The 56,651-nt window shown below is 60.1% G+C and carries 56 protein-coding genes (2 of these 56 cut by a window edge); 38 read left to right on the plus strand and 18 right to left on the minus strand.

Annotated elements, in window-relative coordinates; all coding sequences use genetic code 11:
* Positions 1 to 1,211: the 5' portion of a sarcosine oxidase subunit beta family protein gene (locus K3551_RS12740; protein ID WP_259913743.1), read on the minus strand. It extends 34 nt beyond the left edge of the window; 1,211 of the gene's 1,245 nt are visible here — the first part of the coding sequence; it begins with the start codon at positions 1,209 to 1,211; the stop codon falls past the left edge of the window.
* A 211-nt stretch (positions 1,212 to 1,422) separates the two neighbouring features.
* Here K3551_RS12740 and ccmI point away from each other — a divergent pair, with 211 nt between their 5' ends.
* Genes ccmI through K3551_RS12755 form a run of 3 tightly spaced genes read left to right on the plus strand, consistent with a single transcriptional unit; the run spans position 1,423 to position 3,328 of the window.
* Positions 1,423 to 2,625 carry a c-type cytochrome biogenesis protein CcmI gene (ccmI, locus tag K3551_RS12745; RefSeq protein ID WP_259913746.1) on the plus strand — a complete coding sequence of 401 codons (1,203 nt, stop codon included), beginning with the start codon at positions 1,423 to 1,425 and terminating at the stop codon, positions 2,623 to 2,625.
* Positions 2,622 to 3,098 (plus strand): Holliday junction resolvase RuvX, encoded by a 477-nt coding sequence (gene ruvX / locus K3551_RS12750; protein ID WP_259913749.1) that lies wholly within the window; start codon positions 2,622 to 2,624, stop codon positions 3,096 to 3,098. Before ccmI ends, ruvX begins: the two co-directional genes overlap by 4 nt.
* Positions 3,095 to 3,328, plus strand: coding sequence for a DUF1289 domain-containing protein (locus K3551_RS12755; RefSeq protein ID WP_259913751.1), 234 nt, complete (start codon positions 3,095 to 3,097; stop codon positions 3,326 to 3,328). Before ruvX ends, K3551_RS12755 begins: the two co-directional genes overlap by 4 nt.
* Positions 3,329 to 3,396: 68 nt before the next feature.
* Here K3551_RS12755 and K3551_RS12760 read toward each other — a convergent pair whose 3' ends face one another.
* The 7 genes from K3551_RS12760 to K3551_RS12790 all read right to left on the minus strand — a co-directional run bounded on the left by K3551_RS12760 (position 3,397) and on the right by K3551_RS12790 (position 13,598).
* Positions 3,397 to 4,215, minus strand: coding sequence for a sulfite exporter TauE/SafE family protein (locus K3551_RS12760; protein ID WP_259913753.1), 819 nt, complete (start codon positions 4,213 to 4,215; stop codon positions 3,397 to 3,399).
* Between the two features lie 76 nt (positions 4,216 to 4,291).
* Positions 4,292 to 5,299, minus strand: a complete 1,008-nt coding sequence (gene dusA / locus K3551_RS12765) for a tRNA dihydrouridine(20/20a) synthase DusA (RefSeq protein ID WP_259913756.1) — start codon at positions 5,297 to 5,299, stop codon at positions 4,292 to 4,294.
* A gap of 470 nt (positions 5,300 to 5,769) precedes the next feature.
* Positions 5,770 to 7,656, minus strand: a complete 1,887-nt coding sequence (locus K3551_RS12770) for a DUF2264 domain-containing protein (RefSeq protein WP_259913758.1) — start codon at positions 7,654 to 7,656, stop codon at positions 5,770 to 5,772.
* Positions 7,653 to 9,347, minus strand: coding sequence for an ABC transporter ATP-binding protein (locus tag K3551_RS12775; RefSeq protein ID WP_259913760.1), 1,695 nt, complete (start codon positions 9,345 to 9,347; stop codon positions 7,653 to 7,655). The genes K3551_RS12770 and K3551_RS12775 overlap by 4 nt, the downstream gene beginning before the upstream one ends.
* A gap of 9 nt (positions 9,348 to 9,356) precedes the next feature.
* Positions 9,357 to 10,508, minus strand: coding sequence for an ABC transporter permease (locus tag K3551_RS12780; RefSeq protein ID WP_259913763.1), 1,152 nt, complete (start codon positions 10,506 to 10,508; stop codon positions 9,357 to 9,359).
* A 23-nt stretch (positions 10,509 to 10,531) separates the two neighbouring features.
* Positions 10,532 to 11,530 carry an ABC transporter permease gene (locus K3551_RS12785; protein ID WP_259913765.1) on the minus strand — a complete coding sequence of 333 codons (999 nt, stop codon included), beginning with the start codon at positions 11,528 to 11,530 and terminating at the stop codon, positions 10,532 to 10,534.
* An 82-nt stretch (positions 11,531 to 11,612) separates the two neighbouring features.
* Positions 11,613 to 13,598 (minus strand): ABC transporter substrate-binding protein, encoded by a 1,986-nt coding sequence (locus K3551_RS12790; RefSeq protein ID WP_259913775.1) that lies wholly within the window; start codon positions 13,596 to 13,598, stop codon positions 11,613 to 11,615.
* Between the two features lie 307 nt (positions 13,599 to 13,905).
* On the opposite strand from K3551_RS12790, the gene K3551_RS12795 reads away from it, so the two are divergent.
* On the plus strand, positions 13,906 to 15,021 hold the full coding sequence (locus K3551_RS12795; protein WP_259913778.1) for a glycoside hydrolase family 88 protein: 1,116 nt from the start codon (positions 13,906 to 13,908) through the stop codon (positions 15,019 to 15,021).
* A gap of 273 nt (positions 15,022 to 15,294) precedes the next feature.
* Here K3551_RS12795 and K3551_RS12800 read toward each other — a convergent pair whose 3' ends face one another.
* Entirely contained in the window at positions 15,295 to 15,522 is a 228-nt protein-coding gene (locus K3551_RS12800) for a hypothetical protein (RefSeq protein WP_259913781.1), read from the minus strand.
* A gap of 279 nt (positions 15,523 to 15,801) precedes the next feature.
* On the opposite strand from K3551_RS12800, the gene phnC reads away from it, so the two are divergent.
* The 6 genes from phnC to K3551_RS12830 all read left to right on the plus strand — a co-directional run bounded on the left by phnC (position 15,802) and on the right by K3551_RS12830 (position 21,107).
* Positions 15,802 to 16,617, plus strand: a complete 816-nt coding sequence (phnC, locus tag K3551_RS12805) for a phosphonate ABC transporter ATP-binding protein (RefSeq protein ID WP_259913784.1) — start codon at positions 15,802 to 15,804, stop codon at positions 16,615 to 16,617.
* A gap of 65 nt (positions 16,618 to 16,682) precedes the next feature.
* Entirely contained in the window at positions 16,683 to 17,594 is a 912-nt protein-coding gene (phnD, locus tag K3551_RS12810) for a phosphonate ABC transporter substrate-binding protein (protein ID WP_259913786.1), read from the plus strand.
* Between the two features lie 66 nt (positions 17,595 to 17,660).
* Complete coding sequence (gene phnE / locus K3551_RS12815) at positions 17,661 to 18,536, plus strand: phosphonate ABC transporter, permease protein PhnE (protein ID WP_259913788.1); 876 nt, start codon at positions 17,661 to 17,663, stop codon at positions 18,534 to 18,536.
* Positions 18,533 to 19,846: a phosphonate ABC transporter, permease protein PhnE gene (phnE, locus tag K3551_RS12820; RefSeq protein WP_259913791.1), complete on the plus strand. Its 1,314-nt coding sequence runs from the start codon at positions 18,533 to 18,535 to the stop codon at positions 19,844 to 19,846. The genes phnE (K3551_RS12815) and phnE (K3551_RS12820) overlap by 4 nt, the downstream gene beginning before the upstream one ends.
* Complete coding sequence (locus K3551_RS12825) at positions 19,846 to 20,487, plus strand: SDR family NAD(P)-dependent oxidoreductase (RefSeq protein WP_259913793.1); 642 nt, start codon at positions 19,846 to 19,848, stop codon at positions 20,485 to 20,487. Before phnE (K3551_RS12820) ends, K3551_RS12825 begins: the two co-directional genes overlap by 1 nt.
* A gap of 2 nt (positions 20,488 to 20,489) precedes the next feature.
* Positions 20,490 to 21,107, plus strand: coding sequence for a DapH/DapD/GlmU-related protein (locus K3551_RS12830; protein WP_259913796.1), 618 nt, complete (start codon positions 20,490 to 20,492; stop codon positions 21,105 to 21,107).
* 122 nt (positions 21,108 to 21,229) lie between these two features.
* On the opposite strand, the gene phnF is transcribed toward K3551_RS12830, so the two are convergent.
* Positions 21,230 to 21,949, minus strand: a complete 720-nt coding sequence (phnF, locus tag K3551_RS12835) for a phosphonate metabolism transcriptional regulator PhnF (RefSeq protein ID WP_259913799.1) — start codon at positions 21,947 to 21,949, stop codon at positions 21,230 to 21,232.
* An 82-nt stretch (positions 21,950 to 22,031) separates the two neighbouring features.
* On the opposite strand from phnF, the gene phnG reads away from it, so the two are divergent.
* The 8 genes from phnG (at position 22,032) to K3551_RS12875 (ending at position 27,796) form a co-directional block, all read left to right on the plus strand.
* On the plus strand, positions 22,032 to 22,487 hold the full coding sequence (phnG, locus tag K3551_RS12840; protein WP_259919602.1) for a phosphonate C-P lyase system protein PhnG: 456 nt from the start codon (positions 22,032 to 22,034) through the stop codon (positions 22,485 to 22,487).
* Positions 22,487 to 23,050, plus strand: a complete 564-nt coding sequence (gene phnH, locus K3551_RS12845) for a phosphonate C-P lyase system protein PhnH (RefSeq protein WP_259913801.1) — start codon at positions 22,487 to 22,489, stop codon at positions 23,048 to 23,050. Before phnG ends, phnH begins: the two co-directional genes overlap by 1 nt.
* A complete protein-coding gene (locus K3551_RS12850; protein ID WP_259913802.1) occupies positions 23,050 to 24,138 on the plus strand; it encodes a carbon-phosphorus lyase complex subunit PhnI in 1,089 nt (362 codons plus the stop codon). Before phnH ends, K3551_RS12850 begins: the two co-directional genes overlap by 1 nt.
* Positions 24,135 to 24,734, plus strand: coding sequence for an HAD family phosphatase (locus K3551_RS12855; protein ID WP_259913805.1), 600 nt, complete (start codon positions 24,135 to 24,137; stop codon positions 24,732 to 24,734). The genes K3551_RS12850 and K3551_RS12855 overlap by 4 nt, the downstream gene beginning before the upstream one ends.
* A gap of 244 nt (positions 24,735 to 24,978) precedes the next feature.
* Positions 24,979 to 25,785 carry an alpha-D-ribose 1-methylphosphonate 5-phosphate C-P-lyase PhnJ gene (locus tag K3551_RS12860; protein WP_259919604.1) on the plus strand — a complete coding sequence of 269 codons (807 nt, stop codon included), beginning with the start codon at positions 24,979 to 24,981 and terminating at the stop codon, positions 25,783 to 25,785.
* On the plus strand, positions 25,782 to 26,552 hold the full coding sequence (gene phnK, locus K3551_RS12865; protein WP_259913808.1) for a phosphonate C-P lyase system protein PhnK: 771 nt from the start codon (positions 25,782 to 25,784) through the stop codon (positions 26,550 to 26,552). The genes K3551_RS12860 and phnK overlap by 4 nt, the downstream gene beginning before the upstream one ends.
* Before the next feature lie 3 nt (positions 26,553 to 26,555).
* On the plus strand, positions 26,556 to 27,239 hold the full coding sequence (gene phnL, locus K3551_RS12870) for a phosphonate C-P lyase system protein PhnL (protein WP_259913809.1): 684 nt from the start codon (positions 26,556 to 26,558) through the stop codon (positions 27,237 to 27,239).
* A 71-nt stretch (positions 27,240 to 27,310) separates the two neighbouring features.
* Positions 27,311 to 27,796 carry a phosphonate metabolism protein/1,5-bisphosphokinase (PRPP-forming) PhnN gene (locus K3551_RS12875; protein ID WP_259913810.1) on the plus strand — a complete coding sequence of 162 codons (486 nt, stop codon included), beginning with the start codon at positions 27,311 to 27,313 and terminating at the stop codon, positions 27,794 to 27,796.
* On the opposite strand, the gene K3551_RS12880 is transcribed toward K3551_RS12875, so the two are convergent.
* A complete protein-coding gene (locus tag K3551_RS12880; RefSeq protein ID WP_259913813.1) occupies positions 27,778 to 28,449 on the minus strand; it encodes a DUF1045 domain-containing protein in 672 nt (223 codons plus the stop codon). The genes K3551_RS12875 and K3551_RS12880 overlap by 19 nt on opposite strands.
* Between K3551_RS12880 and K3551_RS12885 the strand changes: the two genes are divergently transcribed.
* The 6 genes from K3551_RS12885 to K3551_RS12910 all read left to right on the plus strand — a co-directional run bounded on the left by K3551_RS12885 (position 28,448) and on the right by K3551_RS12910 (position 34,850).
* Positions 28,448 to 29,641, plus strand: a complete 1,194-nt coding sequence (locus tag K3551_RS12885) for an alpha-D-ribose 1-methylphosphonate 5-triphosphate diphosphatase (RefSeq protein WP_409197377.1) — start codon at positions 28,448 to 28,450, stop codon at positions 29,639 to 29,641. The two genes, K3551_RS12880 and K3551_RS12885, sit on opposite strands and share 2 nt — an antisense overlap.
* A gap of 103 nt (positions 29,642 to 29,744) precedes the next feature.
* Positions 29,745 to 30,614, plus strand: coding sequence for a PhnD/SsuA/transferrin family substrate-binding protein (locus tag K3551_RS12890; protein WP_259913818.1), 870 nt, complete (start codon positions 29,745 to 29,747; stop codon positions 30,612 to 30,614).
* On the plus strand, positions 30,607 to 31,425 hold the full coding sequence (locus K3551_RS12895) for a phosphonate ABC transporter ATP-binding protein (RefSeq protein ID WP_259913820.1): 819 nt from the start codon (positions 30,607 to 30,609) through the stop codon (positions 31,423 to 31,425). The genes K3551_RS12890 and K3551_RS12895 overlap by 8 nt, the downstream gene beginning before the upstream one ends.
* Positions 31,418 to 32,236, plus strand: a complete 819-nt coding sequence (gene phnE, locus K3551_RS12900; protein WP_259913824.1) for a phosphonate ABC transporter, permease protein PhnE — start codon at positions 31,418 to 31,420, stop codon at positions 32,234 to 32,236. The genes K3551_RS12895 and phnE (K3551_RS12900) overlap by 8 nt, the downstream gene beginning before the upstream one ends.
* A gap of 185 nt (positions 32,237 to 32,421) precedes the next feature.
* The gene (locus K3551_RS12905; RefSeq protein ID WP_259913827.1) at positions 32,422 to 33,627 is read left to right on the plus strand and encodes an alpha-D-ribose 1-methylphosphonate 5-triphosphate diphosphatase; all 1,206 of its coding nucleotides are present in this window, start codon (positions 32,422 to 32,424) and stop codon (positions 33,625 to 33,627) included.
* Positions 33,624 to 34,850, plus strand: a complete 1,227-nt coding sequence (locus K3551_RS12910; protein ID WP_259913839.1) for an MFS transporter — start codon at positions 33,624 to 33,626, stop codon at positions 34,848 to 34,850. Before K3551_RS12905 ends, K3551_RS12910 begins: the two co-directional genes overlap by 4 nt.
* Before the next feature lie 196 nt (positions 34,851 to 35,046).
* Here K3551_RS12910 and K3551_RS12915 read toward each other — a convergent pair whose 3' ends face one another.
* Positions 35,047 to 36,600, minus strand: coding sequence for a gamma-glutamyltransferase family protein (locus tag K3551_RS12915; RefSeq protein WP_259919607.1), 1,554 nt, complete (start codon positions 36,598 to 36,600; stop codon positions 35,047 to 35,049).
* A 316-nt stretch (positions 36,601 to 36,916) separates the two neighbouring features.
* Between K3551_RS12915 and hpxZ the strand changes: the two genes are divergently transcribed.
* The 6 genes from hpxZ (at position 36,917) to K3551_RS12940 (ending at position 41,103) form a co-directional block, all read left to right on the plus strand.
* Complete coding sequence (hpxZ, locus tag K3551_RS12920; protein ID WP_259913864.1) at positions 36,917 to 37,294, plus strand: oxalurate catabolism protein HpxZ; 378 nt, start codon at positions 36,917 to 36,919, stop codon at positions 37,292 to 37,294.
* A 60-nt stretch (positions 37,295 to 37,354) separates the two neighbouring features.
* Positions 37,355 to 38,524 carry an amidase gene (locus tag K3551_RS12925; RefSeq protein WP_259913867.1) on the plus strand — a complete coding sequence of 390 codons (1,170 nt, stop codon included), beginning with the start codon at positions 37,355 to 37,357 and terminating at the stop codon, positions 38,522 to 38,524.
* Positions 38,525 to 38,614: 90 nt separating this feature from the next.
* A complete protein-coding gene (locus tag K3551_RS20040) occupies positions 38,615 to 38,956 on the plus strand; it encodes a nitrile hydratase (RefSeq protein ID WP_409197378.1) in 342 nt (113 codons plus the stop codon).
* A complete protein-coding gene (locus K3551_RS20045; protein ID WP_409197379.1) occupies positions 38,953 to 39,255 on the plus strand; it encodes an SH3-like domain-containing protein in 303 nt (100 codons plus the stop codon). Before K3551_RS20040 ends, K3551_RS20045 begins: the two co-directional genes overlap by 4 nt.
* Entirely contained in the window at positions 39,245 to 39,865 is a 621-nt protein-coding gene (locus K3551_RS12935) for a nitrile hydratase subunit alpha (protein ID WP_259913871.1), read from the plus strand. Before K3551_RS20045 ends, K3551_RS12935 begins: the two co-directional genes overlap by 11 nt.
* Before the next feature lie 143 nt (positions 39,866 to 40,008).
* Positions 40,009 to 41,103, plus strand: coding sequence for an amidase (locus K3551_RS12940; RefSeq protein ID WP_259919612.1), 1,095 nt, complete (start codon positions 40,009 to 40,011; stop codon positions 41,101 to 41,103).
* On the opposite strand, the gene K3551_RS12945 is transcribed toward K3551_RS12940, so the two are convergent.
* Genes K3551_RS12945 through K3551_RS12970 form a run of 6 tightly spaced genes read right to left on the minus strand, consistent with a single transcriptional unit; the run spans position 41,093 to position 48,554 of the window.
* Positions 41,093 to 41,566, minus strand: a complete 474-nt coding sequence (locus K3551_RS12945) for a RidA family protein (protein WP_259913873.1) — start codon at positions 41,564 to 41,566, stop codon at positions 41,093 to 41,095. The two genes, K3551_RS12940 and K3551_RS12945, sit on opposite strands and share 11 nt — an antisense overlap.
* On the minus strand, positions 41,563 to 43,368 hold the full coding sequence (atzF, locus tag K3551_RS12950) for an allophanate hydrolase (RefSeq protein WP_259913875.1): 1,806 nt from the start codon (positions 43,366 to 43,368) through the stop codon (positions 41,563 to 41,565). The genes K3551_RS12945 and atzF overlap by 4 nt, the downstream gene beginning before the upstream one ends.
* On the minus strand, positions 43,340 to 45,031 hold the full coding sequence (locus tag K3551_RS12955) for an ABC transporter ATP-binding protein (RefSeq protein ID WP_259913878.1): 1,692 nt from the start codon (positions 45,029 to 45,031) through the stop codon (positions 43,340 to 43,342). The genes atzF and K3551_RS12955 overlap by 29 nt, the downstream gene beginning before the upstream one ends.
* Entirely contained in the window at positions 45,028 to 45,906 is an 879-nt protein-coding gene (locus tag K3551_RS12960; protein WP_259913891.1) for an ABC transporter permease, read from the minus strand. The genes K3551_RS12955 and K3551_RS12960 overlap by 4 nt, the downstream gene beginning before the upstream one ends.
* Positions 45,903 to 46,937, minus strand: a complete 1,035-nt coding sequence (locus K3551_RS12965; protein ID WP_259913893.1) for an ABC transporter permease — start codon at positions 46,935 to 46,937, stop codon at positions 45,903 to 45,905. Before K3551_RS12965 ends, K3551_RS12960 begins: the two co-directional genes overlap by 4 nt.
* A 3-nt stretch (positions 46,938 to 46,940) precedes the next feature.
* The gene (locus K3551_RS12970; protein ID WP_259913894.1) at positions 46,941 to 48,554 is read right to left on the minus strand and encodes an ABC transporter substrate-binding protein; all 1,614 of its coding nucleotides are present in this window, start codon (positions 48,552 to 48,554) and stop codon (positions 46,941 to 46,943) included.
* A gap of 64 nt (positions 48,555 to 48,618) precedes the next feature.
* Here K3551_RS12970 and K3551_RS12975 point away from each other — a divergent pair, with 64 nt between their 5' ends.
* From K3551_RS12975 to K3551_RS13010, 8 genes are all read left to right on the plus strand, one after another.
* A complete protein-coding gene (locus K3551_RS12975) occupies positions 48,619 to 49,593 on the plus strand; it encodes a LysR family transcriptional regulator (RefSeq protein WP_259913896.1) in 975 nt (324 codons plus the stop codon).
* Positions 49,594 to 49,767: 174 nt separating this feature from the next.
* Complete coding sequence (locus K3551_RS12980) at positions 49,768 to 50,883, plus strand: BMP family ABC transporter substrate-binding protein (protein ID WP_259913898.1); 1,116 nt, start codon at positions 49,768 to 49,770, stop codon at positions 50,881 to 50,883.
* 19 nt (positions 50,884 to 50,902) lie between these two features.
* Positions 50,903 to 52,012, plus strand: coding sequence for an ABC transporter permease (locus K3551_RS12985; RefSeq protein WP_259913900.1), 1,110 nt, complete (start codon positions 50,903 to 50,905; stop codon positions 52,010 to 52,012).
* Positions 52,012 to 52,935, plus strand: a complete 924-nt coding sequence (locus tag K3551_RS12990) for an ABC transporter permease (RefSeq protein ID WP_259913902.1) — start codon at positions 52,012 to 52,014, stop codon at positions 52,933 to 52,935. The genes K3551_RS12985 and K3551_RS12990 overlap by 1 nt, the downstream gene beginning before the upstream one ends.
* Positions 52,936 to 52,944: 9 nt before the next feature.
* On the plus strand, positions 52,945 to 53,958 hold the full coding sequence (locus tag K3551_RS12995; RefSeq protein ID WP_259913915.1) for a formamidase: 1,014 nt from the start codon (positions 52,945 to 52,947) through the stop codon (positions 53,956 to 53,958).
* Positions 53,955 to 54,647, plus strand: coding sequence for a cysteine hydrolase family protein (locus K3551_RS13000; RefSeq protein WP_259913926.1), 693 nt, complete (start codon positions 53,955 to 53,957; stop codon positions 54,645 to 54,647). Before K3551_RS12995 ends, K3551_RS13000 begins: the two co-directional genes overlap by 4 nt.
* Entirely contained in the window at positions 54,644 to 56,143 is a 1,500-nt protein-coding gene (locus K3551_RS13005) for an ABC transporter ATP-binding protein (RefSeq protein ID WP_259913928.1), read from the plus strand. The genes K3551_RS13000 and K3551_RS13005 overlap by 4 nt, the downstream gene beginning before the upstream one ends.
* A protein-coding gene (locus K3551_RS13010) for a cysteine hydrolase family protein (protein ID WP_259913931.1) crosses the window boundary here: on the plus strand, positions 56,143 to 56,651 show its 5' portion. It continues 160 nt past the right edge of the window; 509 of the gene's 669 nt are visible here — the first part of the coding sequence; the start codon lies at positions 56,143 to 56,145; its stop codon lies beyond the right edge, outside the window. Before K3551_RS13005 ends, K3551_RS13010 begins: the two co-directional genes overlap by 1 nt.

The following is a 56,651-nucleotide window of genomic DNA, read 5'->3' on the forward strand; positions in this document are numbered from 1 at the left end:
ATGAATCGGCCTTCGCGGAATCGCTCCATTCCGAATTCGGCGGTCAGGGGGGACTGTCCCTTGGCGATCAGCTCTGCCATCCCCCAGCCGGATCCCGGAATCGCCTTGAACCCCCCGGTGCCCCAGCCGCAGTTCACGAACATCCCGTCCACCGGTGTCTTGGACAGGATCGGAGACCGGTCGCCGGTCACATCCACGATGCCGCCCCATTGCCTCAGCATCTTCAACCGGGAGATCATCGGGAATGTCTCGACCAGGGCGCGCAGCGTTTCCTCGATATGGTGGAACGACCCGCGCTGCGTGTAGTTGTTGAACCCGTCGGTACCGCCGCCGATCACCATCTCGCCCTTGTCGGACTGGCTCATGTAGCCGTGAACGGTGTTGGCCATCACGACGACGTCCATGCAGGGCTTGATCGGTTCAGAGACGAGCGCCTGCAGCGCCACCGATTCCAGCGGCAGACGAAAGCCCGCCATCTCGGCCAGAACACCGGAATGCCCGGCAACCACGACGCCAAGTTTGTCGCAATCGATCGGTCCCTGTGACGTGTCCACGCCCGCCACGCGGCCCCCATCGCGGCGAATGCCGGTCACCTCGCATTTCTGGATGATATCCATACCCATGTCGGTACAGGCCCGCGCCAGACCCCAGGCCACCGCATCGTGGCGCGCCGTGCCCCCGCGCGCCTGCCACAGCCCGCCCAGCACCGGATAGCGCGGCCCCTCGATATTCATGATCGGGCACAGTTCCTTGACCCGCTGCGGCCCGATCCATTCGGTCGTGACACCCTGCAGGGAATTGGCGTGCGCCGTCCGTTTGTAGCCGCGCACCTCATGGTGGGTCTGCGCCAGCATGATCACACCGCGGGGACTGAACATGATGTTGTAGTTCAGGTCCTGGCTCAGCGTTTCATAGAGCGAACGGGATTTTTCGTAGATCGCAGCCGACGGATCCTGCAGGTAATTCGACCGGATGATCGTCGTGTTGCGACCGGTATTGCCGCCGCCCAGCCATCCTTTTTCCAGGATCGCGACATTGGTGATGCCGAAATTCTTGCCCAAATAGTACGCCGTGGCCAATCCGTGGCCGCCCGCCCCGACGATGATGACGTCATAGCGGGGCTTGGGCGGGCGCTTGGCCCAGGTGCGGCCCCAACCCTCGTGATGGCGCAATGCCTCTCGGGCAATGGCGAATGCGGAAAAGCGTCTCATCAGAACGGTCTCTCGGTCATCGGGGCGGGCGTGTTGGTCCCATCTAGCGGTTGGACGACAGGGCACGGGCAGGGTCAAGCGGCAGGAAACGCGCCATTTGCGACATGGGGCCGCGGCTGCGGCGTCACGACACCGTGGGGCGGATGCTTCGGGGGTTTTGGCCAAGGCGCGGGACAGGTAGGTCTGACGCAGAAAAACCTCGGAGGTTGGCATGATGTTCTGGATCGCAGCGGGAGTGCTGACGCTGGCCTGTTTGGCCGTGATCCTGGCCGCCTTGCGCAACCCGCCCGGCACGACCGTCGCCCCCGACGTGGAGGTGTATCGCGACCAGCTGCGCGAAGTGGACCGGGACCGGGCCCGTGGCACCCTGGCCGAAGCCGAAGCCGAAGCCGCCCGCGCAGAGGTCGCGCGCCGCCTGCTGGCCGCAGATAGCGCCGCGCAGACACGCCACACGGGATGGCAAGGAAACGTCTGGATCGGCGGCAGCCTGGTGGCGGTGCTGGTTCTGGCTGTGACCGCGGCCAGCTATCGCTACCTTGGCGCGCCGGGGTATCCGGACCTGCCGCTCGGGGTTCGCGTTGAGACCATCGAAGCCGCCCGCGCCGCCCGTCCAGGCCAGGCCGTTGCCGAAAGCGAAATTCCCGACCAGATCGACGACAGCCGCCCCGATATCACCGAGATGGCGCGACAACTGCGCGAAATCCTGCAGACCCGTCCCGATGACCTGCGCGGTTGGCGGTTGGCGGTGCAGACAGACAGCGGTCTGGGCGATCTGGAAGGCGCCTGGAGAGCGCAGGACAGGGTCGTGGCCATCCTGGGGGATCAGGCCAGCGGCGACGACTTTGCCCTCTTGGCGGAATTGATGATCCTGGCCGCCGGTGGGTTCGTCTCGCCCGAGGCGGAACAGGCCCTGACCGAAGCGTTGCGCCGCGACCCCGGCAACGGGTCGGCGCGGTATTACGCGGGCCTGATGTACGCGCAGGGCGGGCGCCCGGATCTGGCCTGGCCTATCTGGCGGCGTCTGGTGGGCGATAGCCAGCCGGATGCGCCCTGGCTGGACCCCATCTATGCCCAGATCGAGCAGGTCTCTGCCGCTGCGGGCGATCCGACCCCATTGGAGCAATTGCCCGCGCCGCGCGGCCCCTCGCAGGACGACATCAACGCCATGGCCGAATTGACCCTGGAGGAGCGGATGTCCCGGATCGAAGGCATGGTCGAGGGGCTGTCCAGCCGCCTGGCCGCCGACGGCGGGCCGCCGCGTGACTGGGCGCAGTTAATCACCGCCTATGGTGTGTTGGGACGCCTCGACGCCGCCAGTGCGATCTATGCCGAGGCGCAGCAGGTCTTTGCCGGCGATCAGGGCGCGCTCGACATCGTGGCCGGGGCAGCCGATCGCGCAGGGCTTGCCAAATGATCCACGATGATCTGAGCCAACTGGCCCCTGCCCTGCCCCCGTTCGGCGCGCTTGCCGGGCTGGACCTGGGCACAAAGACAATTGGCGTCGCCGTGTCGGACGGACTGCAAAGCGTGGCGACCCCGCTGCAGACCATCCGGCGCAGCAAGTTCACCGCCGATGCCGAAGCCTTGGAGGCGATCCTGACCGCACGCGACATCCGCGCGATCGTCCTTGGCCTGCCCCTGAACATGGACGGCAGCGAAGGTCCGCGCGTCCAATCCACCCGCGCCTTTGCCCGCAACCTGGCCCGCCGGATCGACACGCCGATCACCTATTGGGATGAACGTCTGTCCACCGTCGCCGCGGAACGGGCCCTGTTGGAGGCCGATACATCCCGCAAACGCCGGTCCGAAGTCATCGACCACGTTGCCGCGGGCTACATTCTGCAAGGCGCGCTGGACCGCCTGCGCCACCTGAGGGCCGAAACATGACCGACACGCCGATCTGGACCCGTTCCGAAATCGACAGCCCCTGCATCAATGTCTGCGTGGTCCATCCAGAGACACGGCTGTGCACCGGGTGCCTGCGGTCAATTGACGAAATCACGGATTGGTCGCGGATGACGCCAGAGGCCCGCGCCGTCGTAATGGCAGACCTGCCGGACCGCGCGGCGCAACACAAGGTCCGACGCGGCGGACGGGCCGCCCGGCTAAAGCGCTAGGTGACGCCCGTCAGGGATCGGATCCGTCGAAGCCCCTGACCGGACGTCTCGAAAGGTGCGACTCCGTCCTAGAACAGCACCTTGCGGAGCATGTTCAGCGCGACCAGGAACAAGAACCCCGCAAAGATCCGCTTGAGCGGGCCGGGATCCGTCGCATGGGCCAGTTTTGCGCCCAAAGGGGCCGTCAGGACAGTCATCGCGACCACGGCCAGAAACGCTGGGCCGTTCACCAAGCCGATCGTAAAAGGTGGCAGACCACCCTGCGCGGGCAAGATCAGGAACAACGCAACCGACGGCAGCGCGATCAGCAGCCCAAAACCCGCAGCGGTTGCCACGGCGCGGTGAATGACGACGCCGTGCAGCGTCATCAGGGGCACGCCAAAGCTGCCGCCGCCGATTCCCATCAGGACCGAAAGAAACCCGACCGCCGGCGAATAGAGGTAGGGCTTCGCCCCGCGCGGCATGTCGTCCGCCAACCGCCAATGCGGCTTTGAAAAGGCCATGTAGGCCGCCACGATCAGCGCCAGGATCGCAAAGATCGCCGTCAGCGTTTCTGATCGAAGCCGCGTTGCCACCAGCACACCGATCAGGGCGCCCACCGCAATGCCCGGCCCCCACGCCCTGAGAATGCTGAAATCCACCGCGCCCTTGGCGGCATGGGCGCGAACAGACCGCAAGGAGGTGACGACGATCGTCGCCAGCGACGTCGCCACGCAAACCTGCATGATGTGCGGCCCGTCATATCCAAGGGTTTGAAAGACATAATAGAACGCAGGCACCAATACGATGCCACCGCCAACCCCCAACAGGCCTGCCAAGACACCGGCAAAGGCCCCGATCAACAACAGAAAGGCCAGCAAGGGCAAAAGCGCGGCGAGGTCCGGCATGACGGTCTCCGATCAGGTTGCCGCGACATAGCCAGACTGGGGACGAAGGACCAGCCGTTAACGTCTTTGCCCTGTGTCAGGCGGCCAGGTCCTGCACCCTGCCCAAGGCCTCGTGCAGGACTTCGATCCCGGCCCCCGGGCGCGTCGCGCCTTCGGACAGGGTCCGGCGCCACTGCCGGGCACCAGGCAAGCCGTTGAACAAGCCCAACATGTGTCGCGTGACCTGTCCCAATTTTCCGCCCTGATCCAGGTGCGTCTCGATGTGGGACACCATGGCCAGGGCTGCGGCGGTTCGGTCGGGACAGGGATCATCGGTTCCGAAGATACGGCTATCGGCCCGCAACAGGATCTCTGCCGGGTCGTGATAGGCGGCCCGCCCCACCATCACACCGTCCATATGCGCAAGCTGTGCCTCTGCATCGTCCAGCGTCAGGATGCCGCCGTTGATCGACAGGTGCATATCCGGGAACCGTGCAACCATGGCGTGGACGAGCGGATAATCCAGCGGCGGAATATCCCGGTTCTCCTTCGGGCTCAGCCCCTTGAGCCAAGCCTTGCGCGCATGCACCGTTGCTCGCGTCACCCCTGCGTCATGCACATGCGCCAGAAAGTCCGGTAGCACCTGGGCCGGGTCCTGATCGTCCACACCGATCCGGCATTTGACGGTCACCGGCACGTCCCCCGCAGCCATACGCATCGCGCGCAGACAGTCGGCAACAAGGGCGGGCTGTTCCATCAGGACAGCCCCGAAGGACCCGGATTGAACCCTGTCGGACGGGCAACCGACGTTCAGGTTGACCTCGGCATAGCCGCGCGCGACGGCCATTTCGGTCGCCCGCGAAAGCTCCTCCGGGTTCGAGCCGCCCAGTTGCAGTGCGACGGGATGTTCCTTGGCGTCGAAATCCAACAAGTGAGCCGCCCCGCCCCGCACCAACGCCGCCGAGGTCACCATCTCGGTATAGAGCAGCACCTGTCTGGACATGCCCCGATGGAACGCACGACAATGGCGGTCGGTCCAATCCATCATAGGCGCAACAGACAGGCGTGACGCCGCACAGGGATCTTTTCTCACATCAGACGTCATAAAGACCTGCCTCGCCGTACGGCTTCGGAATCGATTTCAGTCCGCACGATATGCCGGATTTGACCGGGTTTCACGAGAGGAGCCGCTACACCATAGCGATCTGGACGAACAGGTTCACCCTCGAACGAGATCACGGAGCGCAGACGGGGCCTGTTGGACAAATCGGTTGATGGTCGGGTGACCTTTGCCCGGACGTGCGTATCCCGCCGGCAGTTCTGGTTCAATCTTGGCATCGCCAGACGAGCGGTGCCGCCGGGTATGTGCGGACGGCAACAGGCCCTCCCGGAGGGAGAGCCTCGGGCGCGGCTGGCTGCCTACCTTTCGACGGCCGGATCGCTTGGACCCAGATCTGCACCGACCCCCTCTCCGTTTCGGCTCAGAACGTCCCTGTCAGGCAATCCCTTGGCTGATCCGATACAGAGAGAAACGGCTGCCACCGTCACGCGATTTGCCCACCCGGGCCTTGCCTGTCACCCTGACGGCAAATCCCAGACGGAGACGACCTGACCACCACTTCGCATCTCGTCCAGCATTGCAGCTGACGGCATGGCGCCGGAGGCAGGAATTGGGACATCCCCTGCCGTTCCAGGGCGTGCCAGAACCCAGCAGGCAAGGCCCCAATCTCCGGGCTCAAGGGATGCTGTCAACTGCGGAACCCATGTACGCGGGAACAGGATATTGGTGTTCGGGGACGCGGCAAATACGCGGAAATCGCGTTTGACCGGGGTGGCGATTGGCGCTGATGCGTCCATCAGGTTCGTCACATCAGTCGCGGTGGCAAAGCCAGTCGTGATTCCGGGCTTGCCGCCTTTCAGCGAAGGAGCCAACGCAGAAATGGAGGGGTCCGTGTCCCGCCGTGGGATCGAAAATCCGCCCTCGATCGTCTGGACGCGTCGCTTGGTCCGGACACGATGGATCCGCAGATGCCAGGGCGGATGCGCCAGAAGCCAGGTTTCGACGTCGACCTCGGGCATAGGCGACCACGAAGAATACATCCAGTTCGGTCCGATCCGCGATGCAGATTCCCGGCTTCGGATATGCGCAACCGCGCCGTCCTCGGAAAACGCCAGCATATTGTCGTGCGGGCCGGTTGCAAAACTCCGGGCCTCTGCTTCGACACTGAAGGCATATCGGGTTGAATAGGCAAATTTGTTATACTTTTCCGCAGCGCGCCCGAAAAACATGGGTTCCTGGCCACCCGCCAGAACAGTGACATCGCCCTCGTCTTCCCATTTTATCATGCCCGGCTGTGGCATCGACACGATCTCATCGCGGTTCTCAAATGGGCTTTCTTCTGCGGCCCAGAACGGATGGTCCTCGGGCAAGGCAAGCGGCGCGAAGGCTTTCATCGCCCAGTACGGCGATCCCGGAGAGTTATAACGTTCGGCCATCGCGGACTGCGCATAGCCGTAGCCGATAGACAGCACGCCGCCTTGATCGGCAATGTCCATATGGGACCAGTATCTCAGATTGCGCGCCCAAAAACCCTTGATCTGCCCCCAGGGCAAAGCCTCGACGTCAGCAAAGGCCAAGGCACCCCAGATCCCGGAATGCGCAAATCGGTAGGTCAGCGAGCGTCCATAGGGCAAAGCCGCCCCGTCAGCGGCAAACCAGTTGGCGATCTGCGGCATGCTTTCACGCGCACGATCGACGAACCGGTCGCGCCGCGCCCGGTCGGTGTCAGGGCCCAGCTTTGCGTAGATTAGCCCGTAGAAATGCATGGCGAATGGAACATAGTGGTCAGCGCGACGCAGCATACCATCACGATACCACCCATCGTCCATCGCATAGCTTTCTAGCGCGTCGAGATCGGCAGAGATGATAGACGCGTCGTGCGAAACACCAACACGTGTCAGCCCAAGCGAAACCAGGACGTGAAAAAAGTGCCAGTTGTTGTCTGGAGGCGCGCAATCGAGAGACGCCACAAGCCAATTCGCAAGGTTCCTGCGGCCCTTTTCCGTCATCCCGTCCCAGAAGGTGCCTGGCGCAAGAGCCAGCGCATAGCCAATCGCGGCGCTTTCGACCATGCGTTGGTCCCGATCAAGAACGGGGCCCCAATATTCCGGGTGGTCCGGGTCTGCTCCGTTGGCGATCCCTTCGACGAAATGCTCGATGCCGTCGAAATGCCCCCCACCGGCCAACAGAGGAGCAAGGCCCCAAAGCGGTCTTACCAAACCTTCGAGATGGGCGGCCGCGGTGTCAAAAATGGCCTCGCCGCTGCCCAGATGCACCCGTGCCTTGCCAGGCGAGAAAGCAGACAACAAGGGGCGGGTCAAATCGACCACCGCCTGTTGCGCATCCTGGCGCGACGCGAACGGATTCCCCTTCAGGGGATTGGAATTGGATGGGAATGTCATGCCGTCTGTACCGTTCTGACCAGCCGACGTTGGCGCGGATCCGGGATCGGAACCGCCGAGATCAGCCGTTGTGTGTATGGTTCTTGCGGATCATCGCAAATCTGAAGGGCGGTGCCGGTTTCCACGACACGCCCCTTGTGCATGACCGCAACGCGGTCACAGAAATAGCGGACCACGCCGATGTCATGGGCAATGAACAAGATCGACAGGTTCAATTCGTCCCGGAGGTTGAGAAGCAGGTCGAGGATCTGGGCGCGGATCGAACCATCCAGCGCGGACGTCGCCTCGTCTGCGATAATGATCTGAGGATCGAGCGCGATGGCGCGCGCAATGCCGATACGTTGACGCTGCCCGCCGGAAAAGGCGTGCGGATACCGCTCCATGATATTTCCGGGCAACCCCACCTTTTCCAGCAACTCACCCACACGCCGGCGCAGGGCGTCGCCCTTGGCGATGCCATTCACCAAAAGCGGCTCGCCGATGATCTGTTCGATCGTCATGCGGGGATTGAGAGAGCCGTAGGGATCCTGAAAGATCATGCGCATCTCGCGATAGACCTGGCCATTCCGAAAGCTGGCCGCCTTGGTCAGATCGACGATCTGCCCCTCGCGCGTCTTGAACGTGGCCTCACCGGACTGCGGCTGGAATCGCCCCATCAGAACCCGCGCCAAGGTCGTCTTGCCAGATCCGGACTCTCCGACGATGCCCAGAATCTCTCCGCGATGGAGATCTATCGAAACCTCATCAAGCGCCTTCACGCCGGTATTTTTCTTTCGCCCGCCAGACCCGAACGTCAGACAAAGATCGCGCGTCTGTACCAGGGCATCCTTGCCGCCCTGATGATCGGGGCGCGCGGCAGAGTGGTTCAACCCCACAGCCGCGTTCAACAATTTGCGCGTATAGGCGTGCTGGGGCGCGTGGAAAATGCTGTCGACATCACCGGTTTCGACGACATTGCCATGCAGCATCACCACAACCTGATCAGCGATTTCGGCAACGACCCCCATGTCATGCGTGATGAACATCATCGCCATGCGACGGCTTTCCTGCAGACCAAGCAGCAGCCGGAGGATTTCGGCCTGCGTCGTCACGTCAAGGGCCGTCGTCGGCTCATCCGCGATCAGGATATCCGGCTCACAGCCCAAGGCCATGGCAATCATCGCGCGCTGACGCATGCCGCCCGAATACTCGAATGGGTACTTGTCCACGGCAAGTTCCGGGTCGGTGATCTGAACGGCGCGCAGCGCATCGATCGCAATATCGCGGGCCTGTGCGGCGTCTACATCCTGATGCAACAGGATCGCTTCGATGATCTGTTCGCCGATGGTGTGGACTGGGCTAAGCGACGACATCGGTTCCTGAAAGATCATCGCGATGCGGGCACCGCGAACCGCGCGTATTTCCACACCATCGGGATCAAGGCCCGAAAGCTCCAGCTTTTGTCCCGCTTTCAGATCGACAAGGTTGATCGCGCCGGACCGGATAACTGCCGGTTCGACGATGTTCATGACCGCGCGGGCGGTTACGCTTTTGCCTGATCCGGATTCGCCGACAAAACAGGTCGTCTGACCGAGGCGCAGATCAAAGCTCACGTCCTGAATTGCGGGCACCGCGCCGTGGCGGCTGGGAAAATCGACGCTGAGGCCGCGAACCTCAAGGACCGTATCGTTCATTTGGGTCTTGTCAGTCATTGTCCTGCCTCAGTGCGAATAGGGATCGGCTGCATCGCGCAGGCCGTCACCGACAAAGTTCATCGCCAGAACGGCAATCACGATTGCAAGGCCGGGCAACAGAAGCCAGGGGGCCGTGGCAAGGGTCCGGATGTTCTGTGCTTCCTGCAAAAGCACGCCCCAGGAAATCACCGGTGCCTGAAGTCCGAGACCAAGAAACGACAGCGCCGTTTCGGCCAGGATCATCGACGGGACCGCAAGCGAAGCGGCCGTGATTATGTGGCTGGTGAAGGAGGGCACCATATGGCGCAAAATGACCCGTGTGTGCGAGCAACCATCGTATCGCGCAGCGACCACATAGTCCTCTCCCTTTAGGGCAAGAAAGCGGCCCCGGACCACCCGGGCAAGCTCCGTCCAGCCCAGTAGAGACAGGATAAGCGTGATCGCGAAATAGACCTGCAACGGTGACCAACTGCTTGGCATCGCGGCCGCCAATCCCATCCAGAGCGGAATGGTGGGCAACGAGCGAAGAAACTCGATCACGCGCTGTGTCGCCGCATCGAAGAAACCTCCGAAGTATCCGGCGAACCCGCCGATCATGACACCCAGCACGAGGCTCATGATCACGCCGACCAGACCGACGGACAGCGATATGCGCGTGCCATAGGCGAGTCGGGAGAACATGTCGCGGCCAAGACGGTCCGCACCGAGAAAGAAAAGCGGCTTTCTGGGTCTTTCCGTGCCGATCAGGTGGATATCGGTCGGGATAAACCCAAGCAGCTTGTAGTCCCAGCTGCGCTTGAAGAACTGAAGATAGATCTTGTCGGTCTCGTCGATGACGAAAACGCGGCGCAGGGCCTCGGGTTCAACCTCGACATCATAGCCGTAGACATAGGGTTTTATGCGCCAGCCGCCGTCCTCTGTCTTGTCGATGAAATTGATGCCTTGCGGCGGCGCATAGGTATAGCGTGCCTGGATCTCGCTGGGATCGTTGGGCGAAATGAAGTCCGCAAAGACAGCAACAAACACAAAGATGCTGAGGATCCACAGACTGATCACCGCAAGACGGTGTTTGGCAAATCTGCGGCGAATAAGCTGCCACTGGCTTTCGGTTCCGGTGACATGCCCGATCCGGGGATCGACGCCGATTTCATCGATTTCGTTGTCCGCAGTTGGGTCCATATCGGTAAGTGCCTTGTCTTGCATTATTTCGCCCCCACCATTCCAAGCCGAATGCGCGGATCGATCCAGGCCAGCAACAGGTCGGAAATCAACGTGCCGACCAGCGTGAGCACCCCCATGAAAAGGATCAGCGCCCCGGCGAGGTACATGTCCTGGCTCAGAAGCGAGCGCAGCAGGATCGGAGAGAGCGTCGGAAGGTTCAGCACGATGGCTGTCACGAAGGACGAAGAGATCACCGTTGGCAGAACCCAGCCAACCGTCGAGATAAGCGGGTTCATGGCAACCCGAACCGGATATCGCCAGATCACGCGACGCTTGGGCAAACCTTTGGCGCGCGCGGTCAGCACGTACGGCTTGTTAAGCTCATCGAGCAAGTTGGCACGCAGAACCCTGACAAGCTGCGCCGCCCCTGCGGTAGAGATGACAAGAATTGGGGCCCAGACATGGGATGCGAAATCCAGGAACCGAGCCAGAGACCAGCGTTCATTCATGTATTCGGTAGAAAAAAGTCCCGTGATCGTGATGCCGAACCAGTTGTAGCAAATGTACATAAGCACCAGTGCAAACAGGAAGTTTGGAATCGCCAGGCCCAGGAACCCCAGGATCGTGAAGGCGTAGTCACCCAGCGAATATTGATTGACGGCCGAATAGACGCCGATCGGCACGGCGATAGCCCACATGAACACGACAGCGGTCAATTCAACGGCCAGGGAAATACCGATCCGTTGTGAAAAGATCTCGCCGACAGATTTCTGCAGCTCGAAACTGTAACCCGGATTGCCTTGCAGCAATTGCGTCAGCCAGGAAAAATACTGGACCATGACGGGGCTGTCGAGCTTGTAGCGCTCGCGCAGGATTTCAATGGCTTCCTGATCCACCGTTTCGCCGGAGGCCGACAGGCTTGCGATATAGGATGTCACAAAGTCGCCGGGAGGTAGCTGGATCACGATAAATACGACCACCGACAACGCGAGCAACGTAAGGACCATAGTGACCAGTCGTCGCGCGATATACGTCCACATGTTCGCTTCCTTCGCGATCAGATTTGGAGTGTTGGGATAAGGTGTGACGCGGGAAGGGAGTGTTCCCGCGCCACCCGTGACATCACTGCTTGAAGAACAGCTGCGACGTCTGCATGGGACCGGGCTGCGGATACAGCCAGGTAAAGATCTGGCCGTCCGGCACGTTGCCCAGGTTCTTGTTGGCAACCATGTAGCCATCGGACGGCAGAACCGTGCCCATCACATAGAACTGGTCAGCCGAGATCTGCAGGACCTGATCGAACAGCTCTTTTTGCTTGGCGGGATCACCCGTTTTCGCAATGGAGTTGTAAAGATCCATCTGTGCCTGAACCTCTGCTGGCGGCACTTCTGCAAGGTTGCTGCCGGTCCCCATGAAGTGCTGCGCCCAGGCCTGTGCGAACGCGGATTCCAGGTTGAAGGGCATGTAGAAACGCGGATCAAGCATCGCATCGTTCATGCCGCCGTCACCCCACCAGACGTGCATGTCGTGCACGTTGTTCTGGATCTGCTCGTAGACAAGGCTGCGCTCGGCGTTGCGGGCATCAAGATCGATGCCGATCTCTTTCCACTGCTCGGTCACCAGTTGGGCGATGTCGCCGAACTCCGACTGATCGGATGATGCGAGCAGCTGAATGCGGATCGGTTCGCCATCAAAGCCCAGGCGGATACCGTCCGAGTTCTTTTCCGTCAGACCGATCTCGTCCAAGAGCGCGTTGGCCGCGTCGGGATCGTACTCGGTGAACTGCTTTGCGAGCTGTTCGTTGTAGAACGGCGAAGACGGACGAGGACCGGCCTGATGGGGTTCACCCTGGCCCGCATAGACAACGTCGATGATCTCTTCGCGATCCATGCCCATGGACAGGGCCTGCCGAAACTCCTTCATGCCGAAAAGCTTGCGCTTGTTTTCATCGGGATGGGTGATGTTGAGCTGCAGGATGGCGTTGTTCATCCGGGCGTCGACAGTGGATTTCAGCGTATAACCGCCAGCTTCCTGACCGTCGAAGATGACCGGCTTGTTGGCCACGGTCGCAAAGTGCCGGTTCGACAAGTCGATTTCGCCATTCACGACTTTCAGGACGATGTCCTCGACGCTTTCCGTCTGCACCATCTTGACGTCGTCGATATAGGGCAGCTGCTGGCCCTCTGTGTCGACCTTGAAGAAGAAGGGATTGCGCTCCCACTCGATCAACTGGTTCAGACCGTCGTAGTTGGTGACCTGACGCCACGCGAAGAGCAGCGGACGATTGGCATCCTGGAAGTTGAAGAAGCAGGATTGCTCCATCGCCTGGCTCCAGTTGTCGAAGCCACGTTCCTGCGCCACTGCGTTCGCATCCGGGTTTATCTCGGGGAACAATTCGCCACAGTAGTGCTCTGCGGCATTGACGATGAAGGGGCCTTCGACCGTGGCAAGCCGCTGCAGGAACAGGCCGTTCGACTCTTCAAGCTTGATCTTGAAGGTGGTCTCGTTGACCACTTCGCCCGTCACACCGCCAAGCGGGATGTTGACCTTGCGGCCCGCATAGTCAGGGCTGGTCATGACCTTCAACGCAAAGTCGAGGTCTTCGGCCGTGAACGGCTCTCCGTCGGACCATCTGTGGCCTTCCCGGAGGTAGAAGGTAAATTCGGTAGCGTCGTCATTGACCTCGAAGCGCTCTGCAACGTTCGGAACAACTTCGGTCCAGTCGTAGTTGAACGCGACAAGCGGCTGATACCCGATGGTCCGACGAATCCATCCTGTGTCGAACGACCCCTTGAGGGCGGACCGCCAGACGCCACCATAGGATCCAACCATCTCGATGGGCTCGACGACGAGCGGATTGGCTGGCAGGCGCTGCTCGACAGGCGGCAACGATCCCGCTGCAACAAGCTCGGCCAGCTCCGGCGCTTCCTTGTAGTCCTGCGCGACCGCCGGTGCCGCAAGCGCGAGCGCCGCAAAAAGCGGGATCACCCTGTTTTCAATACGCTTCATTTCTTTCCTCCTCGTTTGGTTCTGTGGCCTTCGGTGTGTGACCTCGGTCCAAGGCAGTGCCGCACCGCTTGAGAACGGAGCATCCCGCAAAATCGCCATGAAACATCCCCTCCCCCCTTTTGGCTTACCGCCCACCAACGCAATGATGTACGAACATCATTGATTGTTGACGGACCCTAGCCACAGAGATACTAGTATGTCAATTGAATTTCCAGCAAGCCACGCACCGACCAAATGACGCACACTGATTGCCGATCTGGGCCCTCACTGACGGTAAGAAGTCGGTGGTTTGGGGCAGCGCCAGAAAGGGTGCCCCATAGGTCGACGCACCTTCGGGTGGTGTTGCCGGGATCAAGACAAGACCGAGGAAATCACTCCCTTCAACCGTCCAGAGCTAGGAAAAACGATGATTGATAACAGTTGGACAGAAGACGCGTGGACAGCGCTGGTCGAGAAGGTAGAGAAAACCAGCCAGGTCATCGGCCCCCGCTTCCCTACGATGACGGATAACACCGGTCGCTATGCGCTGACCGACGATACGTGGCGTTGGGTCACGGGCTTCTGGCCTGGTTTGCTTTGGCTGCTGCACGACGACACGAACCACACGCCCTTTGCCGACCTTGCCCTGCAATGCGAGATGCGGATGGACGAGGCCCTGAACGAATACGTCAACCTGCACCACGACGTCGGCTTCATGTGGCAATTGACGTCCGTCAAACGGTTCAAATCGTCCGGGGATATGGACGCGCGACGGCGGGGCCTTGTGGCCGCCAGCCATCTCGCCAGCCGGTTCAACATCGTGGGCCGTTATCTGTCTGCCTGGAACGTCAATGACGTGAACGACTCCGACCCAAGGGGGTTGAGCATCATCGACAGCTTGATGAACCTGCCGCTGCTATACTGGGCCAGCGAGGAAACCGGTGATCCAAGATTTCGTCACATCGCCATTGCTCATACCGAAACCGTCATCAAACACTTCATCCGGCCGGATCATTCCGTGAACCATATGGTCGAGTTCGATCCTTTCACGGGCGAAAAGGTAAGGGTCCGTAGCGGACAGGGCCATTCGATCACGTCCGCCTGGTCGCGGGGAACCTCATGGGCGGTTCATGGTATGGCGCTTGCCTACAAATACACCAAGGATCCGCGCTATCTGGAGGTGGCCAGGAACGTCGCCGATTTCTTCATTCGTGAACTGCCTGCGGACAATGTCCCACATTGGGACTTCGGCGTTCCAAGGGACGACGCGACACCCCGCGATACCTCTGCGGGTATGTGTGCGGCGTGCGGCATGCTCCTCATTGCGTCAGAACTAGAAGACAAGGACGCCGAAAAATACCTCTCAGCCGCCAACGCAATCGCCAAATCCACTTACGAGACTTTTGGCAGTTGGGACAATGACAGCGACGGCATCATCCGTGGGGGTACGTTCAACCATCCACAGGGATTGGGTATAGACGTCTCCTTGATCTACGGAGACTACTACTACGTCGAAGCGTTATCGAAGCTCAGGAAGATCTAGGAACCCCGAAAACCACCCCGACAGCTGAAAACCGGGGTGTTCCATCCCCCAGCCGGAGCGGGCTGGCCACGATGCCCCCAGGCTGTCGTAAGGGCAGTTTCAAGAACAGCTGGATGGAAAGGCAGCCAGGATCGTGGCGATGGTAAAAGACCAGTCTGCCCCGCTGCAAGGCGGGGATGGGCTCCCCCTCCAGCCCCCTCATCGACTTGGGCACGAACGGACCCACTCTGTGCACTCCGCTGCGGTGACATGCCCTTTGGCAGAAGCTGTGGCTCAGGCGGGGTTTGCGCGTGATGCTTCCCAATGATCGCCCATGGCGACAATGCACGAGGTGCCGTTTGAATAGGTCTGCACAATCAGCCATTCGCCATTGCGTGCAGTTACCCAGACTTCGAGCATCGTGTCCGGGTCGCGCACCCCCATCCCTTGACGTTCCGCTCCGACAACTCGGGTCAGGGTTTCGACCATGCGGGCGCTGTCATCACAGCTGACATCCGACATCCGTGCCTGTGCCAAAGCCGGAAGCGTCATGCAGACGCAAAGAAGAACTGCGCGATGTACCATGTTCAGGACACTAGCTGGCCAAGACGCCAATGTAACACATTTATGACGATCCGGCGCAGAACTCCGTAAAGTCCGACAGATTTTCCGGACATCGCGCAGGTCACGCCCTTGGGTCCTGTGTCACAGTTCTGTTGCTCAATGTTGATGGAACTGAGTCAAAACCGTCACCAGGCTTTTGCGCACCACACCTATCCGCCTCTCAGACATGGGGGCGATATGCTGACAATTCACACGCTTACAAAACGCTTTGGGGACAAGACGGCCGTGGATGCGGCAAACATCTCTGTCGCCCAACCAACCATGATCGGGATCATCGGGCGTTCCGGCGCGGGCAAATCCACCTTGCTGCGCATGGTCAATCGCCTGAGCGATTCCACGTCGGGCACGATCACCTTCGAAGGTGAGGACATCACCGGTCTGCGTGGTGCGGCCAAGCGGGACTGGCAATCGCGCTGTGCGATGATCTTTCAACAGTTCAATCTGGTGCCGCGGATGGACGTGGTGTCGAACGTCTTGCACGGAACCCTGAACAAGCGGTCGACGGTTGCGACGATGTTCAACCTTTATCCGCAGGCGGACATTCACAAGGCCATCGAGATACTTGACCGTCTCGGCATCGCAGAGCAGGCGCCCAAACGCGCCGAGGCCCTGTCGGGAGGTCAACAGCAGCGTGTCGCGATTGCCCGCGCCCTGATGCAAGATCCCAAGATCATTCTCGCGGATGAACCCATTGCCTCGCTCGATCCGATGAACGCGCAAGTTGTGATGCAATCCCTGCGCGCCATCCACGAGGAAGACGGGCGCACCGTGATCGCCAACCTGCACACGCTCGATACGGCGCGTCGCTATTGCGACCGGGTGATCGGGATGCGCGACGGGCGGATCGTCTTTGACGGCACACCTGCACAGCTGACCACCGGCGTGGCGCGCGACATCTACGGGGCGGGCGCGGATTTTTCCGAAGCCGCCACGTCGACCGAAATCGAAACACTGGACAGGCCAGAGGTCCGCGAAGCGGAAGCCTACGTCTGAGCCAGTTTCCACCCGCGCCTCTGCCGCGGGCCACCTTCATCAAGCCAAACTCAATGGAGAAAACGATGAAAAAGACCCTCGCCTTGGCGCTTGCCGCCAGCACCGCCATAAGCACGGGCGCTTTTGCGCAAGAGATCACCGAATTCCGCATCGGCATCCTTGGCGGCGAAAACGCCCAGGACCGGATGAATTCCTATCAGTGCCTCGCCGACTACACGACCGAGGCCCTGGGCGTGGAAACCAAGCTGTTCGCCCCTGCCGACTACAACGGCGTCATTCAGGGCCTGCTGGGCGGGAACATCGACATGGCCTGGCTGGGTGCATCCGCCTATGCGGCGACCTTCCTGCAAGACCCCGACGCGGTTGAGCCCGTCCTGATCAAGGTCAACGTGGACGGCTCCGTCGGTTACCACTCCATCGGTTTTGCCCGCAAGGACAGCGGCGTGACCTCGCTGGACGACATGGAGGGCAAAGTGTTCGGATTTGGTGATCCGAACTCCACCTCCGGCTACCTGATCCCGTCGATCGAGATCCCGCAGTACAAAGACGGCGTGACCATGGAATCCGGTGACTACTTCGGTGAGGTCAAGTTCACCGGCGGTCACGAGCAGACCATCGTTGCCGTCAACAACGGTGACATCGACGGCGGCGTGACCTGGGCCGACGCGCAGGGCAACTGGGAAGACGGCTACAACTCCGGCGCGCTGCGCAAGGCGGTTGACGCAGGTCTGGTCGACATGAACGACATGGTCCAGATCTGGAAGTCCAAGGTCATCCCCGAAGGTCCGATCGTTCTGCGCAAGGCCCTGCCCGCCGATGTGCGCGAAACCATGACTGCGCTGGTCGACGGCCTGTACGAAGCCGATCCGGATTGCGCCTATGGCGTCGCCTCGGGCGACACTCTGGGGTTCCAGCCTGTGACCCATGACACCTACGTGTCCATCGTCGAAGCACGCAAAGCCAAAATCGGCGGCTAAGCCATTTTCATGACGCCTCCGGCAGCCCCTCGGGGCTGCCGGACTTATTTTGTCCGGGGGCCTTCGATGGCAGACGTATCACTTGGCGGCGCGGCACAGTCCGTGGTGGGCATACAGTCCGCCTACATGGCGCAGGTCCAGCGCCGCAGGCTCTATGGCGGTTTGACCCTGCTGATATTTGTCGTCCTCATGGTGTCGGGTTTCACCATCGCCGATGATCGCAACGCAGGCGGTTTCTGGAATGGCTTGCATCAGGTGGGCGACTATCCCGCCGACGTTCTGTCCGAAGCATGGGCGAAACGCGCGGATCTGCCCGGCCTGATCGTGAAATACTTTCCGGCCCTTGTGGAAACCATCAACATCGCTGCCGTATCCACCTTGATCGGGGCAATTGGCGGGCTGTTCCTGTCTCTGCTCGGCACGCGCGGTCTGGCCCTCTGGCCCCGCTTGATCCCGGTGTTTCGCCGTATCTCGGACATCATGCGCGCTGTCCCGGAGATCGTCATCGCGCTGGTGCTGATCTTCGTCCTGGGTGGGGGGCCTGTCCCCGCGATGATCGCCATCGCCATTCATACGGCTGGCGCACTGGGCAAGATGTTCTCTGAGGTGGCGGAAAACGCCGATCTGAAACCGGTCGAGGGGCTCGCTTCTACTGGTGCCACGTGGTCGCAACGGATGCTGCTGGGTGTGCTGCCGCAGGTTGCCCCGAACTACGTGAGCTACACATTGCTGCGGTTCGAGATCAACATCCGCGCCTCTGCAATTCTCGGCTTTGTCGGTGCCGGGGGCCTCGGCTACGAGCTGCGCAATTCCATGGCCTGGGGGCCGGGCCGCTTTGACGAGGCCGCCGCGATTTTCATCCTGCTGTTCGGCACGATCGTGTTCTTCGATCAAGTCTCTAGCCGCTACCGAAACCGACTGACCGAGGGGCAAGGCCAATGACCGCGATTGATCTGGACGCGACCAAGTTCGAAGCTGAAAAACTGTTTCAACGCAAGCGCATGATCGGTTTTGGCATCCCTGCCGTCATTGCCGTCTATCTGGTTTACATCTTCTTCGCCTTCAACCTGCAGGGCCTGGCGGGCCGGGCCAATCTGGAAAACGCAATCACGCTCGCGTCGGACAGTTGGTCCCACAAAGTCCATGTCACCCGCGACAACCGCTCGGGCGAGATCACATATGCCGTCGAGGGCGAGCGTAAGGGCACCTATCCCGATGGCATGCGGCCCGATTGGGTCAGCGGGCAAGAGATCCTCACCATTGATCTGGGTGCCGATCACATCGTGCGCTACCTGCCGGAAAACCGGACTGAAATCGAGATCCCCGGCTTTCAGTTGATCGAAGTCCAGGCCCAGGGACGCAGCCTTCTGGCCAACCTGCCCGACGATCTGCCCGACTGGATTTCCGCCTCGAACCGCCGCATCGGGATCACGACGCCCGAGGGCCGCATCACGCTTACCGGGGCCCGGACCGAGGTATTCAACTATTTCCCCGGATGGGAGCTGTTCTGGTTCACGCTCGATAGCCCCTATCACGGCCATGGCATCGGGACGATCCTGTTCGGTGACCGTCTGGACCCCGCGCGATCAAACATTTCGGGGGCCATCCACGACTGGTGGAACAACGCCATGTGGCGCCACAAAGACGTGGCCTGGGCGATTGGTGAAACGATCCTGATGGCGTTCCTTGGCACGATGGGGGCTGCGATCATCGCGCTGCCGCTTGGCTTTCTGGCGGCCAAACGTTTCTCGCCCATCATGCTGCTCCGCGCTGCGACGCGCCGGCTGTTCGATTTCGTACGCGGTGTCGATGCGCTGATCTGGACAGTGGTTCTGGCCCGTGCCTTTGGCCCCGGTCCGCTGACCGGCGCATTGGCGATCCTGATCACCGACACTGGCACCTTCGGCAAGATCTTCTCCGAAGCGCTTGAGAATGTGGACCAAAAACAGATCGAAGGGATCTCCTCGACTGGTGCGAAACCGCTGCAACGCTACCGGTTTGGCGTCATTCCGCAACTGGTGCCGGTGCTGCTGGCCCAAATCCTCTACTTCCTGGAGTCCAACACGCGTTCCGCCACCATCATCGGTGCAATCACCGGCGGAGGCATCGGCCTGATGCTGACCCAGGCGATCCAGACGCAGAAGGATTGGGAAGAAGTCGCCTATTACATCGTCCTGATCATCGCCATGGTGATGTTCATGGATTGGTTTTCGGGATGGCTGCGTGGCAAGCTGATCGGGCGCAAGGATTGATGGCGCGGATTCTAGTTACTGGCACCAATCGAGGGATCGGAGCGGCGCTTTTCAGAAATGCACAAGCGGCTGGTCACGAACCGATGGGGACAACCCGCGACGGGCGCGATCAAACCGTCGCCCTGACCCTGGATGATCCGGACACCATTGCTACACAGCTTGCTGAAATTGGCCCACTGGACATATTGATCAACAATGCAGGCGTCATCACGCCTGCGAGGCAGTGGCCATTGGACATGGACTTCCAAGGTTTTTCCCATTGCCTGTCCGTGAACGCGATTGCCCCATTGGCCGTTGCCCAAGCCGTTCTGCCTCGGCTGCGTGAAAGTGCGGCCCCGAAGATCCTGACGATCTCGTCCCAGATGGCGTGGATGGGATATCGAAAGGCGGATCGCATTGCGTATCGCGCATCCAAGGCCGCAGTCAACAAGGTGATGCAGGGCTTGGCGACGGCGCTGGAACCCGAAGGCATTCCAGTGGCTTTGGTCGATCCCGGCTGGGTTCGCACGGACATGGGCGGCGCCGCAGCCGACGAAGATCCCGACGAGGTCGCGAAGGGCATCCTGGCCATCGCTGAACGCCTGACAATCCAGGACACCGGAAAGTTCTTTCGCTTTACCGGAGAAGAAAGAGAATTCTGAAAATGCCTCGCCTATCCGCCGATACCCCCTTTATCCACCCCGAGTGCGAGATCACGAATAGCAGGTTTGGCGCATTCGTCGAAATCGGCAAAGGCAGCCGTGTCTCGCATTCGGTTTTCGGCGACTACAGCTATTGCGACCGTTACGCCGACGTCGCCAATGCACAGATCGGAAAGTTCGCCAATATCGCCGCCTTTTCGCGCATCGGAGCTACGGATCACCCACTGGGTACCGCCGCATGTCACCACTTCCTGTATCGGTCACACGACTATTGGGAGGATGCGACAAACGACGAGGATTTCTTTGCGCATCGCAAATCCCGTATCGCGCGCATTGGTCATGATACCTGGATCGGGGCCGGGGCGATGATCAAGCCAGAGGTCACTCTGGGTGACGGTGCGGTTGTGGCCGCGGGGGCCGTTGTGACCAAGGATGTAGACCCCTACACCATCGTGGCCGGCGCGCCGGCCAAACCCTTGCGCCAACGCCAGCCGCGCGAAATTGCCGACCGGCTCATCGCGCTGGCCTGGTGGGATTGGTCCCACGATGCGCTGCGTGTGGCGCTCAAGGATTTCCGTGCCCTCGATGCGGAAACCTTTCTTGATCGGTACGATGGCTGACGACGTGCAACATCGGCTAGACGAGGTTTAGCGCAGCCATCGGCCCCTGCATGGGTCGCTGCAGGACCGGGGCCTGCCCTGGCGGACAAAGGACATGGCCTGGCCGCGGATCAGGGCCGGGCCTACCCCCCGAGCGTCAGGGTCACGCGATCTCCGGCGAACCATGTCCGGCCGTATTCGACCGGCGCGCCTTGTGCGCTTTGGTTGACGCTCGATGATCTCAACAACGGATCGCCTTCGGCCACCTGCAGCAACAGTGCATTGGTCGCGGTGGCACGGACAGCCGTCAAACGGGTCGAGACCCGTATGTAGTCGTCGACGCCTACCCGGAGCAGCGCTTGCGTCACGCTGCTGGTTGCCCGCAATGCAGCAGGGATCCCAGGAAGACGCCCCAGGGGGAACAGACTTTCGAACACGGCAATCGGCTGACCATCCGCCAGCGAAAGACCGTGATAGGCACAGACCGGATCGCCCGCTTCTATCTGCAGCGCGTGGGCCTCGCCCCTCGTTGCCGCCCGCTCTTCCAAGGCCAGGACCCGCTTTTCGGGTCTGCGGCCAGCGGCGATCAGATTTTCGTGGAACCTGACCCGGTTGCCAATCGGATAGTCGGTTGGCGTTGCCGCCACAAAGGCCCCCGCCCCCCGACGGGTTCGGACAAGCCCCTCCTCGACCAATGCCGAGATGCCGTGGCGAACCGTATGGCGATTGACGCCAAACCGCTCCGCGAGGGCCGCCTCCGTCGGCAGCTTGTCACCGGGGCCATAGCGACCCTCGGCGATATCGCTGCGCAGGGCATCCGCGATGGCCTTCCAGATTGGGGTTTTGCCTGATCCGTTACGCAAATTTCACAAAACTCTTCTGTCGCTGCATCGCGATTACGATAAGATATGTATAGTTGTATATGAAACGGAAAAAGTTGTCGAGATGAAAGACACTCTGCATGAAAATGGTCCTCGCAAAGCCTGGATGAGCCTGCTGGCCAAGGCGCCAGAGGGCCGTGCAGCGGCTTTGCTGGATGCGGCAACTGTGCGCCCTGCGTTCACCTGGCTGCGTGCGCCAGAGATCGGCAGCACCATGGTCCGCGCCCGCGCCGGGGCGACGGGCGCGCCATTCAACCTGGGCGAGATGACGGTGACCCGCTGTGCGCTGACCTTGCAGACCGGCGAGGTTGGGCACGCCTATATCCAAGGGCGTCGCAAGGCCGATGCAGAGGCCGCGGCCTTGATTGACGCGCTCATGCAGACCGCTTTGGCGGACGATCTGCGCGTGTCCGTGCTTGATCCGTTGAAGACCGGACTGGACGCCGCAAAGGCCGCGCGCGCCGGCAAGGCCGCGGCCACGAAGGTCGAATTTTTCACCATGGCCCGAGGAGAAGACTGATGCAGGCTGAAACCCTCTCTGGCGGTTTCGCCGATCCAGCCATCGGGGCCTCCCACGCGTTCCGCAGCGTGATGGAGGCAATGGCACGTCCGGGCACCGTGCAGGACATGACCGGCGCCACGCCCCCTGCCCCGCTTTCACCCGCAGCAGGGGCCGTCTTGCTGACGCTTTGCGACGCCGAAACGCCGATCCATCTGGCCGGCGACGTCGACTGCGACGCGGTTCAGGCCTGGATCGCCTTTCATACCGGTGCGCCGCTGACTGGCCCGTCCCATTGCATGTTTGCCATTGGCACGTGGGGGGCGCTTGCGCCGATTTCAGCCTATCCCATCGGCACGTCCGAATACCCTGACCGCTCTGCCACGCTGATCGTGGAATGCCCCACGCTCGCGGCTGCGGGGGCGACCCTGACCGGTCCCGGCATCAAGGACCACGCGGCGCTGTCCCTGCCCGACGTGGCCACGTTCCAGTCCAACAGCGCGCTGTTCCCGCTTGGTCTCGACTTCATCCTGACCAGTGGCGACCGCATCGCGGCGCTGCCCCGAACGACGAAGGTGTCCTGATGTACGTCGCTGTCAAAGGTGGAGAGCGGGCGATCGAAAACGCCCATGCATGGCTGGCCGAAGAGCGCCGGGGCGATGCAGACATCGCCGAGCTGAGCATCGCGCAAATCCGCGAACAGCTGAGCCTGGCCATCAATCGCGTCATGGCCGAAGGCTCGCTTTTTGACCCTGATCTCGCTGCTCTCGCGATCAAGCAGGCACGCGGCGATCTGATCGAGGCTGTCTTCCTGATCCGGGCCTATCGCACCACGCTGCCCCGCTTCGGTGCGTCAAGACCGGTCGATACCGGTGCGATGGCCTGTGACAGACGCATCTCGGCCACGTTCAAGGACCTTCCTGGCGGTCAGGTCTTGGGGCCGACGTTCGACTACACCCACCGTCTGCTGGATTTCAAACTGGCCGCCGATGGCGACGTCCCCGAAGCCCCCAGCCGGGCGACAGATGCGGGCGACGTGCCACATGTGACCGAATTTCTGAACCGTGAGGGGCTGATCGAAGAGGCCCCGCAGGATGACACGCCGCCCCCTGACCTGACCCGAGAGCCGCTGGAAATGCCAGCGGACCGCGCCCTGCGGCTTCAGGCGCTGACCCGCGCTGACGAAGGCTTCATTCTTGGCTTGGCCTATTCGACGCAACGGGGATACGGGCGCAACCATGCGTTCGTGGGTGAGCTGCGGATCGGGTCGGTTCCCGTCGAAATGGAAATCCCCGAACTGGGCTTTGCCATCGAAATCGGGGACGTGACGCTGACCGAATGCGAAACGGTCAATCAGTTCACCGGCTCCAAGACCGAGCCACCTCAGTTTACGCGCGGCTATGGTCTGGTGTTCGGTCAGACCGAGCGCAAGGCGATCTCGATGGCCTTGGTCGATCGCGCGCTGCGGTGGGAAGAACTGGGCGAAGACAACGTCGGTGCCCCGGCACAGGACGCGGAGTTCGTGCTGTACCATGCGGATAATATCCAGGCGACGGGCTTCCTCGAACACATCAAGCTGCCGCACTACGTCGACTTTCAGTCCGAATTGGAACTGGTGCGCAAACTGCGCCGCGAGGCAGGTGCCGATCAGGTGCAGGAGGCCGCGGAATGACCGTCGATACGGTGGTTTTCGACATCGGTGGCGTGCTGGTGGATTGGCAGCCGCACCTGGCGTGGGTCGATGACCTTGATGACGCGGGCGCACGGGCCTTTCTGGGGCGGGTCGGGTTCGACAAGATCAATTTCGCCTGTGACGGCGGGGCGACCTTTGGACAGGCCGCAGGTCTGATCAAGGACCCGCAGGACGCGGCGTGGCTGGCGCAATACGTGGCGCGCTATACCCGCACCGTTCCCGATAAGCTGACCGAGACATGGGACATTCTGTATGCCCTCCGGGATCGGGGCGTGGCGCTTCATGCCATCACCAATTGGTCAGCCGAGACATGGCCCGAAGGCTTGAAGGTGCACCCCGAACTGGACCAGGTTTTCGGCACAACGGTCGTGTCCGGTCAGTTGGGCATCCTGAAACCCAGCACCGAAATCTACAGAACCTTGTGTCAACGGGCGCAGGTGCGTCCTGATCAATGTGTCTTTGTGGATGACGGGCTTCACAATTGCCTTGGCGCACAGGCGGCGGGCATGGACGCGATCCATTTCACTGGTGCCGCCTCCCTGCGCACAGAGCTAGCCACCAGAGGACTGCTGTAATGTGGTGCCAGACGCCCTCCGGACGTTGCGCGGGCAGGTGCGCCGGATCGGCCGCGTGCATCGATCAATCAGCCCCTCGAACCCTACATTTCGTCGGGCAGGACCGGTGCAAGACAGGTCAGGCTCCGCCCCCCAAAGCACGCGAAGACAACCATTTTCATGCGCCCCGCGAGAACTGCGAGACAGTCCTGTGACACATCAAGACGCCTACAATTTTGCTTACCTCGACGAACAGACCAAGCGGATGATCCGTCGTGCGATACTCAAGGGATTGGCCATCCCCGGCTATCAGGTTCCCTTCGCCTCGCGAGAGATGCCGATGCCCTATGGCTGGGGTACGGGCGGCGTGCAGGTGTCGGCAGCCGTGCTGACACCGGACGATACGTTCAAGGTGATTGATCAGGGGGCGGATGACACGACGAACGCAGTCTCGATCCGCACCTTTTTCGAACGCACGGCAGGGGTCGCCACGACCACGGCCACCAGCGACGCCACGGTGATCCAGACCCGCCACCGCATCCCCGAAGAACCACTGACCGAAGGCCAGATCCTGGTCTATCAGGTGCCGATCCCGGAACCGCTGCGTTTTCTTGAGCCGCGCGAAAGCGAGACCCGCAAGATGCACAGTCTTGAGGAATATGGGTTGATGCATGTGAAGCTCTATGAGGACATCAGTCGCCACGGGCACATCGCGACCTCCTATGCCTATCCGGTCAAGGTCGAGGGGCGCTATGTCATGGACCCCTCGCCAATTCCGAAATTCGACAATCCGAAACTGGCCGACATGGCCGCGATACAGCTTTTCGGGGCGGGCCGTGAGCAGCGGATTTACGCGTTGCCGCCCTATACCGAGGTCGTCAGCCTCGATTTCGAGGATCACCCGTTCGAGCCCTCCAAGGCCGATCACCCCTGCGGAATGTGCGCCGCGACCGACAGCTATCTCGACGAACTGATTATCGACGACGCAGGCGGGCGGATGTTCGTGTGCTCCGACACCGATTATTGCGAGGCCCGTCAGGCGGCGGGCCACAAGGGAAAGGACGCGGCATGACGCCTTTGCTGTCTGTTCAGGGCGTGACCAAACGCTATGGAACTCATATCGGCTGCGCGGATGTGTCGTTCGACCTATACCCCGGTGAGGTCATGGGCATTGTCGGCGAAAGCGGATCGGGCAAGTCGACCTTGCTGAACTGCCTGGCTGGGCATTTGGCCCCCGATGCGGGTCAGGTCGTGTTCGACACCCGCGCGCAAGGCCCCCGTGACACGATCACCATGTCAGAACCCGAGCGCAGAATGCTCGGCAGAACCGATTGGGCCTTTGTCCACCAGCACGCCCGCGACGGACTGCGCATGGGCGTCAGCGCCGGCGGCAATGTGGGCGAACGTCTGATGGCAGTGGGGGAACACCACTATGGCGACATTCGCGACAAGGCCACCGACTGGCTGGGACGGGTGGAAATCGATGCCGCGCGCGTCGATGACCGGCCCACAACCTTTTCAGGCGGCATGCAGCAGCGTTTGCAAATTGCCCGCAACCTGGTGACCGGGCCAAGGTTGGTTTTCATGGATGAACCCACCGGCGGGCTGGATGTGTCGGTTCAGGCGCGCCTGCTGGACCTTGTGCGCGGTCTGGTGCGGGACATGGGGCTGTCGGCCATCATCGTCACCCATGATCTGGCCGTGGTGCGCCTGCTGGCGGACCGGCTGATGGTCATGAAATCGGGCCATGTGGTCGAGGCGGGTCTGACCGACCAGGTGCTGGACGATCCACAGCATGCCTATAGCCAGCTTCTTGTCAGCTCTGTTTTGCAGGTGTGAGCCATGATTGAACTACGAAATGTGTCAAAGACGTTTACCCTGCACAATCAGGGGAGCGCCGTTATCGAAGTGATCAACGACGTGTCCTTTGCCATCGGCAAAGGCGAATGCGTGGCGCTGACCGGCGCCTCGGGTGCCGGGAAATCCACGCTGATGCGGATGATCTACGGCAACTATCTGACCCAGGCGGGCGAGATCCTCATCGGAGATGTCGACCTGGTCCAGGCCGAACCGCGCGAGGTGATCGCGCTGCGCCGCGAGGTGTTGGGCTATGTCAGTCAGTTCCTGCGCATCGTGCCCCGCGTGCCGACGCTGGATGTTGTCGCCGAACCGCTGCGCGCGGTGGGTGTCCCGGCCGCCGAGGCACAGGACCGCGCCCGCGCCCTGCTCGGTCAACTCAACATTCCCGAACGGCTCTGGTCCCTGTCGCCCACCACTTTCTCGGGTGGCGAGCAGCAGCGCGTGAACATCGCGCGCGGGTTTGCGCATCCCTACCCAGCGATGTTGCTGGACGAGCCAACCGCAAGCCTTGATGCGGCCAATCGTGAGGTGGTGCTTTCGCTGATCGAAACGGCCAAGACACGCGGCGCGGCCATCATCGGCATCTTCCACGACGAGGCAGCGCGGGACCGGGTCTGCGACCGCGAAATCGACGTCAGCCAATATACCCCACAGGTCGCCGCATGATGCGTGGGTCACTGTCTGGGGGACGCCTTGTCGCGGTCGTCGGTCCATCCGGTGTTGGCAAGGACAGCGTCATGGCGGGCCTGCAGGCTGCCTTGCCGAACGTGCATCTGGTGCGCCGGGTGACCACGCGCGCGCCGGGTCTTGGCGGCGAAGACTATGACGCGGTGACGGACGCGCAATTCGGAACCTTGGTCGAAGACGGGGCCTTTGCGGTGCACTGGCAGGCGCATGGGCTGCGTTACGGCCTCCCGGTCGGGATCAATGTCAGCCTTGGCAAGGGCATCGATTGCCTTGCCAACTTCTCTCGCAAGGCTTTGCCCCATGCAGCCGAGATCTTTCCGCGCCTCGTCGTCCTCAATATCACCGCGCGGCCTGAAACCCTCGCAAGGCGTCTGACGGAACGCGCGCGCGAGACAGAGGTGGAGATTGCCAAACGCCTGGCGCAGGCAGACAAGCCCCTGCCGTCAGGTCTTGAGGTGATCCATCTGCCCAACGACGGCCCGCTGCCTGATACCGTGGCGCGGGCTGCGGCCCTGCTTCAACCCGCAAGTGTGTAGCGGTGCAGCATCTCGAAATGGCCATCGGCCCGCTCACCGCACAAGGCGATCTGGTCCACGACGAAGGGTGCGGGCAAATCCGGCAGGCTGTGCCGCACCGCCTGCGTCCACCGGGAAATGGTGTCTTCAGGCAGGCGCCCCGAAAGGGTCAGATGAAACCGGAACTCCTCCATGACATAGGGGTATCCCCATCGTGTCAGCAGCGCATCCTGGCGCGCGCTCAACCCTGCCGCGCGCCTGCGGGCCAGCTCCGCCTCCGGAGGCGGGTCGCGGAACGCGTCGAGGTCGGTCACACAGGCTTCTGCGACCTGCCCGAGGGAGTGTGTGTCCCCCATGGGTGTCAGCGCCAGAAACCGGCCAATCGTCATCAGATCAAGACGGTCGCAGATCGCAGGGCGCAGCGAGACCGCCAGGTCCGATACCGCCTTTTCCAGTCCTTCGACCGTTTGGGTCTTGGCCAGGCGAAAGGGCGGTTTCAACGTTCCATGAAATCCGTATTTGCGCGGTGTCATCGTGATGTCACGCAAACCCGGCAGATCGGGTTGGCGCGCCGCGCAGCCCCGCACGACATCCCAGCCCAGCCAGGCAGCACCGAAATCGGCCAGCGGCCCCTCTGCCGGTATATAGTAGATCGCAAATCGAGAGTATGACATGAATTCCCCTTTTCCCACGTCGTCTTTGGCAAAGGCTTGTGACGTCGATATGTCAGCAGATCTGTGTCTCGCCAATGCGCAGCTGGTGTTGCCCGATCAGGTCATCACCGGTTCGGTCACGATCGAAAATGGCGTCATCTCAGACCTGGCTGAGGGCGATCACGTGCCGAGCGGGGCGCTGGATTGCGCCGGGGATCTGATCCTGCCCGGTCTGGTGGAGCTTCATACCGACAACGTCGAGCGCCATATCGAGCCCCGACCAGAGGTGGATTGGCCCCATCTGCCTGCGCTGATCGCCCATGACGCCGAACTGGCCTCGACGGGTATCACAACCGTCTTTGACGCCTTGCGCGTCGGATCCATCCACAGCGGCAAGGCACGCTACAGCGATTATGCCCGCAAACTGGCCAACGAACTTCTGGCTGCGCGGGCTGCGGGCTTTTTCAAGATCAGCCACTTCCTGCACCTTCGGGCCGAGATTTGTTCCGAGACGTTGCTGGAGGAATTGGCAGCCTTTGGTCCGCAAGACCGGGTCGGCATCGTCAGCCTGATGGACCACACGCCGGGCCAACGCCAGTTCCGGGATCTGACCGCGCTGAAAACTTATGTCGCGAAAAAGCGCGGCCTGAATGACGCAGAGTTTGCCGACCATGTGGAAAACCTGATCGACCTGCAGAAACGCTTTGGCGCCGCGCACGAAGTTGGGTCCGTCAAGGAGGCTGTGCGCCTTGGCGCGGTGCTTGCCAGCCACGATGACACGACAGCGGACCACGTCGAAACCTCGGCCGCAAACGGCGTGGGCTTCGCCGAGTTTCCGACAACGGTTGAGGCGGCAGAAGCCTGCCGCGCCCATGGGATCGCCGTGATGATGGGTGCACCGAACCTGATCCGGGGCGGATCGCATTCCGGAAACGTCGCGGCCCACGACCTTGCCAAGGCCAATCTTCTTGACATCGTCTCGTCGGACTATGTGCCGTCGGCGCTGCTTTTGTCGGCCTTCCGCCTTGCCGATATCTGGAATGACCTGCCCCGCGCCATTGCCACGGTGACCCGCAACCCAGCGGAAGCGGTACGGCTGCGCGATCGCGGTGCCTTGCGGACCGGCCTGCGCGGAGATGTTCTGCGGGTGCGCAAGATCGACCAGACCCCCCTGCTGCGCGGTGTCTGGAGCCAGGGGAACAAAGTCGGCTGATCCATCCGGGTCTTTGTCCACAGTCACACAGACTTCATGAAACCGTAGCCTCAACGGCATGCAAAGCCCCCATTCAACCGGTTGAATGAAACTGGAGGGTGCAATGAAACTCAAATCTCTTTTGGTGGGCGTCGGCCTGGCCGCTGTTTCTGCTTTTGGGGCTGCGGCCGAAAACTGGAAACTCGCCGTCACGGACGTCGAAGGCATGGAGCGTCTGCAGCTGGAGTGGGGTCCGTTCAAGGACGCACTCGAGGCGGCCACGGGCGACACGTTTGAATTCTACGCGGTGAATTCGCGCACGGCTGCGGCCGAGGCCCTGCGCGGCGAGACCGTGGACTTCGTGGTTTCCGGCCCGGCGGAATACGTGGTCATCAACAAGCTGACCAACGCCGCGCCGCTGATCGGCCTAGGCCGCCCTGACTATCATTGCGCCATAATCGTGCTGGCAGACAGCGGCATCAACCTGCCTGCTGATCTGGTCGGCAAGAAAGTCGCCTTTGGCGACATCGGCTCGACCTCCAACATGCTCTGCCCGATGCAGACCCTGGCCGACCATGGCGTCGACCCGGTCAACGACATCGAAAAGACCCACACCTCGCGCAACATCGCCTTTGAGGCGCTGAAGAACGGCGATGTCGCGGCACTTGGCATGAACGCGGGAACATTCCTCGGGGTTCGCAATGGCCAGACAGAGCTGCCCTATGGCTACTTCAAGATGATCGCGCGTTCGGGGGATCTGCCCAACGACATGATCATGGTCGGGGCCCATGTGCCAGCCGACGCGGCCATGGCAGTGCGTGACGCAATCCTTGATAACAAGGCGCAGATCATCGCGGGCATCACCGCCCACGAAGAGAACGACAAGTATGTCGGCATGGATCTCGTGGCGATCGAGGACAGCGCCTACGACTACGTGCGGTCCATGTATACGAACGCCGGATACCCTCAGTTCGACAATTTCATCGGTGACTGATCTTTTGCAGGAATACCGGGCGGCACCTGAGGTGCCGTCTGCGCAAACCGGGGTGGCTTTCGCCCCGGTTTCGCCTGTTGATATCGAGGTGCGCGCGCTGGCCAAGCGGTTTGGCGACACACCGATCTTTTCTGATGTCAGCTTTCGCCTTGCGCGCGGAGAGGCCACAGCGCTTGTCGGTGCCAACGGAACAGGAAAATCGACCTTGCTGCGGTGCATGATGGGCCTGATCCCGACCTCTGCCGGCAGCGTGCAACTGTTGGGAATGCAGGCAAATGCATCCAGCAAGGGCGAGCTGCGCAGGATCCGCAAACAAGTCGGGCTTGTATCGCAAAAACCCAACCTGGTGCCCCGGCTTTCGGTCTTGACCAACGTCCTGCACGGCCTTCTGGGCAAACATCCCGGTCCGCGCCACTGGAGCCACACCCTCGCCCCGCAATCCTCTCGGGTTGCGGCCATGGAGGCGTTGGAACGGGTCGGCCTGGCGGATTTCGCACAAAGACGCGCAGACAGGTTGTCGGGCGGCCAATCGCAACGCGTCGCCATCGCGCGTGCCATCGTTGGTGCGCCAAAGGTCTTGTTTGCCGATGAGCCCTGCGCCTCGCTTGATCCAAGCGCGGGCGAAGACGTGATGGAGCTGTTCTTCCGTCTGGTGCGCGACGATGATGTCACCGTTGTCTTCACCTCGCACAACATCGACCACGCATTGAAATATGGCGACCGGGTTCTGGGTCTTGCGCAGGGGCGCATTCAACTGGACGCAACCGCCAGTTCGCTCAGCGCCGCCGACCTGAGAGGTCTCTATGACTGACATCACGCGGCCACGATCGGACCTGACGCGGTTTGAGCGGCCGTCATCCATCGGGTTCCTGGGCTATGTTCTGGGTCTTTTCATCATCTTCTGGTGCCTTGCCGGTGCCGGTTTCTCGATTGAAAAAGTGGCCAATTCCCCTGCCCGGTTTGCAGATTTCGCCAGCCGCGCGTTCCCGCCCAATCTGGAACCACAGGTGCTGGCGCGGCTTGGCTGGAAAATGATCGAAACGCTGCAAATCGCCGTCGCCGGGGCTGTGATCGGGGTGATCCTGTCGGTGCCTGTCGCGTTGTTGGCGGCAAAGGGCCTGATTGCCGGACCTTGGGTAAACCAGATCACGCGCACGGCGCTCAGCTTTGTGCGCGCCGTGCCAGACATCGCATGGGCACTGGTATTCGTCGTGGCCGTGGGGCTTGGCCCCTTTGCGGGGATGCTGGCGATCGTGATCGACACCATCGGCTTTTGCGGGCGGTTCTTTGCAGACGACATGGAGGCCACCGACAAAGGCCCCGCCGAATGCCTGACGGCGACAGGCGCGCGCAGGATCGACGTGGTGGCATGTGCCACGATCCCCGGCAGCTTGCCCGCCTTTATCTCCACCTCGCTCTTTGCGCTGGAAAAGGCCGTGCGGTCCTCGACCATCCTTGGCCTTGTAGGAGCCGGAGGGATCGGGATCGAATTGAAGGTCGGCTTTGACCTGTTTGACTATCCCACGGCAATGACCGTGATCCTGATGATTGCGGTGGTGGTGATCGGCATCGAACAGGTCAGCGGCTGGGCACGCACCCGCATCATCGGAGAGCAGAGATGACGGTCGCTGGTACAGCACCAGAGCATCTGTGCGCGGCCCGAGGACGACAGACGGCATCCCCATCCTTTCTGCATCACCGCCCGTCTCATGCGCCTGTTCCAGGATTTGAATTGATGCGCGTCGCGACCAATCTGCCCGAAGACGACGCGGGCGGGCATTGGCAACTGAAACTGGAACGGTTCTGAATGATTACCTTTGAAGGGGCGCAGGTCTACCTGCCCAACGAGATTGCTGACACGACGGTCACGGTCATCGACGGCCAGATCGCCGAAATCGGCGGCCCGGCGCGTGGCGATGTGATCGACGCCCGCGGGCTGATATTGGCCCCTGCCCTGATCGATGTGCATGGCGATGCGTTTGAGCGACAATTGATGCCGCGCCCCGGCGTGTTCTTTCCCACTGAAACCGCCGTCATCGACACCGACCGTCAATTGGCAACCAACGGGATCGCAACCGCCTATCACGCCATCACCCTGGGGTGGGAGCCGGGCCTGCGCGATGTGACCCGCGGGCGCGATCTCATGCAGGCCATCCGCGATCTGGCACCCCGGCTGACGGTTGAAAATCGCGTGCAGCTTCGATGGGAAACCTACGCGTTCGAGGCCTTGGACGTCATTGAATGGGCCCTCAAGGGGGCTCTCTTGCCGTCGGTTGCCTTCAACGACCATACCTCCATGACCATGCGCGCCTATGATGTGCCAATCCAGGATCGTGCCTTTGAATTGTCGCCGGACTTTTCCATTGCGTCGCTGGATGATGCGAGAATGAAAAAGCGCACCGCGTCCAAGGCACATCGGGCGGGGCTGAGCGAGGCAGACTACATCGCGCTGCTGGGGCGCGTCTGGGATCGGCGCGGCGAGGTGCCGGATGCCATTGCAAACGTCGCGCGGATGGCGCGGGACGCCGGCGCGCCGATGCTGAGCCATGATGATACGAGGGCGGAAACCCGTGCCTATTTCCGCAGTCTTGGGGCGAAGGTCGCAGAGTTTCCGATGGTGATGGACGCGGCCAAGGCGGCCCGTGCGGGCGGGGATCCGATCATCTTCGGCGCGCCCAACGCCGCGCGCGGCGGCAGCCATATCGGCTCGCTCGGCGCGGGCGACATGGTAGAGGCGGGGCTGTGCGATGCGCTCGCTTCGGACTATTTCTATCCTGCGATGCTGGCCGCCATCGCCAAGCTAGAGGCAGAGCGTCGGGCGGATCGGCTGGCGCTTTGGCGGCTTGTCTCGACCGGCCCCGCGCGGGCGATGAACCTGCAGGATCGCGGCGAAATCGCAGTCGGCAAACGCGCCGATCTGGTCCTTGTGAACTGGCCTGACACCTCCGTGCCGTCCGTTCAGGGAACTTGGGTTGCGGGTCGTTGCGCCTATCGTGGTGTTCCTGCTGGATGAGGCTGCCGCACCTTGACCGAGATTACCTGCCTGCCGTCGGGTTGGGGATCACGCAGATCATAGGCTACGGCACCTTGATGTATGCCTATGCGGTGCTTTTGCCAGAAATGGCCAAGGATCTTGGCCTGACCCTGTCAGAGGTTTTCGCGGTCCTGTCCCTGGGCCTCTTCTTTGGTGGTCTGGCCTCTCCTGTCGCAGGAAAATTGGTGGACCGCTTCGGCGGCCGCTGGGTGATGACGTTGGGATCGGTCGTCGCCGGACTGGCCCTGATGGGGCTGAGCCAGGCCGAAGGGCGCGCCGGGCTTTTCGCAATGATCCTGCTGGCCGAAGGCGCGGGCATGTTTGTCCTCTACAACGTCGCCTTTGCAAGCGTCGCGCGTCTGGATCTGGGCGTGCCGCCACAGCGCCTGATTTCGGTGATCACGCTGTTCGGCGGCGTGGCTTCGACGATTTTCTGGCCGTTGACCCTGGCTCTGTTCGATCGGTTCGGGTGGCAGGTGACATGGGTCATCCTGGGCCTCGGCGCTCTGACCATCTGTCCGCCGATCCATTTTTTCGCCCTGCGTGGTCCTGAACGAAACGCCGCTGCGCCCAAACCGGCGAACACACCGGATTGGCCCGAATTGACCGGACGGCCGCGAAAGCAGGCGATGCTCTGGATGGTCATTTCCTTCGTCTTTTCGGGCTACTTGATGGGCGCTGTCATGACGCTTTGGGTGACCAACGTGCAGGACCAGGGCCATACGGCAGCCATCGCCGCCCTTGCGGGCGCAGTGATCGGTCCGTTCAAGACCGTGGGCCGGTTCTTTGAAATGCTGGTCAGCCGCAACATGTACCCGCTGAACACCTATGCAATCAGCCTCGGCCTGATGCTGTCGGGTTTCCTCGCCCTGTTGACCTTTGGATTTACCCTGCCCGGGCTTTTGCTGGCAGCCGCCTTTTACGGCATGGGAGACGGCATCAAGACGATCGCAGGCGGAACCCTGCCGCTGGCGCTGTTCGGGGCCAAGGGATACGGGGCGCGCCTGGGGTGGATTTCGTTTGTTCAGATGGGGATCAACGCTTCGGCGCCCTTTGCATTTGCCTGGGCGACACAGACCTATGGTGGTTGGTGGTCCTTTGCCGTGATGGCGATGTGCCTTTGCTGCGCAGTTGCGACCTACAGATTGATACCTGATCCAAGGAAATCTAGACAGCGGCCCTCGGGACCGGCACCTGCCTGATCGCGTCTGAGAATGCCGACCATCGCGATCGGCTGCTCTCGTCATCCGATCCATTTCTACGGATCCTGCGGAAGGCCTTCGCAAGGTCCGGCAGCTTTGGTGGTCGGCCAACCAAGGTGTGCACGTTTCGGCTGTTGTGAGCGAAGCTTACAACCCGAATGGGATGGGCAACGCGGAACGATAGAGCCAGTTCTGGCTAGAAACTCAAAGCGGCCCCATCGGCACGCGGATCTGTCGCCGTTTCAACCAAGCCATCGGGATGCAGGACAACCGCGCCAGCGTGGCCGACCAGGCTGCTGAAATCCGGCAACATTTCCACGTCGTGTCCCGCTCTTTCCAGCGCGCTGACAAGATCGGGGTCGAACCGGTTTTCCAACTTCAACGACGTGGTATCCGCACCCCAAGTTTTTCCCAAAAGCCAACGCGGTGCCGTGATTGCGGCCTGAAGATCCACACCGAATTGGACGTATCTTGTGAAAATTGCCGACTGCGTTTGCGGCTGGCCCTCACCTCCCATTGTGCCATAGGCCATGATACGGCCATCCTCCAGAACAGCCATCGCGGGATTGAGCGTATGAAAGGGTTTGCGACCAGGGCCAATTTGGTTAGGGCCCGGCAACAGCGAAAACCCTGCCCCTCTGTTCTGAAAAAAGACGCCCGTATCAGGACAGGTCAGCGCGGATCCGAATTCCCAAAACACGCTTTGAATAAAGCTGACCACAGTGCCTTCACTATCCGAAGCGCCCATCCAGATCGTATCGCCCAAAGCAGGCTCGTACGGCCATTGAAGCGCCTTTGTTCTATCGATCTTGGTCGCCATAGCGTCCAATTGATTGGTCTCTAACCAACTTTGCGCAGAAGCGGCCATATGATCAGGATCGCCAAGTTCCGCATTTCGACGGATGAAGGCCTGTTTGGTTGCTTCGACAAGTCCGTGGACATGATCGAAACCTTCGCCTCTGGTCACACCTAACCGGTCAAACAGGCCCAGGATCATCAGAGATGAAACGCCCTGCGTCGGCGCAATCATATTGTAAAGCTGACCCTGTGACGTGGCCAACGCCAAAGGTTTCACAATTTGCGCATGATAGTTTTCGAAGTCCGATGCACGTAGTGGGCTTTTGTTCTGTTCCAGATAGTCCGCATGCCTTGTGGCCAAAGCACCATCATAAAAACTACGCAGCCCGTTCTCGGCCAAACTTTCAAAGGTTTCGCCCAGGCGCCGCTGAACCATTTTTTGACCGGCGCGCGGCGCGTTCCCATCAATCAGATACGTCTCTTTGAAACCGGGAACATCGCGCAAGGAAGAAAGCTTGTCAGCCGTGCAATCTGCCTGGTTCCCGGTCACTGCGATACCGCGTTTCGCATGTCCGATTGCATCTTCAAACAAACGGGCCAGCGGAATACGCCGATCATCGGAAACCAGCGACAGGGCCTTGTCCCAACCACTGATCGTTCCAGGAACTGTCAGCGCGGCCAAGCCACCCCTTGTAGGAATAGCATCCTTGAATCCCCGGTTCGCATAGTAGCTAGGTGTCGCAAGTGCAGCGGCTGTGCCACATGCGGAAATGCCAATCGGTGCCTCTCCACGTCGCTTGATAATCCAAAACCCGTCCCCACCGATCCCGTTCATATGCGGATACACGACCGCAATGGTCGCTGCAGCGGCAACCATCGCCTCGATTGCGGTCCCCCCGGCAACGAGGATATCGCGACCCGCAAGAGAAGCTGCGCGATGCGGGGCCGTCATGCCGCCGTTAAGACCGAGAGATGAATGTAGCACGCTAGTTTCCGAACTTCTTGAGGCTCTGTATTTCAGGGTTGCACACCCCACCACGAAGATTAGTCGGCTCGTTTTCGGCGCCAACCAACCCGATCAGATTGACCCCAAGTACAATATCATGGCGATGCACGCAATTTGAGCACCGCTGGCAACACAGCCCAAAAATGCGCCGCCCGCTGGCACGTTGCTAGCCGCAAACTTCGCAGGCATTGCAAAGTCTGGGTGCATCTTCGAACCGTCTTCGACGGCATGTTATCAAAATCGACATCGTAAGGTTTCCCGGATGGACATAAATATCCCGACCATCATCACAGAGGTCAAGCATGCATTTGAGCAATATGAGACAGCACTGGTCAACAATGACATTCAGACCCTCGACCGTTTGTTTTGGGCGAGCGAGCACGTCATACGTTACGGTCAGACAGAAAACCTGCACGGCCAAGATGAGATTTTGGCATTCCGCCAATCGCGACCATCGAAGGGTCTGTCCCGTAGCTTGCGAAAAACGGTCATAACGACTTTCGGTCGTGACTTCGCAACAGCCAATACGGAATTTGTCAAACCTGATCAATCAAGAATTGGACGCCAAAGCCATAGCTGGGCTCGCCTCGACGAAGGGTGGCGTATTGTTGCCGCGCATGTCTCCATGATGGATGAATAGGGACGCGAACCCTTCTTGAGGAACCGGGACGGAACGAGACCACAGTGGGAATTGAATGCCATGGATGATACGGTAAATGCTTTTACGGATATGTTTACGCTGCAGGGGGAAGCAGCGGGGCCTCTTCAAGGTGTGTCATTTGCGGCAAAGGACATTTTTGATGTTGCGGACTACGTGGCAGGCTGCGGCAATCCTGAATGGAAACGAACCCATCCGGTTGCAGACAAACATGCCCCGGTAATTAGCAAGTTGCTTGACGCTGGGGTCCGGTTTGTTGGCAAGACCCACACGGACGAGCTCGCCTATAGTCTGATGGGTGTGAATGCGCATTACGGGACCCCGCTAAATACAGCAGATCCCCGTCGCGTTCCTGGCGGATCTTCATCAGGATCTGCTGCTGCGGTGGCCGCGGGTCTGGTGGATATCGGATTGGGCAGTGATACCGGCGGATCGGTTCGCCTACCGGCATCGTTCTGCGGAATTTGGGGTATTCGCACGACCTTCGGCCAAATCGCGCTTGATGGCACAATGCCGTTCACCCATTCATTTGATACCGTGGGATGGTTCGCAAGGTCGGCCGCAATGATGGACCGGGTTGCCCAATCACTTCATTGTCCCGACGGCCCCTTGCCAACGCAGCTTTTACTGCCCGTGGACGTTTGGGCTCGCGCGGGGGCGGACGCAATTGCAGCGGTCGCACCCAGGTTGGCACAATTGGAGGCCTTGATGGGGCCTGCCACTCCGATCCTGCTGCCTGAGCAAGGATTGGAAGACTGGCGCGAAACTTTCCGAATTTGTCAGGCATTCGAAGTCTGGGACGTTCACAAAAACTGGGTCAGCAGCCAGACGCCAAATTTTGGTGCGGGTATTCGAGAGCGTTTTCAAGCGGCTTCCCAGATTGATCGCGCAACATTTCAAGCCGCAGATGCGAAAAGGGTCGCCGTTCAATCCCGTATTCGCGAGATTGTTACGCCTGACGTCGTTCTCGTGCTCCCGACCGGACCTGGCCCCGCACCCTTTCGTGCAACACCTGAAAACGACCTGAATGGGTTCAGGACGCGCGCCTTGGAAATGCTTTGTGTCGCGGGACTAAGCGGCCTGCCACAGCTGTCGATGCCCGCAGGTTTTGTCGACGACGGCCCCGTCGGACTAAGCTTGGTCGGGGCGAAAGATCGGGATCGGCAACTTATTTCGATCGGCATGGCGCTGGAGGATGGACAGAAATCGTAAGAGCGCATTTTTCCGCACCGGTTTGATGCAAAAATAGCAATGGTAAACGTCTCATGCCATTGCCAAGTTTAGACGATCAAGGGAGGAACCATGAGCGACGTTAAAGGACCAAAAGGCTATCACGATGTCGGCGGGGATCAGGCCGGTGAAATTCCAATGGTCGAGCTGCCGTGGTTGCATTGGGAAAAACAGGTCGAAGCTATTCGTGGTCTGCTTGGGGATGGGACACGACGGATCGTTTCTCTTGATGAGGTACGCCGCGGTTTTGAGAGCTTTGGCCTGGAAAAATACAATACCCTTTCATTTTATCGCCGCCGGCTGGAGGCGATGACAGATATACTGATCGAGAAAGGCGTCGTCTCGCAGGCAGAGCTGGATACCGCAGTCGAGGCCGGCAAGGCACGTTGGGCAGATTTAGACAAAGCACGATGACACGATTTCGGCCCGGCGACCCCGTGCAGGTTCTGGCACTTGGCAAATCCGGCCATGTACGTATTCCGCATTACGTTCGCAGACAGATCGGTCGTGTCGTCGAATACTGCGGAACTTATCTGAACCCGGAAGACCTGGCGATTGGCAACACATCAGGACGAGCCGTTGATCTATATCGTGTCGCTTTTTCGCAGGCGCAGCTTTGGCCGGATGAGGATATCCCGGAACGCGATGCCCTCATCATTGAAATATACGACCACTGGCTGACCGAAGCAAAGGATGCCGAACATGCCCCATGATCATGACCACGGCGAACATGAAGCCATCGTGATCGAGGATGAAGCGGGAAACATCGAGGCGCAGATCGTTGTTGATGCCTTGCAAGAGGTGCTGATTGGCAAGGGTCTGCTGACTGCGCACGAGGTCACCGCTGCAATCGCGAAACTGGAAAGCCCTGGCATTCATCTTGGGGCCAAGGTCATTGCAAAAGCGTGGATTGACCCCGCGTATAAGGATCGTCTTTTAAAAGACGGTCGGGCGGCCGTGCAGGAACTGGACATTCCGGTGACCGAGGCACGGATAATTGTGGTGGAGAACACGCCGGACCTGCACAATCTGATCACCTGCACGCTGTGTTCTTGCTACCCCAGATCCATTCTTGGGCAACCGCCATCATGGTACATTTCAAAGGCATATCGTGCGCGATCCGTGCGTGAACCTCGTCGTGTCCTGGCCGAATTCGGGCTGCACCTTGCTGACGATATCCAACTGGTCGTGCACGACAGCAACGCCGATATGCGCTATCTCGTCCTGCCTCAGCCCCCGGCAGACGCCGACCAGCAAACGCCCTCGGACCTCGAAGCTCTGATTTCGCGGGATCATCTGATTGGCGTGGCCAGAGACGTCTGATGGATAGGCGTTCCGGCTCGGATATCGGTCATCGGTTTCAGCAAAAGGCTGCGCTTTGGGAGCCGCATATTCATGCCTTTGCGACAATATCCGACCCCGCACAGATCGGAAGCCCGGCCGCCGTGGGTCCGCTGGCCGGCCTGATGGTTGGCGTAAAGGATATCATTGATGTCGCAGGTCTGCCAACATGCAATGGCAGTCAGGCGTGCCGGGATGCGGTCCCTGCCCCGCAGGACGCCCCTGTCGTTGCGGCCTTGCGTGCCGCCGGCGCGTCGATCGTGGGCAAGACGACTACGACAGAATTTGCCTTCACCGACCCCACCGCATGTCGCAACCCCTTTGATCTGACCCGTTCACCCGGTGGATCCAGCAGCGGATCGGGCGCCGCCGTCGCGGCCGGGTTGGTGGACATTGCCCTCGGCACTCAGACCGCTGGATCGTTGTGTCGACCCGCCGCCTATTGCGGAGTTGTCGGATTCAAACCGTCATACGGTCTCTTGTCGAATATAGGCGTCACGCCTCTGGCACCGAGTTTCGATTCAGTCGGCATAATCGCAGGGTCGCTCATGCTGGTGCAGCAAGCATGCGACGCGATGGCACACACCCACGCCGCGGCATCGGCGGAAGTGAAACCGACGTTGCTTTGCGGGCTTTGGGACGGGGATGTCGTGCCATACGACGACACGTTGGTTGCGCTGGATGAAGCAGCGGATGCCTGCAAAGCATTTGCAACATCCCTCCGCAAAACCACCTTGCAGGCAAATGTCGAACGGATCGTCACAGCCCATCGGATTGTGATGACCTTTGAAGCCGCGATGGCCCACGGGTCAATGCTGTCTGATGATCGGGCCGATCTTCTGATGCCGAAATTCAAGGCTGGCTTGCAGGCCGGAGCTGCCATTTCGGCCGCTGAAGCCGCGCAGGCGACCGCATACCTCGCAGACGCAATGGCCGCGTTTTGGGCTGGGCTTGCAGACGTGGACGCCATCCTCACCCTGCCCGTGCCAGATGGTGCCCCTTTGATCGACGGGACCACCGGGTATCAGGACTGGCTGACGCCCTGGACGGTTTTCGGTGGCCCGCTCGTCTGCCTGCCGTGGGGCCTGGACCGGCTTGGACGCCCTCGGTCCGTTATGCTGGCTGGAAAGCCGGGGCAGGATGCGCTGCTCTTGTCCATGGCTGCCGAGTTGGAGGCGCAAAGCCCTCCGCGCGCCATTCCTCAACCGCCTAGGACTTGAGCCGAACGATCGCGTCCACTTCGACAGAGGCATTTCCCGGCAATCCCGATACGCCCACGGCTGTGCGTGCGTGCCAACCCTGATCGCCAAACAAGGCGATGAAAATCTCGGTGGCCCCGTTGATCACCAAAGGACTATGGGGAAAACCCGACTGACAGTTCACAAAGCCCCCGAGGCGCAGAACGACATCCACCCGATCAAGATCGCCTTCACAGGCTTCGCGCAGGCGGTAGATCAGGTTCAGCGCGCAGATCTTGGCGGCGTCACGACCGGCCTCAATCGCCTTGGGTTCATCGAGAACCGGCCCAATATGCGTGACACTGCCGTCCCACTCGCAGATCTGGCCTGACAGATAGACGATCGTCCCGTCCTTGCGAAACGGAAGGAACTGACCACGCGGCGTCCAATCGGGGGGCAGCTCAAGGCCCAATTGGATCAACCTGCTTTCGACTTGCAACGTCATGCTGGCACAGCCTTCTGTTCGAGATATATGCGCCAGTCCCCAAGATGGGTAATATCGGTGGCCCCATTCGTACCGCTGGCTTCGCAGATGAAGCCTTTCACATGGGATCCATCGGACAACTCGACAGTCCCGATCCCCAAGGGCGCTGGAATACCGGCCATGAAGGTTCCGAAGGCGGCTTTCGGAATCGACCAGATCTCCAGCGCGACGGCACCCGTATCAGAACCTTCGGACCGCACCATCCCGGGCCGATCCGGCGGACCACCAGCGAGGGCATAAAACTTGTAGTCAGCAGAGCTTTGCGCGCGGCGTACGAAAGTCGCCCCCAGATCCGCCAGCTGCCAATTCAGTGGCAATCCGGTCATATGTGCCCCGCAGACCGCCAAGTCCATACGATCTGACGTGGCTTTTGGAAGCGGTGCGGGCATCGGCACGGGATGCGCCGTGGCCCCCATCTTGCGATCGCAGTTTAGTTCGAAGTCACGCGCAACCGAAGCGATGGCTGCATCTTTGCCCGCCGCGGCAAGCAAAGTCACGCTGCCTGGCCTGCCGTCCGCCCGCGGCGCGGTCGGAACAGCGATGCCACACATATCGAGCAGGTTCACAAAGTTCGTGTAGGTGCCATTGTTGGAATTTGGGGTGACGGGATCAGCTTCCAGATCGGTGACCGAATAGAACGTCGGGATGGTTGGCACGCACAGCATGTCCAACCCCTCCAACATCGGCTCCGCGGCGCGTTTCAATTCAGCCAGCCTATAGAACCCCCTGAACGCATCGGCCGCCGACATGCTTTCGGCGTGGGAGATAATTTTACGCGTCACTGGATGGATCGCGTCAGGGTTCGACGCCAGCAACGCGTCAATCACCGTATAGCGCTCTGCGACCCAGGCACCTTCGTAAAGCATGCGGGCGATGGCATAGAGCGGTTCGAAATCAAGATAGTTGATGGTGGCGCCCGACGCAGCCAAACGTGCCACATCCCGATCGAAGGCCTGTTTCTGCACCTCATCACCGAAAAACTCGATCGACGCGGCATCCGGCACCCCTATGCGCAACGGGCCGTCAGGTGACGTCATTGCCTCATGCGTCAGAGGCCTGGAATAGGCATCAGCGGAGTCGAAACCCCGCGCCACAGCAAAAGCCGCGTATGCGTCATCAACGGTCAGCGCAAAGATCGAGATGGTGTCAAGCGTCCGACAAGCAGGCACGACCCCACTGGCCGAAAGCGCACCCAAAGTAGGTTTGAGACCCACGATGTTATTCAAGGCGGCAGGGACACGCCCCGAACCGGCAGTATCAGTGCCCAGCGAAAAGGACACGACGCCATGCCCAACAATCACACCGGATCCGCCAGACGACCCGCCCGGCACAATTTCAGGATCAACGGCGTTCAGGGGCGCACCATAGGGCGTCCGAACGCCCACAAGACCGGTCGCAAATTGATCAAGGTTGGTTTTGCCAATCATCAGCGCCCCCGCAGCCCGAAGCTTTGCAATCACGAAGGCATCCGCATCAGGGGCATAGGCATAGGCAGGGCATCCAGCGGTCGTTTCAATGCCCGCGACGTCGATATTGTCCTTCACTGCAAAGGGAATACCCCAAAGCGGTTTGCCAGGATCGTAAGGTCCAAGCGCTTCCGCTTCTGCTCGCAGACTGTCGCGGTCGCATAGGTGGATGAAAATGCCCGGATCATTGATTGACGCAAGACGCTCAAACACTTCGTCCACCACAGCAACGGGTGAGACACCGCCTGCATAGGCCTTTTCAAGGGCCTCAAGCGTGAATGGCAACTGCGTCAGCATGGGTATTCTCCGGGTCTTTGTCTTCAAATGTGAGGCGGCGTTCCGGCGGTTTCGGAGCCGCCGCGAGCAGTGATTTCGTATAATCGCTTTGCGGGTTGGACATGACGACCTCTGCGGGTCCCTGTTCAACGATTTCGCCGTCTTTCATAACGATGACGTGGTCGCACAATAGACGAACCACATGTAAATCATGGCTGACGAACAGATAGCTTAGCCCTAGTTTGGCGCGCAGATCGACCAGCAGATTCAAAACGACCGCTTGAATGGAAACGTCCAGCGCCGCTGTCGGCTCATCCAGAATAAGGAAACGCGGCTCAAGCGCCACAGCGCGCCCAATTCCAACCCGTGCTTTCTGACCGCCAGAAAGCTGGTGTGGGAAACGGTCAAGCAAAGCCAGCGGCAGTCCGACAAGGTTGGCGAGTTCATTGATCCTTGCCGTCAGCTCCGCCCCCCGCATTCCTGCCAATCGACGCAACGGTTCTGCAATGGTTTGACGTGCCGTGTGGCGCGGATTCAGACTGTCCGTCGCGTCCTGAAATACCATCTGAATATCAGCGCGGCGTCGATCCCTGGCGAAACTGGTCGCGGAAACCTGCGCAATGTCTTCACCGTCAAAAATGATCTCTCCGCTTGTCGGATCCATAAGGCGAACGAGTATTTCAGACGTCGTGGATTTCCCGCATCCACTTTCCCCAACCAAGCCAACGCATTGACCTTGATTGACCTGGAAAGAAATACCCTTGACCGCATGAACCGGTCCCGATTTTCCCGCATACGTCTTGGTCAGATCACACACCTCGAGCAACGGCTTGTCACTTACGTCAAGCGTCGGCTCCTCGCTTCGGTCCTCGACCGGTAAAAGGCTGCGAACACCCGATCCCACCCGCGGCGTCGCATCCACCAATTTACGACTGTAGGGGTGCTGCGGGCGGCTGAAAATCTGTTCAGGATCACCCTGTTCAACGATCATTCCATCCTTCATCACTAGGATTCGGTCACAGTATTGCGCTGCAAGGCCCAAGTCATGTGTAATCAGAATACTGCTCATTTCACGTTCACGGATCAGGTCACGGACAAGCTCCATCACCGCCTTCTGTGTCGTGATATCCAGTCCGGTTGTCGGTTCGTCCGCGATCAACAAACGTGGGTCACAAGCCAAAGCAATTGCGCAAACAATACGCTGGCACATGCCGCCTGACAACTCGAACGGATAGGCGTCATAACGTGCTTCGGCATCGTTGATTTTGACCGCTTCAAGAGCGGCAATCGACTTGGCCCGCGCATCATAGCGAGTCGCACGAGAATGATGCCGAAGTACATCTTCGATCTGATGCCCCACCTTGCGGATTGGATTCAAAGCCGCGCGTGGGTTTTGAAAAATCATCGAGATTTCACGACCGCGGATATCGCGCATGTCCTTTTCAGACGCTCGGCGCAGATCAATACCGGAATACGTTGCATCGCCCGCTTTGATTGTTCCTCCGGCGTCGAGGATACGCATCAAGGCATAAGAAGTGACTGACTTCCCAGAGCCACTCTCGCCAACGATTCCAAGAATTTCGCCCTTCGAAACCTGGAAACTGATACCACGGACTGCATCAACTTCACCACGGCGCGTTTGAAACGAAACGGCAAGGTCATTGACAGATAACATCGAGCTCATGTGCGTTTACGCGGATCGACGATGTCACGCAATCCGTCCCCCAGAAGATTAAAGGTAAAGACAGCGATCATGAGCCAGAGGCCCGGAAAGACCGCAAGCCACCATTCGCCCGACACAATATAGTTTGCGCCCTCTGCTACCATGATGCCCCATTCTGCCGTTGGCGGACTGACCCCGAGACCGATAAACGAAAGCCCTGCAGCATTGAGGATCGCCCAGCCAAGATTGAGCGATACCTGCACCATCATTGGCGGCAAGGCATTCGGAAAGATATGAAATGCCAAAACACGAAGATCGGAATTTCCGGCTAACTTGGCGGCCCGTGCAAAACCGGAGTCACGACGGATATTCACCTCGGCTCGCACCAGCCGGGCATAAAAAGGCATGTTGATGATGGCCGTGGCATAGATGATATTCTCAATTGTGTTGCCAAGGGCCGCAACGATACCCATTGCGAGCACGAAGAGCGGGAAGGCCATGATCGTATCAAGAAACCTGTTAAGGATAATGTCGAGCCAGCCGCCCCAATACCCTGCGATACATCCCAGGATAGAGCCAACGACAAACGATAGCGCCACGGCCGCAACTGAGATCGACAGATCAAGCCTTGTCGCTACGATCACCCGACTGAACACATCCCGCCCGACGTTATCCGTTCCGAACCAATGCGTTGCAGAAGGTGGTTGCAACGCATTTACGGCGTTGGTTTGTAGCGGATCAAAAGGCACAAGATACGGCCCAAGAACGGCAGAGAGGATTAGAACCGCGAACATGCCGAAGGCGATCAGCGTTACCGGATTACCTTTAAGGACATAAAGGACATGATCAAGATTGCCTTGTTTCTTGATCACAGGATGCTGGGCGACTTCAGTCATTTGGATGAAAACCCGATACGAGGATCAATCGCAGTGTAAAGCAGATCGATCACGAGGTTTAGCGCGACAAACAAAAGCGCCATTGCAAGAACGAAGCCCTGTACGGCGGCGTAATCAGACACAACCAGCGCCTCGACTGCGTAGGATCCGATACCAGGCCATGCAAAGACCTTTTCCACCAACACATTCGCCCCGAGCGCGAAAGAAAAAACCATGCCAAGAGTTGTCACGACCGGCAGCAAGGCATTGCGAAAGGCATACCTATAAAGAACCGTTCTGTTGGACAGTCCCGCAGCACGAGCCGTACGGATGAAATCCGATGACAACGCCGTCAGCATCGCCGCCCGCGTCATTCGCGCGATCGGTGCTAGCGTGAATAAAGCAAGGGTACTGGCTGGCAGGATCAACTGTTTAGCTGCGCCGCGCCATGTTTCCCAATCGCCCATCAAGGCTGCGTCAATCAAATAGAACCCCGTTACGTGATCAGGGTCGAGATAGATGAAATCCAGCCGTCCCAGGGGTGATGGCGCAATTCCAAGAAGATAGTAGAAAATATAGATCAGGAGGATACCCGTGAAAAATGTTGGCAATGAAACGCCCGCAGTAACGATGACACGGCAGAGATGATCCACCCATGTCCCAGGCCGCGTGGCAGCCAGCACCCCCAGGGGAACGGCAATGACAATGGCAAGGATCAATGCCGTCAAAGTGAGTTCAAGCGAAGCAGGCAACCGTTTGGCCAAGTCTTCGGCAACGGAACGTCCACTTGAAAGTGATTGGCCGAGATCTCCCTGCAAGAGGTCGCCAACGTATATGAAGAATTGCTGCATCAAAGGTTTGTCCAAACCCATTGCTACACGGGTTTGCTCAATCGATTCCGCATCTGCCGTCACACCGGCAAAATAGACCGCCGGATCACCGGGCAGAGCGCGGGTCAACAGGAAACTGATGACCACCACGCCAACCACGACCGGGACCGATTGGGCCACGCGCAACAAGATTGCGCGCAGCCGAGGTGTCGAGGCAAGCATGGCCTACACGGACTTCAGTGGGCGAATATCCAACTGCCGGTGGAACCAGAATTCGTACCCGTCCGCTCCGTTGGCTGCCACGTTGAGCGCTGGCTGGTAAAGCGGAATACGAGGCAGTTCATCCAGAACGATTTCGAACATCCGCTTGAGCTTCGGCGCGTATTCGGGATCATCCGTCGGCATGTGCAACGTTGCATTGGTCAACTCTTCTATCTCTTCGTTGCGATAGTTCGAGGAGTTGAACAGGTGTCCGTCCTGATACGCCCAGAAGAAATAGTAATCAGGCGTGTCAAGCCAACCACCAAAGGTTTCAAGGTGCAGCGGCAAGCGTTTTTCCACCAAGGAGGCCGTGCGCCAGTTTGCGCCGGGAATCTTCTCGATTTCCACGGTAATGCCGATCTGGCCCAATGCTTCCTGGATCAGGAGCGCGGTCGGCTCCATCCAGGAAACGAGGTCGAGGCTGATGGAGAGCGGCACTGCGAAGCCATCGGCATAGCCAGACTTGGCCATATGTTCCTTGGCCTTCTCGATATCCGTGTAATATTGAGATTTCCGGGGCCAAGCGATGTCCGTGATCTCTTCCTCACCCCCCCACAGGGGCTGTCCGCGACCGTATGCGGCGGCTTGAAAGATATCCTCGTAGGGGATCGCATAAGCCAGCGCCTTGCGCACATCCGCGTCCTTGAATGGCTCGAACGCAAAGTTGGGGCACAGGCAGAACATGCAATTGACGACAGGTGTCGAGAACACATCCAGCGTCTCGGCAAGCTCGGCTGCGTCCTTGTCGGGGATATCAAATGCGATCTGAACATCGCCGCGTTCAACCAATGCACGACGCGTGGCGGGGCTTGGGACTTCGCGCACGACAACACGCTTGAGCGCGGGCATCGGGCCGCCGACCCAGTCATCGTTACGCTCATAAACCAGCTGTTCGCCGGGGGTCCAACGGGCAACCTTGTAGGCGCCCGATCCAGCCGCGACCGTGTGCAGGTATTCCAGCGCCCAGGGATCATCCTCCGTCGCGTTGGCAAGGGCCTCGACCGAGTTGATGATGTAGGGAACCGGCACCGCAAGGTCGGGGATCGAAAGCTTGGACGGGAAGTCCAGTTTGATCACGAATGTCTCGTCATCGATGGCTTCGAACTGATCAGGACGTTCAAATCCGCCGGCCTTCATCTGAACACTCGGGAAGCCGCCAACCGACACTGCGCGGTCAAAGGACCACTTCACATCCGCCGCGGTGACCTTGCGCCCATCCCAGAACGTTGCATCAGGCTTGAGCTTGAACGTCAGCGTCAGGCCATCATCGGATACCGTCCAGCTTTCGGCCAATTCGGGCTCGATGACACTGTAGTCAAACGAATAGCCGCCGCCGATTGCTTCCTTGGTGCCAAAGGACACCAAGCGGTCATAGCAGTTTACACCAACCTGGTACGATGCACGGCTGGTGCCGGAGCGGTGAAGGTCGAGACTGTTGATCGTCTGGCCGCTGACCACGACCAAGGTATCGGATCCTTGGGCAGCCGCCGGCATGGCCCGCAGGAACGGCAGGACCGACGCGCTGGCAGCGCCCATCTTCAAGAAATTCCGTCGCGAAGTCTGTTTGGTCATCTTCATCGCCCTCTCTGTTTGGCTCGCCTGATTTGGGTTCGGCGCTTGGGGCAAAGACTGCGATGGATAAGTGTGCAAATCTAATGCTATAAAAACACATATCCGATGCGTTTTTCGCAACGCAAGACAGAAAGATAGCGATATGAGATACTTGAAGACGTTTGAATTGATCGAGGCCGTGGTGCGGGCAGGATCGATCCGCAAGGCGGCCGAAGACACCAATCTGACCGCATCGGCATTGAACAGACGCATCCAACAGTTCGAGCAGGAATTCGGCTGGCCGATCTTTGAACGCCTGCCGCGGGGCATGCGGTTGAACCCGGCAGGGGAACTGCTGATGCAGCATATCGGGCTGCAGCGGACCGATCTGGCCCGCATTCAGTCCCAGGTCGCAGATCTGTCGGGTGAACGGCGTGGTCACGTTTCGATCGCCTGTTCACAGGCGTTGCTGCCGTACTTCATGCCCGAACAGATCGCGATCTACCGCGCGGCCCATCCGGGCGTCAGCTTCAGCGTGAATATCCGCGATCGCGCACAGGCCGAACAGGATCTGGCCTCCTTCAGCAGCGATCTCGCGTTGGTTTTCGAGCCTGTTCATCTTGTTGATTTCGAGGTGCTTTGCGCCCTGCCCCAAGCAGTTCACGCGGTTTTTCAACATGACAGCCCTCTCGCGCAGAAATCGGAACTGCGGCTCAGCGACTGCCTGGAGTATGACATCGTCCTGCCTACAAGCGCTTATGGCGTGCGCAACCTGTTGGAACTGGCTGCGGCGCGCAAAGGCCGCACAATGGCACCTATCGTGGAGACGGAATCGTTTGACCTGATCCGCCACTACGTGACCTGCGAAAATGCAGTCGGGTTTCAGATCCCGATCGGCCTGAGCGCAAAGAAACAAGGCGGCATTGCGCATCGCCCCCTGTCGGTGCGCGACCTGCCGACAGGTCGTCTCTTGCTTGGACAGATGAAGGGCCGGACCCTGCCGGTTGCCTCGGCCAAGTTCGGTCAGCAGCTCGTCGCGGCGCTTGAAATGCGTGCGTCTGAATAGCGTGGCTTGCCCACGCGCGGCTGCGGCGACCCAAACCGTTGCGTTTTTTGCATCGGATCGCTGAAAACATAGCAGACGACAACAGCGCTGTAAGGCGTACCTTGTCATCTGTGTTCTTTTCGGGCTGCCGGACCAATCCAGGCTGCCCCGCCATCGCCTCAGGGAGCTTTGAAGATGTCATTCACACCATTCTCGCGCCGGAAATTCCTAAAGGGAACCGCTGCACTCGCCGGTGCAACGGCACTGCCGACGCTGGCAACGGCTGCTGCGCATTCCCCGCTGACCGTCGGTTTCATCTACGTCGGCCCGAAAGACGACTTCGGATACAACCAGGCCCATGCAGAAGGCGCGGCTGCCGTTGCCATGATGGAAGGCGTCACCGTCGTTGAGGAAGAGAACGTCGCGGAAACGACCGACGTTCAGAACTCAATGGAATCCATGATCAACTTTGACGGCGCACAATTGCTGTTCCCGACGTCCTTTGGCTATTTCAACCCTCACGTCCTTGAGATTGCGCCAAAGCATCCCGACGTCCGGTTTCAGCACGCCGCCGGTCTGTGGACCGACGGGATGCCCACCAACGTCGGATCCTATTTCGGCTATATCGGCATGGGCCAATACCTGAACGGGATCACCGCTGGCCACGCGACCAAGACCAAGAAGATCGGTTTCGTCGCGGCCAAGCCGATCCCTCAGGTTCTGCTGAACATCAACTCGTTCCTGCTGGGTGCGCGGCAGGTTGACCCGGACATCACCTGTCAGGTCATCTTCACCGGCGAATGGTCCCTGGCGGTCAAAGAGGCCGAGGCCACGAATGCTTTGGCGGACGCGGGCTGTGATGTCATCACCTGCCACGTGGACGGACCAAAGGTGGTGATGGAAACAGCCGCCGGACGCGATTGTTTTGTCTGCGGCTACCACGCGGATCAGTCTCCTCTCGCTCCGGAAAAGTACCTGACCGGCGCGGAATGGAACTGGGCGGGCGTCTACACGGGCATGGTTCAGACCATGCTGGACGGCGGCACGATCGACAACTTCGTACGTGGCGGTCTGGCCGATGGCTTCATCAAGATGTCACCGCTTGGACCCGCCGTGTCCGACGCATCCCGCGCCCAATTCGAGGCCGTGAAGGCCGAGATCATGTCGGGCGGGTTCGCCGCGATCAAAGGGCCGCTCAACGACAATGCCGGCAACACGCTTTTGACCGCGGGTCAGGCCTACGTTGAGAACGATATCGCCCTGGAAAGCATGGATTACCTTGTCGAAGGCGTCATCGGCTCGACGTCCTGAACCAGAAAAGGGGGCAGCGATGACAGATCAATCCGCATCGGCACCTTTGGTCGGGACACCCCAACGTGGGTTTCTGGGCCAGGTCGCGCGTCGTGCCGAATCTGTCGTGCTGCCCCTTGCTGCATTGCTGACGGGCTTTGCCGTGTTCAGCATATTTCTGATATTACAGGGCAAATCTCCGACGCAGTTTTTTTCTCTGACCTATCAGGCTGGCTTCGGAACGGCGTTTTCCTGGCAAAACACGCTGTCGCGCACCGCTCCCTTGCTCTTGGCGGCCCTGTGCGTCGCCCTACCGGCGCGTCTCGGTCTTGTCGTGATCGGGGGCGAAGGGGCGATCGTCCTGGGCGGCGTGGCTGCCGGGGCTGCTGGCGTGCTTCTCAGCCAGACGATCGGCGTCGTTGCCCTGCCTCTGATGGCCATCAGCGCAATGCTGATTGGTGGCCTGTGGATCGGCGCGGTCGGGGCCCTGCGCTATTATCGCGGCGTCAACGAAACGATTGCCAGCTTGCTTATGGCCTATATCGCCATCGCCTTGATGAACCACCTGGTGGAAGGGCCGCTGCGTGACCCGGACAGCTTGAACAAACCGTCCACTGCCCCCCTGCCCCCACCATTGCGCGTTGGCGACATCCCCGCATGGGAGGTTCACTGGGGCCTTGCCTTTGGCATCCTCGCTTGCCTGCTGGCATGGATCCTAATCGAAAAGACGACCTGGGGCTTTGCCGCGCGGATTTCAGGCGGCAACATGCGCGCAGCTCAGGTGCAGGGACTGCCGGTCGGGCGACTGATCATCGGGTTCACTGCCCTCGGCGGGGCTTTGGCCGGGCTTGCGGGCTTTTTCGAGGTCGCCGCCGTACACGGCTCAGCCAACGCAAGCCTTGCATCGGGCTATGGCTATACAGGCATTTTGATTGCCTTTCTGGCCCGCCATAACCCGCTTGCCATCATCCCCGTGGCGATCTTGCTGGCCGGGTTCGAGGCCTCTTCCGGCCTGATCCAGCGCCGAATGGACCTACCGGATGCAACTGTACTTGTCCTTCAAGGCTTTGTCTTTGTGTCCATTTTGATGAGCGACACGCTCTATGGTCGCTTCAAGATCTTTGCCCCCGAACGTTGGAAGTCTGCCTGATGGAAAGTGATCTGGGTCTTTGGGTAATACCGCTTGCTATCTTGGGCGGCGCGATCCGCGTTTCGACGCCGTTCCTGTTCGTCAGCTTGGGCGAGGTCCTGACCGAACGCTCCGGCAGGATCAATCTAGGTCTGGAAGGCACCTTGGTCTTCGGCGCAATGGCCGGCTATGCCATCGCCTATCTTACCGGGTCATCCTGGCTGGGTGTGCTGGCGGCCGCTGCGGGTGGGGCTTTGTTCGGGCTGATCCACGGGCTGATCTGTTCCTTGCCGCGGGTGAATGACATCGCCGTCGGGATTGCGATGATGATCCTGGGAATGGGCCTCGCGTTCTATTTCGGCAAACCCTACGTGCAGCCGGTCGCGCCCGACCTTCCATCGATCAATTTCGGGTGGTGGTCAGAGGTTCAGCAGGTCCGGGCCGCGTTGCGCGTGAATGTCCTGTTCATCATCGGTGCTGTGCTGGCCTTTGCGATGTGGTGGATGTTGCGGACGACCCGCATCGGGCTCATCATTCGCGTGGTCGGGGACAGCACCGATGCCGCCCGCGCCATGGGACTGCGTCCCCTGCTGATCCGAACGCTTTCCACTGCCGCAGGCGGCGCGTTTGCCGGCGTCGGAGGGGCCTACCTGTCGCTGTTCTATCCGGGCAGCTGGAACGAGGGCATTTCGTCCGGCCAAGGCCTCATGGCTGTCGCGCTCGTGATCTTTGCCCGCTGGAACCCGATTGCCTGCTTTGGTGCCGCCTTGCTCTTCGGGGGGGCCGGCGCGCTGGGCCCTACCCTGCAATCGATTGGCATATCAGAGGGTTATTACCTCTTCTTCGCTGCACCCTACGTCCTGACGCTGGGTGTGCTGATCGCAACGTCCTCGCCCTCGCGTGCTATGACAGGTGCGCCTGGCGAACTGAGTATCACCAAATAGGAGAATGACATGAACGGGCTCGGAGGTCTTAACAAATCGCCCAACGGTGTGGTCATCGGCTTGGTGCAACTGAAACTGCCCACGGTCGTCACGCCCACCGATCTCGCCGCTCAGACCGCGCGGATCGTTGAAATGACCGCCAAGGCGCGGCGGAACATGGGCACGATGGATCTGGTGGTCTTTCCTGAATATGCGCTGCACGGGCTGTCGATGGATATCAATCCCGACATCATGTGCACGATGGACGGCCCGGAAGTGGCAGCCTTCAAGCAAGCCTGCATCGACAATGACATCTGGGGCTGCTTTTCGATCATGGAAAAGAACCCAGGCGGGATGCCATGGAACACCGGCCTGATCATCGACAATCAAGGTGAGGTTCAGCTCTACTACCGCAAGATGCACCCTTGGGTTCCGGTCGAGCCATGGGCCCCGGGCGATGGCGGTATTCCTGTGATCGACGGACCGAAGGGCTGCAAGCTGTCCCTGATCATCTGCCATGACGGCATGTTCCCCGAAATGGCGCGCGAAGCGGCCTACAAGGGGGCCGAGATCATGTTGCGCACGGCCGGCTATACCGCACCGATCCGCGACAGCTGGAAATTCACGAACCAATCCAACGCCTTTTGCAATCTGATGGTAACGGCGAACGTCTGCATGTGCGGCTCGGACGGCACCTTTGACAGCATGGGCGAAGGCATGATCTGCAACTTTGATGGGTCAATCATCGCCCATGGCACATCGGGCCGCGCGGATGAGATCATCACCGCCGAGGTGCGCCCGGATCTGGTCCGCGAAGCGCGCATCAATTGGGGCGTGGAAAACAACATCTACCAGTTTGGTCATCGCGGCTATGTCGCCGTCAAAGGCGGCGCGCAGGACTGTCCCTATACCTACATGACTGATCTGGCCGCTGGCCAATACCGCCTCCCGTGGGAGGATGAGGTGAAAGTCACCGATGGCACCGACTTTGGCTTCGCCGCTCCGACCAGGATGTTCAAGACAACGCCGGAGGCAGCGGAATGAAGGATATCGCCCATCGCACCATCGATGCCACGCCTTACGCCTGGCCATACAACGGTGATCTGCGCCCCGAAAACACTGCGTTGATGATCATCGACATGCAGACCGATTTCTGCGGCGTGGGCGGGTATGTGGACAAGATGGGGTACGACCTGTCGATGACGCAGGCCCCGATTGAGCCGATCAAACGGGTTCTGTCAGCGATGCGGAGCAAGGGCTATCACGTCATCCACACCCGCGAAGGCCACCGCCCAGACCTTGCCGATCTGCCCGCCAACAAGCGGTGGCGCAGCCAACAGATCGGGGCGGGCATCGGCGACCCAGGCCCCTGCGGCAAGATCCTTGTGCGCGGCGAACCAGGCTGGGACATCATCCCTGATCTGTATCCCGTCGACGGCGAACCGATAATCGACAAGCCAGGCAAAGGCAGCTTTTGCGCCACTGATCTGGAAATGATCCTGCGGACACGGGGGATTGAGAATATCATCCTGACCGGCATCACCACTGATGTTTGCGTCTCCACCACCATGCGCGAAGGCAATGACAGGGGGTTCGAATGTCTTGTGCTGTCTGATTGCTGTGGCGCCACTGACAAGGGAAACCACGACGCCGCGTTGAAGATGGTAACCATGCAGGGCGGCGTCTTTGGAGCAGTTAGCGACAGCGCAAGTATCCTGGCGCAATTGCCATGAATAGCCAGGCGATTGGCGTCGAAACCTTGCATATGACCATGCAGTTTGGTGCTTTTACCGCGCTGAATGATTGCTCGATCCATGTGAAGCCCGGCAGTTTCCACGCTCTGCTAGGTGAAAACGGCGCGGGCAAATCGACTTTGGTAAAATGCATGATGGGGTTTTACCAAGCAACCAGCGGGCAAATGCTGGTCGATCGCAAGGAAGCCCGCATACCGGATCCCAAGGCTGCCCATGCGCTCGGGCTCGGAATGGTGTATCAACATTTCACGCTGGTCCCTTCGCTGACGGCTGCCGAAAATCTGGTAATCAGTCGTGAAGACGCGCCGCGCGTGATTGACTGGCGCAGCGAACGCGCGGCCCTGCAGGCATTCATGGCCGATATGCCATTTCAGGTACCCCTGGATCAGCCTGTGCGCGCGCTCGCTGCGGGCGAAAAGCAGAAGCTGGAAATTCTCAAGCAACTTTATCTGGGCCGCAGGTTCCTGATCCTTGACGAACCAACGTCGGTTTTGACCCCTGACGAGGCCGACGAGGTTCTTGGCCATGTGCGCAAAATTTGCGAAATGGGCGCTGTCTCGGTGCTGATGATAACGCATAAATTTCGGGAAGTGACCGCCTACGCCGATGAGGTGTCCGTCTTGCGACGCGGCAATCTGGTAGGCAGTGGCAAGGTCAGCGACCTCAGCCATGCGGATATGGCGGCGATGATGATGGGGGATGCTGCAGTCATTGCACCCAGCGAGCGCGCAGCGATGTCCGGAAATACCGTACTCCAGGTTCAAAACGCCCGTACGCGGGATCGATCCGGACTGAAGGACATCGAGATATCCGACCTGAACGTACGCGCCGGAGAGATCGTCGGGATCGCTGGCATTTCCGGAAATGGCCAGATGGAATTGATGGAAATCCTGACCGGCCAACGCGCACTCGAGAACGGAACGATCCGCGTGAAAGGCATGCCCTACACCGGTACGCGCAAGGAATCCAAGCAGGCGCGGGTGCGATTTCTTCCCGAAGAACCGCTGCAAAATGCCTGTGCCCCGCGTATGTCTGTCACTGAAAACATTGCCTTTCGCAGCTTTGACGGGGGTGGATTCTGGCTGTCCCCTGGCACCATGCGCAGCCGCGCCGCTGACCTCGTCGCGGCCTTCAAGGTCAAGACAGCCTCGCTTGAAAGCCCGATCCAGTCCCTTTCGGGGGGCAACGTCCAGCGCGCCGTTCTGGCAAGGGAACTATCTGGCGAAGTTGATCTTCTGGTGATTTCCAATCCGTGTTTTGGTCTGGATTTTTCTGCCGTCAGCGAAATTCGCGCCCGTATCATGGCGACACGCAATGCAAATGCAGCAGTGCTTCTGATGTCCGAGGATCTTGATGAGATAATGGAGTTGTCAGACCGTGTTCTTGTCATGTCCGAGGGTCGTATTTCCTATGATGCGCCCATTGCACAGGCCGACATTGCGACAATCGGGCATCATATGGGAGGCCATTCCTGATGACACAGATTTCAACCGCACAACCCTTTCAGATCACCTTTGACACAGCGACCACCGCGCTGATCGCGATCGATATGCAGCGTGATTTCATTGAACCAGGCGGTTTCGGGGAAACGCTTGGAAATGATGTCAGCCTTCTTCAGGCCATCGTCCCGACAACGGCTGCGCTGATAGCGCTGTGCCGTGACAAGGGCATTCCGGTGATCCACACGCGAGAGTGTCACAAGCAGGATCTATCCGACCTCCCACCGGCGAAACGCGACCGCGGCGCGCCTAAATTGCGCATTGGCGACCAGGGTCCCATGGGCCGTATCCTTGTCGCAGGTGAAGACGGAGCAGACATCGTAGAACAGGTTTATCCAATTGCGGATGAGCTGGTTATCGACAAGCCCGGCAAAGGGGCCTTCTTTGCGACCAATTTATCGGCCCACCTTGCGCAGCTGGGAACAAAGACCCTGATTTTTGCAGGCGTCACGACCGAGGTTTGCGTTCAAACCACCATGCGCGA

This window comes from Jannaschia sp. M317 (genome assembly GCF_025141175.1).
GTDB lineage: Bacteria > Pseudomonadota > Alphaproteobacteria > Rhodobacterales > Rhodobacteraceae > Jannaschia.

Coding starts and splice junctions, on each gene's coding strand:
- ccmI (WP_259913746.1), top strand. CDS start 1,423: ATGATGTTCTGGATCGCAGCGGGAGTGCTGACGCTGGCCTGTTTGGCC.
- ruvX (WP_259913749.1), top strand. CDS start 2,622: ATGATCCACGATGATCTGAGCCAACTGGCCCCTGCCCTGCCCCCGTTC.
- K3551_RS12755 (WP_259913751.1), top strand. CDS start 3,095: ATGACCGACACGCCGATCTGGACCCGTTCCGAAATCGACAGCCCCTGC.
- K3551_RS12760 (WP_259913753.1), bottom strand. CDS start 4,215: ATGCCGGACCTCGCCGCGCTTTTGCCCTTGCTGGCCTTTCTGTTGTTG.
- dusA (WP_259913756.1), bottom strand. CDS start 5,299: ATGACGTCTGATGTGAGAAAAGATCCCTGTGCGGCGTCACGCCTGTCT.
- K3551_RS12770 (WP_259913758.1), bottom strand. CDS start 7,656: ATGACATTCCCATCCAATTCCAATCCCCTGAAGGGGAATCCGTTCGCG.
- K3551_RS12775 (WP_259913760.1), bottom strand. CDS start 9,347: ATGACTGACAAGACCCAAATGAACGATACGGTCCTTGAGGTTCGCGGC.
- K3551_RS12780 (WP_259913763.1), bottom strand. CDS start 10,508: ATGGACCCAACTGCGGACAACGAAATCGATGAAATCGGCGTCGATCCC.
- K3551_RS12785 (WP_259913765.1), bottom strand. CDS start 11,530: ATGTGGACGTATATCGCGCGACGACTGGTCACTATGGTCCTTACGTTG.
- K3551_RS12790 (WP_259913775.1), bottom strand. CDS start 13,598: ATGGCGATTTTGCGGGATGCTCCGTTCTCAAGCGGTGCGGCACTGCCT.
- K3551_RS12795 (WP_259913778.1), top strand. CDS start 13,906: ATGATTGATAACAGTTGGACAGAAGACGCGTGGACAGCGCTGGTCGAG.
- K3551_RS12800 (WP_259913781.1), bottom strand. CDS start 15,522: ATGTCGGATGTCAGCTGTGATGACAGCGCCCGCATGGTCGAAACCCTG.
- phnC (WP_259913784.1), top strand. CDS start 15,802: ATGCTGACAATTCACACGCTTACAAAACGCTTTGGGGACAAGACGGCC.
- phnD (WP_259913786.1), top strand. CDS start 16,683: ATGAAAAAGACCCTCGCCTTGGCGCTTGCCGCCAGCACCGCCATAAGC.
- phnE (WP_259913788.1), top strand. CDS start 17,661: ATGGCAGACGTATCACTTGGCGGCGCGGCACAGTCCGTGGTGGGCATA.
- phnE (WP_259913791.1), top strand. CDS start 18,533: ATGACCGCGATTGATCTGGACGCGACCAAGTTCGAAGCTGAAAAACTG.
- K3551_RS12825 (WP_259913793.1), top strand. CDS start 19,846: ATGGCGCGGATTCTAGTTACTGGCACCAATCGAGGGATCGGAGCGGCG.
- K3551_RS12830 (WP_259913796.1), top strand. CDS start 20,490: ATGCCTCGCCTATCCGCCGATACCCCCTTTATCCACCCCGAGTGCGAG.
- phnG (WP_259919602.1), top strand. CDS start 22,032: ATGAAAGACACTCTGCATGAAAATGGTCCTCGCAAAGCCTGGATGAGC.
- phnH (WP_259913801.1), top strand. CDS start 22,487: ATGCAGGCTGAAACCCTCTCTGGCGGTTTCGCCGATCCAGCCATCGGG.
- K3551_RS12850 (WP_259913802.1), top strand. CDS start 23,050: ATGTACGTCGCTGTCAAAGGTGGAGAGCGGGCGATCGAAAACGCCCAT.
- K3551_RS12855 (WP_259913805.1), top strand. CDS start 24,135: ATGACCGTCGATACGGTGGTTTTCGACATCGGTGGCGTGCTGGTGGAT.
- K3551_RS12860 (WP_259919604.1), top strand. CDS start 24,979: ATGATCCGTCGTGCGATACTCAAGGGATTGGCCATCCCCGGCTATCAG.
- phnK (WP_259913808.1), top strand. CDS start 25,782: ATGACGCCTTTGCTGTCTGTTCAGGGCGTGACCAAACGCTATGGAACT.
- phnL (WP_259913809.1), top strand. CDS start 26,556: ATGATTGAACTACGAAATGTGTCAAAGACGTTTACCCTGCACAATCAG.
- K3551_RS12875 (WP_259913810.1), top strand. CDS start 27,311: ATGGCGGGCCTGCAGGCTGCCTTGCCGAACGTGCATCTGGTGCGCCGG.
- K3551_RS12885 (WP_409197377.1), top strand. CDS start 28,448: ATGAATTCCCCTTTTCCCACGTCGTCTTTGGCAAAGGCTTGTGACGTC.
- K3551_RS12880 (WP_259913813.1), bottom strand. CDS start 28,449: ATGTCATACTCTCGATTTGCGATCTACTATATACCGGCAGAGGGGCCG.
- K3551_RS12890 (WP_259913818.1), top strand. CDS start 29,745: ATGAAACTCAAATCTCTTTTGGTGGGCGTCGGCCTGGCCGCTGTTTCT.
- phnE (WP_259913824.1), top strand. CDS start 31,418: ATGACTGACATCACGCGGCCACGATCGGACCTGACGCGGTTTGAGCGG.
- K3551_RS12905 (WP_259913827.1), top strand. CDS start 32,422: ATGATTACCTTTGAAGGGGCGCAGGTCTACCTGCCCAACGAGATTGCT.
- K3551_RS12910 (WP_259913839.1), top strand. CDS start 33,624: ATGAGGCTGCCGCACCTTGACCGAGATTACCTGCCTGCCGTCGGGTTG.
- K3551_RS12915 (WP_259919607.1), bottom strand. CDS start 36,600: ATGACGGCCCCGCATCGCGCAGCTTCTCTTGCGGGTCGCGATATCCTC.
- hpxZ (WP_259913864.1), top strand. CDS start 36,917: ATGGACATAAATATCCCGACCATCATCACAGAGGTCAAGCATGCATTT.
- K3551_RS12925 (WP_259913867.1), top strand. CDS start 37,355: ATGGATGATACGGTAAATGCTTTTACGGATATGTTTACGCTGCAGGGG.
- K3551_RS20040 (WP_409197378.1), top strand. CDS start 38,615: ATGAGCGACGTTAAAGGACCAAAAGGCTATCACGATGTCGGCGGGGAT.
- K3551_RS20045 (WP_409197379.1), top strand. CDS start 38,953: ATGACACGATTTCGGCCCGGCGACCCCGTGCAGGTTCTGGCACTTGGC.
- K3551_RS12935 (WP_259913871.1), top strand. CDS start 39,245: ATGCCCCATGATCATGACCACGGCGAACATGAAGCCATCGTGATCGAG.
- K3551_RS12940 (WP_259919612.1), top strand. CDS start 40,009: ATGGTTGGCGTAAAGGATATCATTGATGTCGCAGGTCTGCCAACATGC.
- K3551_RS12945 (WP_259913873.1), bottom strand. CDS start 41,566: ATGACGTTGCAAGTCGAAAGCAGGTTGATCCAATTGGGCCTTGAGCTG.
- atzF (WP_259913875.1), bottom strand. CDS start 43,368: ATGCTGACGCAGTTGCCATTCACGCTTGAGGCCCTTGAAAAGGCCTAT.
- K3551_RS12955 (WP_259913878.1), bottom strand. CDS start 45,031: ATGAGCTCGATGTTATCTGTCAATGACCTTGCCGTTTCGTTTCAAACG.
- K3551_RS12960 (WP_259913891.1), bottom strand. CDS start 45,906: ATGACTGAAGTCGCCCAGCATCCTGTGATCAAGAAACAAGGCAATCTT.
- K3551_RS12965 (WP_259913893.1), bottom strand. CDS start 46,937: ATGCTTGCCTCGACACCTCGGCTGCGCGCAATCTTGTTGCGCGTGGCC.
- K3551_RS12970 (WP_259913894.1), bottom strand. CDS start 48,554: ATGAAGATGACCAAACAGACTTCGCGACGGAATTTCTTGAAGATGGGC.
- K3551_RS12980 (WP_259913898.1), top strand. CDS start 49,768: ATGTCATTCACACCATTCTCGCGCCGGAAATTCCTAAAGGGAACCGCT.
- K3551_RS12985 (WP_259913900.1), top strand. CDS start 50,903: ATGACAGATCAATCCGCATCGGCACCTTTGGTCGGGACACCCCAACGT.
- K3551_RS12990 (WP_259913902.1), top strand. CDS start 52,012: ATGGAAAGTGATCTGGGTCTTTGGGTAATACCGCTTGCTATCTTGGGC.
- K3551_RS12995 (WP_259913915.1), top strand. CDS start 52,945: ATGAACGGGCTCGGAGGTCTTAACAAATCGCCCAACGGTGTGGTCATC.
- K3551_RS13000 (WP_259913926.1), top strand. CDS start 53,955: ATGAAGGATATCGCCCATCGCACCATCGATGCCACGCCTTACGCCTGG.
- K3551_RS13005 (WP_259913928.1), top strand. CDS start 54,644: ATGAATAGCCAGGCGATTGGCGTCGAAACCTTGCATATGACCATGCAG.